The organism is Nisaea sp. (assembly GCF_017640745.1).
Lineage (GTDB): Bacteria > Pseudomonadota > Alphaproteobacteria > Thalassobaculales > Thalassobaculaceae > Nisaea.
The window spans coordinates 1-56,698 of sequence record NZ_JAEPQA010000027.1 but is presented as its reverse complement, the minus strand read 5'-3'; the positions used below and the strand labels follow the sequence as shown (position 1 = coordinate 56,698).

At 64.6% G+C, this 56,698-nt stretch carries 52 protein-coding genes and 1 pseudogene (1 of these 53 cut by a window edge); 20 read left to right on the top strand and 33 right to left on the bottom strand.

The annotated features are described in order from the left end of the window. Positions 1–514, top strand: the 3' portion of a protein-coding gene (locus JJ959_RS17325; protein WP_292886411.1) for a class I SAM-dependent methyltransferase. 287 nt of this gene lie to the left of the window's left edge; only the last 514 of its 801 coding nucleotides appear in the window; its start codon lies beyond the left edge, outside the window; it ends in the stop codon at positions 512–514. Here JJ959_RS17325 and JJ959_RS17320 read toward each other — a convergent pair. The 4 genes from JJ959_RS17320 to JJ959_RS17305 form a co-directional block, all read right to left on the bottom strand. Then, positions 507–1,253 (bottom strand): RibD family protein, encoded by a 747-nt coding sequence (locus tag JJ959_RS17320; protein WP_292886408.1) that lies wholly within the window; start codon positions 1,251–1,253, stop codon positions 507–509. The two genes, JJ959_RS17325 and JJ959_RS17320, sit on opposite strands and share 8 nt — an antisense overlap. Beyond that, entirely contained in the window at positions 1,250–2,056 is an 807-nt protein-coding gene (locus tag JJ959_RS17315) for a creatininase family protein (protein WP_292886405.1), read from the bottom strand. Before JJ959_RS17315 ends, JJ959_RS17320 begins: the two co-directional genes overlap by 4 nt. Positions 2,057–2,441: 385 nt before the next feature. Further along, positions 2,442–3,104, bottom strand: a complete 663-nt coding sequence (locus JJ959_RS17310; RefSeq protein ID WP_292886402.1) for a hypothetical protein — start codon at positions 3,102–3,104, stop codon at positions 2,442–2,444. Further along, positions 3,101–4,222, bottom strand: a complete 1,122-nt coding sequence (locus JJ959_RS17305; protein ID WP_292886399.1) for an FAD-dependent monooxygenase — start codon at positions 4,220–4,222, stop codon at positions 3,101–3,103. The genes JJ959_RS17310 and JJ959_RS17305 overlap by 4 nt, the downstream gene beginning before the upstream one ends. A gap of 469 nt (positions 4,223–4,691) precedes the next feature. On the opposite strand from JJ959_RS17305, the gene JJ959_RS17300 reads away from it, so the two are divergent. Continuing rightward, positions 4,692–5,231 (top strand): helix-turn-helix domain-containing protein, encoded by a 540-nt coding sequence (locus tag JJ959_RS17300; protein WP_292886459.1) that lies wholly within the window; start codon positions 4,692–4,694, stop codon positions 5,229–5,231. Between the two features lie 119 nt (positions 5,232–5,350). On the opposite strand, the gene JJ959_RS17295 is transcribed toward JJ959_RS17300, so the two are convergent. The 4 genes and pseudogenes from JJ959_RS17295 to puuE all read right to left on the bottom strand — a co-directional run. Next, positions 5,351–5,842, bottom strand: a complete 492-nt coding sequence (locus tag JJ959_RS17295; protein WP_292886396.1) for an ureidoglycolate lyase — start codon at positions 5,840–5,842, stop codon at positions 5,351–5,353. Continuing rightward, positions 5,839–6,687, bottom strand: coding sequence for a bifunctional allantoicase/(S)-ureidoglycine aminohydrolase (locus tag JJ959_RS17290; RefSeq protein WP_292886393.1), 849 nt, complete (start codon positions 6,685–6,687; stop codon positions 5,839–5,841). The genes JJ959_RS17295 and JJ959_RS17290 overlap by 4 nt, the downstream gene beginning before the upstream one ends. Next, the gene (gene uraD, locus JJ959_RS17285; RefSeq protein ID WP_292886456.1) at positions 6,684–7,172 is read right to left on the bottom strand and encodes a 2-oxo-4-hydroxy-4-carboxy-5-ureidoimidazoline decarboxylase; all 489 of its coding nucleotides are present in this window, start codon (positions 7,170–7,172) and stop codon (positions 6,684–6,686) included. Before uraD ends, JJ959_RS17290 begins: the two co-directional genes overlap by 4 nt. 30 nt (positions 7,173–7,202) lie before the next feature. Beyond that, positions 7,203–8,099: pseudogene (puuE, locus tag JJ959_RS17280) on the bottom strand (allantoinase PuuE); the annotation flags it as partial. 186 nt (positions 8,100–8,285) lie between these two features. Here puuE and uraH point away from each other — a divergent pair. The 7 genes from uraH to JJ959_RS17245 are packed head-to-tail and all read left to right on the top strand — an operon-like array spanning position 8,286 to position 16,828. Continuing rightward, complete coding sequence (uraH, locus tag JJ959_RS17275; protein ID WP_292886390.1) at positions 8,286–8,645, top strand: hydroxyisourate hydrolase; 360 nt, start codon at positions 8,286–8,288, stop codon at positions 8,643–8,645. A gap of 3 nt (positions 8,646–8,648) precedes the next feature. Then, positions 8,649–10,106: a xanthine dehydrogenase small subunit gene (gene xdhA, locus JJ959_RS17270; protein ID WP_292886387.1), complete on the top strand. Its 1,458-nt coding sequence runs from the start codon at positions 8,649–8,651 to the stop codon at positions 10,104–10,106. Next, on the top strand, positions 10,106–12,448 hold the full coding sequence (xdhB, locus tag JJ959_RS17265; RefSeq protein ID WP_292886384.1) for a xanthine dehydrogenase molybdopterin binding subunit: 2,343 nt from the start codon (positions 10,106–10,108) through the stop codon (positions 12,446–12,448). Before xdhA ends, xdhB begins: the two co-directional genes overlap by 1 nt. Continuing rightward, complete coding sequence (gene xdhC / locus JJ959_RS17260; RefSeq protein ID WP_292886381.1) at positions 12,445–13,290, top strand: xanthine dehydrogenase accessory protein XdhC; 846 nt, start codon at positions 12,445–12,447, stop codon at positions 13,288–13,290. Before xdhB ends, xdhC begins: the two co-directional genes overlap by 4 nt. Next, positions 13,283–14,842 carry an ABC transporter ATP-binding protein gene (locus tag JJ959_RS17255; protein ID WP_292886378.1) on the top strand — a complete coding sequence of 520 codons (1,560 nt, stop codon included), beginning with the start codon at positions 13,283–13,285 and terminating at the stop codon, positions 14,840–14,842. The genes xdhC and JJ959_RS17255 overlap by 8 nt, the downstream gene beginning before the upstream one ends. Further along, positions 14,832–15,908, top strand: a complete 1,077-nt coding sequence (locus JJ959_RS17250; RefSeq protein WP_292886375.1) for an ABC transporter permease — start codon at positions 14,832–14,834, stop codon at positions 15,906–15,908. Before JJ959_RS17255 ends, JJ959_RS17250 begins: the two co-directional genes overlap by 11 nt. Then, positions 15,905–16,828 carry an ABC transporter permease gene (locus tag JJ959_RS17245; RefSeq protein ID WP_292886372.1) on the top strand — a complete coding sequence of 308 codons (924 nt, stop codon included), beginning with the start codon at positions 15,905–15,907 and terminating at the stop codon, positions 16,826–16,828. Before JJ959_RS17250 ends, JJ959_RS17245 begins: the two co-directional genes overlap by 4 nt. An 18-nt stretch (positions 16,829–16,846) precedes the next feature. Here the strand turns inward: JJ959_RS17245 and JJ959_RS17240 are convergent, their stop codons facing one another. Then, entirely contained in the window at positions 16,847–17,929 is a 1,083-nt protein-coding gene (locus JJ959_RS17240; protein WP_292886369.1) for a glycosyltransferase family 4 protein, read from the bottom strand. Positions 17,930–17,938: 9 nt separating this feature from the next. After that, entirely contained in the window at positions 17,939–18,856 is a 918-nt protein-coding gene (locus JJ959_RS17235) for a LysR family transcriptional regulator (protein WP_292886366.1), read from the bottom strand. 112 nt (positions 18,857–18,968) lie between these two features. Between JJ959_RS17235 and JJ959_RS17230 the strand changes: the two genes are divergently transcribed. Together JJ959_RS17230 and guaD are read left to right on the top strand one after the other, a co-directional pair. Next, positions 18,969–20,219: a urate hydroxylase PuuD gene (locus JJ959_RS17230; RefSeq protein ID WP_292886363.1), complete on the top strand. Its 1,251-nt coding sequence runs from the start codon at positions 18,969–18,971 to the stop codon at positions 20,217–20,219. Then, positions 20,219–21,508: a guanine deaminase gene (gene guaD, locus JJ959_RS17225; RefSeq protein ID WP_292886360.1), complete on the top strand. Its 1,290-nt coding sequence runs from the start codon at positions 20,219–20,221 to the stop codon at positions 21,506–21,508. The genes JJ959_RS17230 and guaD overlap by 1 nt, the downstream gene beginning before the upstream one ends. Positions 21,509–21,522: 14 nt before the next feature. On the opposite strand, the gene JJ959_RS17220 is transcribed toward guaD, so the two are convergent. Beyond that, the gene (locus JJ959_RS17220; protein ID WP_292886357.1) at positions 21,523–22,467 is read right to left on the bottom strand and encodes a hypothetical protein; all 945 of its coding nucleotides are present in this window, start codon (positions 22,465–22,467) and stop codon (positions 21,523–21,525) included. Between the two features lie 215 nt (positions 22,468–22,682). Next, on the bottom strand, positions 22,683–24,341 hold the full coding sequence (locus JJ959_RS17215; RefSeq protein WP_292886355.1) for a thiamine pyrophosphate-binding protein: 1,659 nt from the start codon (positions 24,339–24,341) through the stop codon (positions 22,683–22,685). A 186-nt stretch (positions 24,342–24,527) separates the two neighbouring features. On the opposite strand from JJ959_RS17215, the gene tcuA reads away from it, so the two are divergent. Both tcuA and tcuB read left to right on the top strand, forming a co-directional pair. Then, entirely contained in the window at positions 24,528–25,949 is a 1,422-nt protein-coding gene (gene tcuA, locus JJ959_RS17210; protein WP_292886353.1) for an FAD-dependent tricarballylate dehydrogenase TcuA, read from the top strand. Beyond that, positions 25,939–27,024 (top strand): tricarballylate utilization 4Fe-4S protein TcuB, encoded by a 1,086-nt coding sequence (tcuB, locus tag JJ959_RS17205; RefSeq protein ID WP_292886351.1) that lies wholly within the window; start codon positions 25,939–25,941, stop codon positions 27,022–27,024. Before tcuA ends, tcuB begins: the two co-directional genes overlap by 11 nt. 41 nt (positions 27,025–27,065) lie before the next feature. On the opposite strand, the gene JJ959_RS17200 is transcribed toward tcuB, so the two are convergent. Continuing rightward, the gene (locus tag JJ959_RS17200) at positions 27,066–27,752 is read right to left on the bottom strand and encodes a fumarylacetoacetate hydrolase family protein (protein ID WP_292886348.1); all 687 of its coding nucleotides are present in this window, start codon (positions 27,750–27,752) and stop codon (positions 27,066–27,068) included. 168 nt (positions 27,753–27,920) lie between these two features. On the opposite strand from JJ959_RS17200, the gene JJ959_RS17195 reads away from it, so the two are divergent. The 5 genes from JJ959_RS17195 to JJ959_RS17175 all read left to right on the top strand — a co-directional run bounded on the left by JJ959_RS17195 (position 27,921) and on the right by JJ959_RS17175 (position 32,062). Next, entirely contained in the window at positions 27,921–28,610 is a 690-nt protein-coding gene (locus JJ959_RS17195; RefSeq protein WP_292886346.1) for a FadR/GntR family transcriptional regulator, read from the top strand. Positions 28,611–28,701: 91 nt separating this feature from the next. Then, the gene (locus tag JJ959_RS17190) at positions 28,702–29,676 is read left to right on the top strand and encodes an ABC transporter substrate-binding protein (protein ID WP_292886343.1); all 975 of its coding nucleotides are present in this window, start codon (positions 28,702–28,704) and stop codon (positions 29,674–29,676) included. Between the two features lie 71 nt (positions 29,677–29,747). Then, the gene (locus JJ959_RS17185; protein ID WP_292886340.1) at positions 29,748–30,512 is read left to right on the top strand and encodes an ABC transporter permease subunit; all 765 of its coding nucleotides are present in this window, start codon (positions 29,748–29,750) and stop codon (positions 30,510–30,512) included. Beyond that, positions 30,499–31,299: an ABC transporter ATP-binding protein gene (locus JJ959_RS17180; protein ID WP_292886338.1), complete on the top strand. Its 801-nt coding sequence runs from the start codon at positions 30,499–30,501 to the stop codon at positions 31,297–31,299. The genes JJ959_RS17185 and JJ959_RS17180 overlap by 14 nt, the downstream gene beginning before the upstream one ends. Before the next feature lie 10 nt (positions 31,300–31,309). Beyond that, positions 31,310–32,062 (top strand): ABC transporter permease subunit, encoded by a 753-nt coding sequence (locus JJ959_RS17175; protein ID WP_292886335.1) that lies wholly within the window; start codon positions 31,310–31,312, stop codon positions 32,060–32,062. A gap of 13 nt (positions 32,063–32,075) precedes the next feature. Here JJ959_RS17175 and JJ959_RS17170 read toward each other — a convergent pair whose 3' ends face one another. From JJ959_RS17170 to JJ959_RS17115, 12 genes are all read right to left on the bottom strand, one after another. After that, the gene (locus JJ959_RS17170; protein ID WP_292886332.1) at positions 32,076–33,800 is read right to left on the bottom strand and encodes a thiamine pyrophosphate-requiring protein; all 1,725 of its coding nucleotides are present in this window, start codon (positions 33,798–33,800) and stop codon (positions 32,076–32,078) included. Between the two features lie 33 nt (positions 33,801–33,833). Then, positions 33,834–36,086 carry a xanthine dehydrogenase family protein molybdopterin-binding subunit gene (locus JJ959_RS17165; RefSeq protein ID WP_292886329.1) on the bottom strand — a complete coding sequence of 751 codons (2,253 nt, stop codon included), beginning with the start codon at positions 36,084–36,086 and terminating at the stop codon, positions 33,834–33,836. A 161-nt stretch (positions 36,087–36,247) separates the two neighbouring features. Then, complete coding sequence (locus JJ959_RS17160; RefSeq protein WP_292886326.1) at positions 36,248–37,324, bottom strand: hybrid-cluster NAD(P)-dependent oxidoreductase; 1,077 nt, start codon at positions 37,322–37,324, stop codon at positions 36,248–36,250. 3 nt (positions 37,325–37,327) lie between these two features. After that, positions 37,328–38,557 (bottom strand): aromatic ring-hydroxylating dioxygenase subunit alpha, encoded by a 1,230-nt coding sequence (locus JJ959_RS17155; RefSeq protein ID WP_292886323.1) that lies wholly within the window; start codon positions 38,555–38,557, stop codon positions 37,328–37,330. Positions 38,558–38,799: 242 nt separating this feature from the next. Next, complete coding sequence (locus JJ959_RS17150) at positions 38,800–39,282, bottom strand: (2Fe-2S)-binding protein (protein ID WP_292886320.1); 483 nt, start codon at positions 39,280–39,282, stop codon at positions 38,800–38,802. A 4-nt stretch (positions 39,283–39,286) separates the two neighbouring features. Further along, positions 39,287–40,156: a xanthine dehydrogenase family protein subunit M gene (locus JJ959_RS17145; RefSeq protein ID WP_292886318.1), complete on the bottom strand. Its 870-nt coding sequence runs from the start codon at positions 40,154–40,156 to the stop codon at positions 39,287–39,289. A 219-nt stretch (positions 40,157–40,375) separates the two neighbouring features. Further along, on the bottom strand, positions 40,376–41,692 hold the full coding sequence (locus tag JJ959_RS17140; RefSeq protein WP_292886315.1) for a TRAP transporter large permease: 1,317 nt from the start codon (positions 41,690–41,692) through the stop codon (positions 40,376–40,378). After that, a complete protein-coding gene (locus tag JJ959_RS17135) occupies positions 41,689–42,204 on the bottom strand; it encodes a TRAP transporter small permease (RefSeq protein WP_292886312.1) in 516 nt (171 codons plus the stop codon). Before JJ959_RS17135 ends, JJ959_RS17140 begins: the two co-directional genes overlap by 4 nt. A 100-nt stretch (positions 42,205–42,304) precedes the next feature. After that, complete coding sequence (locus JJ959_RS17130) at positions 42,305–43,333, bottom strand: TRAP transporter substrate-binding protein (protein ID WP_292886309.1); 1,029 nt, start codon at positions 43,331–43,333, stop codon at positions 42,305–42,307. Between the two features lie 43 nt (positions 43,334–43,376). Further along, positions 43,377–44,360, bottom strand: a complete 984-nt coding sequence (locus JJ959_RS17125) for a PDR/VanB family oxidoreductase (protein WP_292886307.1) — start codon at positions 44,358–44,360, stop codon at positions 43,377–43,379. Positions 44,361–44,374: 14 nt separating this feature from the next. After that, entirely contained in the window at positions 44,375–45,124 is a 750-nt protein-coding gene (locus JJ959_RS17120; RefSeq protein ID WP_292886305.1) for a GntR family transcriptional regulator, read from the bottom strand. Next, positions 45,121–46,167, bottom strand: coding sequence for an aromatic ring-hydroxylating dioxygenase subunit alpha (locus tag JJ959_RS17115; protein WP_292886303.1), 1,047 nt, complete (start codon positions 46,165–46,167; stop codon positions 45,121–45,123). The genes JJ959_RS17120 and JJ959_RS17115 overlap by 4 nt, the downstream gene beginning before the upstream one ends. Before the next feature lie 137 nt (positions 46,168–46,304). On the opposite strand from JJ959_RS17115, the gene JJ959_RS17110 reads away from it, so the two are divergent. Then, positions 46,305–47,417 (top strand): cobalamin-independent methionine synthase II family protein, encoded by a 1,113-nt coding sequence (locus JJ959_RS17110; protein WP_292886301.1) that lies wholly within the window; start codon positions 46,305–46,307, stop codon positions 47,415–47,417. 82 nt (positions 47,418–47,499) lie between these two features. Here the strand turns inward: JJ959_RS17110 and pcaG are convergent, their stop codons facing one another. The 8 genes from pcaG to JJ959_RS17070 form a co-directional block, all read right to left on the bottom strand. After that, positions 47,500–48,114, bottom strand: a complete 615-nt coding sequence (pcaG, locus tag JJ959_RS17105; protein WP_292886298.1) for a protocatechuate 3,4-dioxygenase subunit alpha — start codon at positions 48,112–48,114, stop codon at positions 47,500–47,502. Then, positions 48,114–48,857 carry a protocatechuate 3,4-dioxygenase subunit beta gene (gene pcaH / locus JJ959_RS17100; RefSeq protein ID WP_193182444.1) on the bottom strand — a complete coding sequence of 248 codons (744 nt, stop codon included), beginning with the start codon at positions 48,855–48,857 and terminating at the stop codon, positions 48,114–48,116. Before pcaH ends, pcaG begins: the two co-directional genes overlap by 1 nt. Beyond that, positions 48,854–49,234 (bottom strand): 4-carboxymuconolactone decarboxylase, encoded by a 381-nt coding sequence (pcaC, locus tag JJ959_RS17095; RefSeq protein ID WP_292886293.1) that lies wholly within the window; start codon positions 49,232–49,234, stop codon positions 48,854–48,856. Before pcaC ends, pcaH begins: the two co-directional genes overlap by 4 nt. Before the next feature lie 34 nt (positions 49,235–49,268). Then, on the bottom strand, positions 49,269–50,009 hold the full coding sequence (locus tag JJ959_RS17090; protein WP_292886290.1) for a GntR family transcriptional regulator: 741 nt from the start codon (positions 50,007–50,009) through the stop codon (positions 49,269–49,271). Between the two features lie 166 nt (positions 50,010–50,175). After that, positions 50,176–53,082, bottom strand: coding sequence for a CHASE2 domain-containing protein (locus JJ959_RS17085; protein WP_292886287.1), 2,907 nt, complete (start codon positions 53,080–53,082; stop codon positions 50,176–50,178). A gap of 147 nt (positions 53,083–53,229) precedes the next feature. Next, the gene (locus JJ959_RS17080; protein ID WP_292886285.1) at positions 53,230–54,273 is read right to left on the bottom strand and encodes an OmpA family protein; all 1,044 of its coding nucleotides are present in this window, start codon (positions 54,271–54,273) and stop codon (positions 53,230–53,232) included. A 3-nt stretch (positions 54,274–54,276) separates the two neighbouring features. Then, a complete protein-coding gene (locus tag JJ959_RS17075) occupies positions 54,277–54,732 on the bottom strand; it encodes a FecR domain-containing protein (RefSeq protein ID WP_292886283.1) in 456 nt (151 codons plus the stop codon). 128 nt (positions 54,733–54,860) lie between these two features. After that, a complete protein-coding gene (locus tag JJ959_RS17070) occupies positions 54,861–55,274 on the bottom strand; it encodes a nuclear transport factor 2 family protein (protein ID WP_292886281.1) in 414 nt (137 codons plus the stop codon). 109 nt (positions 55,275–55,383) lie between these two features. On the opposite strand from JJ959_RS17070, the gene JJ959_RS17065 reads away from it, so the two are divergent. Beyond that, entirely contained in the window at positions 55,384–56,607 is a 1,224-nt protein-coding gene (locus tag JJ959_RS17065) for an amidohydrolase family protein (RefSeq protein ID WP_292886279.1), read from the top strand. The last annotated feature ends 91 nt before the right edge of the window (positions 56,608–56,698 follow it).

Below are 56,698 nucleotides of genomic sequence, written 5' to 3'. Positions count from 1 at the left end.
CGATCTCGCTACATCGGATATCGCACCGCTGCTGGAAGATGTGGATCTGGTTACTGCTTCGGCGCTCTTCGATCTTGTTTCGGCGGAATGGCTTGATCGCTTCCTCGATGCCGTCGCATCGCGCGGCTGTGCCTTGCTCGCGGTGCTGACCTATGACGGGCGGATCGATGTCGAAGGCGATCACGAGGAGGCGGAAAACCTCGAGGCGCTGATGAACGATCATCAGCATGGCGACAAGGGCTTCGGACCGGCGCTCGGTCCGGACGCGCATCCGGCCCTGGTCGAAGGCCTTACGCGGCGCGGTTACCGGGTCGATGAGGGCGCGAGCGACTGGAGCCTGACGGCGGGCGATCCGGGGGCGCGCGATCTGGTCGAGGGCTGGGTGTCTGCCGCGGGCGAGATCGCGCCCCTCGACCGCGAGGAAATCGCGACCTGGGGCGCGGCACTGCTCGCCCGCCCCGAAACCCGGATCTATGTCGGCCACCGGGATCTGTTCGCTGTGCCGCTCAGCTGAGGCGGCAGTCGAACAGCGTATCCTTGCCGAGCGGGTAGGTCCGCGCCTCGAAGCGGAGTGCCGCATCGAGTTTCTCGATTTCCGGCAGGACAAGTCCCGGGCGGCCCGAGCCGATGATCAACGGCGCGACCGAGACCTGCAGCCGGTCGATCAGCTTCTCCGAAAGGAAACGGGAAATCGTCAGCCCGCCGCCCTCGATCAGGATGGTGCAGAGGCCGCGCCCGCGAAGTGCCGCGAGCAGGAGACGAGGATCCACGCGGCCGTTGGGGCCGGTGGCGTCCAGCATGCCGCAATGTGCCGGGAGATCGCTGCGGGACGTGCCGGAGACGAGGAGGGTTTCCGCATCCGGTTCGGTCAGCAGGGCATGGCCTGCCGGCACTCTGCCCTGCGTGTCGATCACCACGCGGACCGCGTTCGGGCCGGGTACCCGGCGGGTGGTCAGGCGGGGATTGTCGAGTACCGCGGTCGTCGCGCCGACCACGACGGCATCGGCGATGGCGCGGAGACGGTGCAGGTGATCGAGGCTCTCGGGTCCGTTCACGTAATGCGAATGACCGCTCACGGTCGCGATGCGGCCGTCGAGGCTCTGTCCGATCTGGGCGATCACGGTCGGTCGCTCCGCGCAGGCCGCGGCGAGGTCGCGATACAGCTCCCAGGGGACGTATTGCGCGTCCACCCCGGTATCTTCCGGGATGCTCTTTCCGAGCCCGGCGAGGATCTCCCTCCAGATGCCGCTCATCTTTGTTCGCCGAAAGGCGCACCGCCACTCAACGGCCAGTCCGCGACATCCTCGATCAGGTCCGCGAGCTGTTGCCCGTAGGCGGCGAGCAGGGCGCTCCCCTGGTCCGCTGTCGCGCGGCTCGCCGCACCGGTTGCGCCGGACGGGTTGAGATCCTCCGCGTTCCAGGCGAAACCGCCGGCCCCCGAGAGTCCGAGCCGTTTCGATGTGGCGGTGCGGGTTGCGGCCGAATTGGGAAAATCCGCGATCTTGTCCTTCCGCACCAGCTCCGGCGCGATCGCCAGCATCAGGGCGGTCTCGATCTGGCCCCCATGCAGGCCGGTTTTCTGTTCGTCGTCCGAGATCAGTCCGTCTGGCAGGTCGAACCGGAAAGTGTTCGCCCGGACCGCCAGCATCCCGGCTTCGCTGCGCAGGCGTTGCGCGACGAGGTCGACGATCTGCGGCTGGCCGCCATGGCTGTTGAGAAGGATCAGCTTGCGCACGCCCGCCGCGGCGACGGAACGGCCGATTTCTGTCCAGGAGGCGATGAGGGTTTCCGCGGCTTGTGTGAGGGTGCCGGCAAAACTCATATGCTCGGGGCTGAGACCGATGGCCTGGGACGGCAGGATCAGGAGTGTCAGGTCGTCCGCCACACGCTCGGCCGCGGAGGAGAGCACCGCTTCGGTGATCAGGATGTCGGTCGCCAAGGGAAGGTGCGGGCCGTGCTGCTCTATCGCGCCGACGGGCAAAAGGGCCAGCGTACGCGACGGCTTTAGCGCCGCGACATCCTCCGTCGTCAAGTGACCCCAGAAATGGACAGACATCCCTTTGAAAACCCGGCTGTTTCCGAGACGGGCAGAGCGAACACCGCGGCCTCTCCGCTGTCAAGGTCCCGGCGTGGTGCCGCGCACTTTTGCGTTGTCACATAACGGAGATCTGTTTGTCATCATTCGGACAAATAAAATTCAATGAAAAATGGAAGTGCGATCTCTTTTTGAGACGCTTTGAACATAAAAACTAAATAATGTTTCGCGTATACTTTGCATGGATCGATGAATTCATGATTTGTCGATGAGTATTATGGCATGTCTTGGCACGGCAGGCGTTGGAACAATGTTAAGCTCACCTTTTGTCGCAGGAGCGTTTCTCGGGGTGCGCCGCCGCTGACAGAATTTCGTCTGTCGGTGCGCGGGTCCCGATCCCGATACGCTAATTGGCACCGCAGGGCGGTGGCTGGAGCTGTGTGTCTGCGGCCCCATGGATCCTGATCAGGATCCGGCGCGGCAGACTGCGCTGCTGACGGCCGCGAAACCGTTCGCCGCGGCTGCGTGCGACCGGTCTGTTCTCCAGGGCGTCGCCGCGGTCCGGGTCCTCGGTCAGCATGCCGAGGCCGAGATCGTCGATCCCGATCAGATGCAGGGACCAGCTCCCGGTGTGCCATGTGATCCGGCCCGCGGCTGGCGTCGCATTTGCCGGCAAACAGATTTCCGCGGGCTTTCCGTATCTCTGCTGAAGCGCGTCCTGCACGGCTCCGGCGCTCTCGCGCGTCGCCGCCGCATGGCGCCGCTCAAACAGCACTTGTCGGAGCCGCTCCTCAGCATCGAACTGCAGATAGAGCCGGAAGCTCGAGCCCAGCGTCGGAATGGACGGCAGGACGAGCCGGGCTTTCAGCGCGCCGAAGTCGAGACCGTCTTCGAGATAGCGGGCCTCCGGCAGGGCGTTGCGTGCGCCGTCGAGAGGCATGCCGAAGCTGAGCCGGGCAAGGGGAGGGGGAAGTGCGGTTTCGGCCGCTTCTGCGGCCCGGTTACCGAGGCCGGCGGCAAGGATAGCCAGCACAAGTGCAATTGCGGAGCCGGTCCGCAGCCGTCTCACCTGAGGCCGGCGCGCATCAGGCCGCGTTTGGCTCCCTGGAAGCGGCCGAGCGCCATCAGGCCCGCCTGACGCAGCAGTTTCTGAGGCGCATAAGGACGTGTCGCCACACCGGCAAGAGCGCCGATCGCCGAAAGCCGCCCGGCGACGTCGGGCTGCCGCCGCGGCGCATATCGCGCAAGGGTCTCGGCGGATCCGATATCCCGGTCTTCGGCCCGCGCGGAGCGCAGCAGGTCGGTCAGCGTCATGATGTCACGGACCGACATGTTCCAGCCCTGGGCCGCGATCGGCGGCGCGATGTGCGCGCTCTCCCCGATCGCCACCACGCGATTGCGCGCCGGCCGGGGGGTGAAGCCGAGATTGAGGGGGAAGACCGCCTTGGCGCCACTGAACGCGATTTTTCCGAAGGCGGGTTGCCGGCGTGACAACTTGCGCGCGATTGTTTCGTCGTCACAGGCGGCCAACGCATCGATATCGCCCGGAGAGGCAATCGTGATCAGCGAGGCATCGTATTCCGCGACCGGGATCAGGGTCAGCGTGCCGGTGTCGTCATAGCGTTCGATGCAGAGTCGCCGGTGCGGCTTTTCGAGGTGCACCGGGACGCAGAGCGCGCTGCGGCCAAGCGGACGTTTGCGAAGGGCGATGCCGGCGGCTTCCCGGGCGATGGATTGCAGGCCGTCGGCGGCGACCGCGAGGGCCGCTTCGAGCATCGTGCCGTCTGCAGTTTCAATCCGGACGCTCCGATCTCCGGGAAACACACCGGTGGCGCGCGATGCGACGGACGGCACCTCCGGAATGACGGCCATCAGGTCGCGAATAAACAGGTTTTGCGCGAGAAACTCTTCTCCGGCGTCGTCTGCCGTGAAATTTTCGGTCACCAGGCCGAACGGGCCCGTGGTCTCGATCCGGAGATCGAGCAATGGCGTCGCTCTCGAACGGACGTCTATGCCCAGGATATCAAGCGAATCAACGCTGGAAGGCACCAAGGCCGTGGTCCTGGGGTCCGTCTCCCGGTCGGCTCTAGGGCCGACCATCGCGGCCTCGAATCCGGCGTCGCGAAGAGCATGGGTCGCAAGTTGGGCTGTCGGACCATTGCCGATGACGGCGATATCGAGCTTCATGGCGCTTCCTTTCAATCGGATAGTAGACTTCGGGTTCGACAATGCAATCTTCAAGTTATTGCCCCATGGTCAACTTTAGATCGTAAAGGTTGATGTCACGCCGTGGCCTGGAATCTGCCGTGAAGCCCGTATTTAGCGCAAATGTCAGCTTTTTGGAGGCCCACGCAACCAATAGTATTTGTTTCTTTGGTGCCGAAAAATTCACCTATAACGTCCACGTGGAAATTGATCGTGCCGGCACAACATGGTATGGTTAACGACCTAGACGCCAGCCACGCAAGAAAATACAAGAACCGTTTCAGGTCTCGGTAGCGCGGCATCAAAGTCCGGCGGCGCGTTTTCTAGCGTAGCAGAAAGCTTTTAGGGCAGAAATCTCAACCAGAGATAAAGTTATTGTCTCTACCTCATCGGAATTCGGGGTTTTGGCAATTTTCGGTTTAGGGAACTCTTGAGGGATCGGGGGGTGATTATGAAAAATGCCGCCAATCGTCTTATTGACGAGGCAGCGGACGCTTCCGGGCAGGCGTCCGAAAAAGACTCGGCGGATCGGGGCAAGACGAATGCGAACAATCCGGTCGATGTATTCGTCGGCGCGCGCCTGCGCCGCCGCCGCAAGGAAATGGGAATGACGCAGCGGATCGTCGCGCAGAAGATCGGCGTGACGTCGCAGCAATACATGAAATACGAGCGTGGGGACAATCGCATCAGCGCGTCCCGTCTGTTCGATGTCGCTTCGGTCTTGAATACGCCGGTGTCCTACTTCTTCGACGAGATGGACGAGCAGACGATTTCACAATCGCCCGCCCGGCTGCTGGGTGCCGAGGATATCGCGCCGCCGGTTGCCAGCGCCCACGATGTCGAGATGGACTCTCCGCTGGCCCGCCGTCAGGCGAATGAACTGGTGCGTCTCTGGGGGGACCTGCCGGAACACGCCCGCGCGCGGATCGTCGATCTCGTCCGGACCATGTCCGAACTGGCCGAACCCGGCCATGACAAGGAACATCACTAAGCGGCTGTGATCAGCCTCTTGGGGTCAAAATATCGCCGCCCGCGCCGCTTCGGTTGTGCGGGCGGTTTGCTTTTTGGAGTATCGGCCGAAGACGCGTCGCGGCGCCGCCGGTACGCGTCCTAGCCGGCGACAATTGTGTAGGGCTCCGGGAGGTGGTGTTCTTCAAGATTGGCGCCGGGTCCGATCCTGTCGACGATCAGGAAATCCGCCGGGCCGGAAAGCGGCGCGAGCACGCCGTGCCAGCAGTTCCGCTTGTACTGAATGCCCTGGGCCCCGTCCGTGAGGAAGGCTTCCGGTTTGCCCGGCGCACCGTTTTCGTCTGCGGCGACGATGACAAGGAAGCGTGTCCCGTTCATCGGCACGAAGGCCTGGCTGCCGTCCGGATGCCGTTCCATCATTTTCAGGCTAAGGGGCAGGGAAACCGCATCGCTTCGGCCGATGCTGAGCGTGACCTTGCCCTCCGCGTCCGTTTCCGGCCGTGCGCGATCGTGATACCGCCCGCAAAGCCCGGCATTGATCATGTAATCCGGCGCGCCGGCGGCCTCCAGGACCTCGCCGTAGGGGGCGAACGCCTCCGCCGTCAGCGGCTGTGCGGTGATCGTCCGGCTCATCGCCCGAAGGCTCCGACACCGGTCAGCCGCGGATGGCGGTGCATGTCCTTGTAGAGCAGGTAGCGGAACGGTCCCGGCCCGGCGGCGTAGCAGGCCTGCGGGCAGAAGGCGCGCAGCCACATGTAGTCGCCCGCCTCGACCTCGACCCAGTCCCGGTTCAGCTTGTAGACGCCCTTGCCCTCGAGCACGTAGAGCCCGTGCTCCATCACATGCGTCTCCTCGAAGGGAATGGTACCTCCCGGCAGGAAGGTCACGACGGTAATGTGCATGTCGTGGCGAAGATCCGACGGGTCGACGAAGCGCGTGGTCGCCCACCGTCCCTCGGTATCCGGCATCGCGGCGGGCGCGATGTCCTGGTCGCGGGCGAAGACAGGCTCGGGCGCGTCGATGCCCTCGACCTTCTCGTACATCTTCCGGATCCAGTGGAACTGCGCGGGTTTTGCGCCATCGTTTCTTAGCGTCCAGCCGCTTGATGGCGGCAGGTAGGCAAAACCGCCAGGTGTCAGAACCTTTTCCTTGCCGCCAACTGTGACGGTGATCGCGCCGGAGACGACGAAGAGCGCACCCTCGGCGCCCGCTTCCGGTTCCGGCTTCGTCGAGCCGCCGCCGGGGGAGACCTCCATGACGTAATGCGAGAAGGTCTCGGCGAAACCGGAGAGCGGGCGGGCGATGATCCAGCCGCGGGTGTTCTCCCAGAACGGGAAGAGGCTGGCGACGATGTCCGTCATCACGCCCTTCGGAATCACAGCATAGGCCTCGGTGAAGACGGCCCGGCCTGTCATCAGCTGCGTCTGCCCCGGAAGACCGCCGGGAATTGCGTAGTAGGAACGGTCGGCGCCACTCATGGCAGGAGATCCTTCAGTCGGAGTTCGGTGATGCGTTCGACCTGTCGACAGGCCTCGGCCATTTCAGTCTCGCGGTCGTTTTCGATGCGCCTCTTGAAGGCCGCGAGGATGCTGGGCTTCGTGTTGTCGCGCACGGCGATGATGAAGGGGAAGCCGTGCTTCTCCACATAGCGCCGGTTGAGGTCCTCGAAGCTCGCGCGCTCCTCGTCGGTCAGTGCGTCGAGCCCGGCGCTTGCCTGTTCGGCGGTTGAGTTCTCGGTCAGGCGCTTGGCCTGCGCGAGCTTGCCCGCGAGGTCCGGATGCGCATTGAGAACGGCCAGCCGCTGCTCCGGGCTTGCCGAGCGGAAGATCCGGGTGAGGGCGGAATGCAGTCCGGTCGCGGTGTCGTGCGCGGGGCCGCGTTCGAGATCGAAGGCCGCCTCGGCGATCCAGGGCGAGTTCTCATAGATGCCACCAAAGCGGGCGACGAAACTCGCCTTGTCCATCCGGCTTGGCCGCTCGAAGCGCTTCGGCGGGTGTTTCGCCTTCCAGTGCTCGGCGATCTCGATCCGGCGTGCGAACCAGACCTTGTCCTTGGCTTTCGCATAGTCGAGGAAGCGCTTCAGGCCCGCCGCCCGGCCAGGGCGTCCGGCCAGCCGGCAATGCAGTCCGACGGACATCATCGCCGGGCGCCCTTCCTTGCCCTCATCGTAGAGCGCATCGAAGCTGTCCTTCAGATACTGGAAGAACTGCTCGCCGGTATTGAAACCCTGCGGCGTCGCGAAGCGCATGTCGTTGGCGTCGAGCGTATAGGGGATGATCAGCTGGTCGCGCTCACCCGCTTCCATCCAGTAGGGCAGGTCGTCGGCATAGCTGTCGGAGATATAGTCGAAGTCCCCGCGTGCGGCGACCAGCTCGACCGTGTTCATCGAGCAGCGGCCGGTATACCAGCCGCGCGGCGCCTCGCCGGTGACCTCGGTATGGAGCCGGATGGCCTCGACGATCTGCGCCAGCTCCTCCGCCTCGGTCATGTCCTTGTGCTCGATCCATTTCAGGCCGTGCGAGGCGATTTCCCAACCGGCCTGTTTCATCGCCTTTACCTGGGAGGGGCTGCGGGCGAGCGCCGTGGCGACGCCGTAGACGGTGAGCGGGATCCCGGCGTCGGTGAACATCCGGTGCAGCCGCCAGAAGCCGGCGCGGGCGCCGTATTCGTAGATCGATTCCATGTTCCAATGGCGCTGTCGGGGCCAGGCCGCCGCGCCGACGATTTCCGAGAGAAAGGCCTCGGAGGCCGCGTCCCCGTGCAGCAGGTTGTTCTCCCCGCCTTCCTCGTAGTTCAGTACGAACTGGACCGCGACCCGGGCGCCGCCCGGCCAGTCCGCATCGGGCGCGTTTGGGCCGTAGCCTTCGAGGTCGCGCGGATAGTCCCCCATCATCCCACCTCATCGTCGGTACCGGCGCCATTGTTCCGGAGAACGCGCGCGCGGACATTCAACAAAATTTTGAAAGACTCTTATGACATGGCGCCTTTCATATACAATTCCTTGAGAATCTAATTCGGTCAAAGAGCAGCCGGGAAAACCGGCGCGATATGCCGAGCGAACAGGGACAGAGAGACTATGGCGTCGGGACGTCTGACAACGCATGTGTTGGATCAGGCCGCCGGGAAACCCGCGGCGGGACTGAAGATCGCGCTCTACCGCCTCGACGGGGAAGCGCGCGAACTGGTCTCCTCGACCGTCACCAACGACGATGGCCGCACCGACGCGCCGATGGCGAGCGGCGACAGCTTTATCGAGGGCCAGTACGAGCTGGTGTTCGACGCAGGCGATTATCTGCGCCGCGCGGGACACGTCTCGGGCGAGATCCTCTTCCTCGACCGGATCCCGCTCCGCTTCGGCATCGCCGATGCGTCGCAGCATTTCCACGTACCGCTGCTGCTCTCACCCTACGGCTACGCGACCTACCGGGGGAGCTGAGCCATGTCGGCGCGCGGCGAGATCCGGTTCCTGCTGAACGACCGCGAGGTGCGGCTCGGGGCCGTCGGCGCCGGCGACACACTGCTCGATCATCTCCGTCTGGAGCAGCGGCTGCGCGGTACCAAGGAAGGTTGCGCCGAGGGCGATTGCGGCGCCTGCACCGTGCTGGTCGGGCGGCGCACACCCGACGGACTGAAATACGAGACCGTGAATGCCTGCATCCGCCTGCTGGCCTCGGTCGATCTCTGCCATGTCGTGACTGTGGAATATCTCCGCGACCCCGAGGGCGGGCTGCACGTTGTCCAGCAGGCCATGGTGGAGCATCACGGCAGCCAGTGCGGCTTCTGCACTCCGGGGGTCGTGATGTCGCTCTACGCGCTCTGGATGGAGGGCGGCTGCGGTACCGTCGAGGCGGTGGAAACAGCGCTCCAGGGCAATCTCTGCCGCTGCACCGGATATGCCCCGATCGTCCGGGCGGCGCTCGACGCGGCCGGTCGCGGAGCCGTGGCTGAAGACCCGCTTGTGTCGGAGCGCGAGGCCGTGACGGCGAAGCTGGCGGAGATGGACGATGGAGCGCGGGTCGTCGTCTCGCGCGGCGGCAGCACGGCGATCCTGCCGGCGGATGCGGACGATCTCGCACGCGTGCTGCTTGAGGTCGGCAATGCCACCATGGTGGCGGGCTCGACCGATGTCGGGCTCTGGATCACCAAGCACATGAAGGACATCTCTCCGGCGGTCTTCATCGGCCATGTCGCGGATCTGAAGCGAATCAGCGTGACCGGGGACGCGCTCTTCCTCGGTGCGGGCGTGACCTACAGCGAGAGCGCTTCGGTGATCGCGGAACACTTCCCGCATCTCGCCGAATTCTGGGACCGGATCGGCGGCTGGCAGGTCCGGAACATGGGCACCATCGGCGGCAATATCGCCAACGGTTCGCCGATCGGCGACACGCCGCCCGCCCTGATCGCGCTCGGCGCCGAACTGATGCTGCGCCGGGGCAGCAAGCGGCGGACGATCCCGCTCGAGGACTTCTTCATCGATTACGGCAAGCAGGACCGGGCACCGGACGAGTTCGTCGAGAGCGTGCGCATCCCGCTCCCTGTGTCGGGCACGCTGAACGCGGCCTACAAGATCTCCAAGCGGCGGGACGAGGATATCTCGGCGGTCTGCGGGGCCTTTTCAGTGGCGCTCGACGGCGGGAAAGTGACGTCGGTCCGGCTTGCATTCGGCGGCATGGCGGCGACGCCGAAACGGGCGGCGAAGACGGAGGCGGCTCTGCTGGGCCAGCCCTGGAACGAGGCGAGCGTGCGGGCGGCGATGGCGGCGATGGGGCAGGACTTTACTCCGCTCTCCGACTGGCGGGCTTCGGCCGACTACCGCTCCAAGGTGGCGGCCAACCTGCTGCTGCGGTTCTTCCTCGAAACTTCCGGCGGGGAAACTCCCGCGAGGCTGAGCGCGTGATGGACGGGGGCCGAAAACAGGGAACGATCCGCGGCGGCGTGCACAGCCCCGAGCGGCACGACTCTGCCCACAAGCACGTGGCGGGTTCGGCGGACTATATCGACGACATGGTCGAGCCGGCGGGCACTCTGCACGGCTGGCTCGGGCTCTCGGAAGCGGCCCATGCGGAGATCGTCTCAATGGATCTCTCCGCGGTCCGTGCGGCACCCGGCGTCGCGCTGGTCCTGACGGCCGCCGACATTCCGGGCGAGAACGACGTCAGCCCTGTCCATGCCCATGACGATCCGGTCTTCGCCGACGGCAAGGTCATGTTCCGGGGTCAGCCCATCTTCGCGGTGATCGCGGAGACCCGAGACGCCGCGCGCAGGGCGGCGGCGCTGGCGAAGATCGAGTATCGCGCGCTTCCGGCTCTGGTCACGATCGACGAAGCGCTGGAGGCGGGCGGCGATCTCGTGACCGCGCCGCTGAAGCTCGAACGCGGAGACGTTGAAAGCGCGCTGAAAGCCGCACCGCACCGCCTCAAGGGCGGGATGGAGATCGGCGGGCAGGATCATTTCTATCTAGAGGGGCATATCGCGCTCGCCATTCCGGGCGAGGACGAGACCGTCACAATTCATTCCTCGACCCAGCATCCGAGCGAGGGGCAAGTTCTGGTCGCACAGGTGCTCGGCATCCCTGCGAATGCGGTCTCGGTCGTTGTCCGGCGCATGGGCGGCGGGTTCGGCGGCAAGGAAAGCCAGCCGGCGCTCTTCGCCGCGGTCGCTGCGCTGGCCGCCAAGAAGCTGAACCGTGCGGTGAAGGTCCGCCCCGACCGCGACGATGACATGATCGCGACCGGGAAACGGCACGATTTCAAGGTCAGCTACGATGTCGGCTATGACGAGGAGGGACGGATCCTCGCGGTCGACGGAACCTTTGCGGCGCGTTGCGGCTTCTCGGCCGATCTCTCAGGCCCGGTGACGGACCGCGCGCTTTTCCATGCGGACAATGCCTACTACTACCCGGCCGTTCGCCTGCGCTCGCAGCCGCTCCGCACCAACACGGTCTCCAACACCGCTTTCCGCGGCTTCGGCGGACCGCAGGGCGTGGTCGGGGCGGAACGGATCGTGGAGGAAATCGCCTACGCGCTCGGCAAGGATCCGCTGGAGATCCGCAAGGCGAACTTCTACTGCGCCGGCCCGGACCGGGATGTCACGCCCTACCACCAGCAGGTCACGGACAGCATCCTCGACCGGCTGGTGTCGGAGCTGGAGGAAAGCGCGGACTATCAGGCGCGCCGGAAAGCGATCCTCGATTTCAACGCGAAGGGCGGCATCCTCCGCAAGGGCATCGCGCTGACGCCGGTCAAGTTCGGCATCTCCTTCACCGCGACCTGGTACAATCAGGCGGGCGCGCTAGTGCATGTCTACAAGGACGGCTCGATTCACCTGAACCATGGCGGTACGGAGATGGGGCAGGGGCTCTTCACCAAGGTGGCGCAGGTCGTGGCCGACTGTTTCCAGGTCGATCTCGACCGCATCAGGGTGAGCGCGACGACGACGGAAAAGGTGCCGAACACCTCCGCGACGGCCGCTTCCTCGGGTTCGGACCTGAACGGCATGGCGGCCCAGGACGCGGCCGAGCAGATCAAGAGCAGGCTGAGAGCTTTCGCGGCCGAGAAATGGGACGTTCCCGAAGACACGGTGCGCTTCGAGGCAGGGCAGATCCTTGTCGGCAGCGAGGTCCTGGGCTTCGAAGAGTTCATCGCCGCCGCCTACATGGCGCGGGTGCATCTCTCGGCCGCCGGATTCTACAAGACGCCTGACATCCACTGGGACCGCGCGGCGGGCAAGGGCCGGCCCTTCTATTATTTCGCCTACGGCGCGGCGGTCTCCGAGGTCACCATCGACACGCTGACCGGCGAATACCGGATCGACCGCTCGGACGTCCTGCACGACGTCGGGAAGTCCCTCAATCCGGCAATCGACAGGGGTCAGGTCGAGGGCGGTTTCATCCAGGGCGTCGGCTGGCTGACGACTGAGGAACTCTGGTGGGACAGGGACGGGCGGTTGCGCACCCATGCGCCCTCAACCTACAAGATCCCGCTCGCCTCCGATGTGCCGCGGATCTTCAATGTCGCTCTCGCCGAATGGTCTGAGAATAAAGAACGCACCATCCGCCGTTCCAAGGCCGTGGGCGAGCCGCCGCTGATGCTCGCGATCTCGGTGCTGGAGGCGCTTTCCATGGCGGTGGCGAGCGTCGCCGGCTACCGCGAATGCCCGCGCCTCGATACGCCCGCAACGCCGGAGCGAATCCTGCTCGCCGTCGAGCGGCTGCGGACTGTGGACGGAGCGGCGGCATGAGCGGGTCGTTCTTCGAGACCGCCGGAACGGCAATCCGGCTGGAGGTGGTTTCGGCGCATGGCTCGACGCCGCGCGCGGCCGGGACGGTGATGTATGTCTCCGCCGACAGCACCGAAGGCACGATCGGCGGCGGTCGTCTTGAACACATTGCCATCGAGGCGGCGCGCGAGATGCTCGCCGCCGGTTCTGCCGAGCGCCGGCTCGAAATGCCGCTCGGCCCGGAAATCGGCCAGTGCTGCGGCGGCTACGTTGCCCTCAGCATGCTTTTGCTCGACTCCGCCATGCTCGCCCGCGAGGGAGCGCACCTCGCGGCGGCGCAGCGGAACAATCCGTCAATCTACATCTTCGGCGCTGGCCATGTTGGCCGCGCGCTGGCAGCCGCGATGAGCCTGCTGCCGGTCCGCACCGTGCTGGTCGACGAGCGCGAGGAGCAACTCGCGCTCTGCCGGGCGGTGGTCGAGCAGCGTCTGACTCCGCTGCCGGAGGCCGAAGTGCGGAGCGCACCGCGGGGCAGCGCCTTCGTCGTCCTGACCCATGATCATGCACTTGATTTCATCATCACCGCCGAGGCGCTCATGCGCGGGGACGCGGCCTATGTCGGCATGATCGGCTCGAAGACCAAGCGCGCCTCCTTCGAGCGCTGGTGCGCGAAAAGCAGTGCGCCGGTGGGCGATACGGTGCCGCTGGTCTGTCCGATCGGGGCGACGGGGAGCGACGACAAGCGACCGGAAGTGATCGCTGCCTTCGTCGCGGCAGAGGTGATCGCGCGATTGACGGAGGCGCGGGCCGCGGGGGATGCTGCGCCGCAACAGGCTGAAGCGGGGGACGGGCTGAATGAGTGATGGGGTGACGAGCCGCCTGGAACTGACGGGGATCACCAAGTCGTTTCCGGGCGTGCTCGCCAATGACGATGTGAGTTTCTCCGTGGCGCCGGGCACGATCCACGCGCTGCTCGGCGAGAACGGGGCCGGTAAGTCCACGCTGGTGAAAATGATCTACGGGATCATGCATCCCGATGCCGGTGAAATCCGTTTCGACGGCAAGCCGGTCCAGGTCGCGAACCCGAAGGCGGCCCGTGCCATGGGCGTCGGCATGGTGTTCCAGCATTTCTCGCTCTTCGAGGCGATGACTGTGCTGGAGAACATCGCCCTCGGACTCGACGAGGCCGTCTCCTATTCCGAGCTCGAAAGTCGCATTCGTGCCGTGCTCGAGCAGTATCACCTGCATCTCGATCCGCACCGCACCGTCGCCACCCTCAGCGTCGGCGAACGTCAGCGCATCGAGATCGTCCGGGCCCTGCTGCTGACCCCGCAGTTGCTGATCATGGACGAGCCGACCTCGGTGCTGACGCCGCAGGAGGTCGCTCAGCTCTTCGACACGCTCCGGGCGCTCGCGAAGCGCGGATGCTCGATCCTCTATATCAGCCACAAGCTGCACGAGATCGTGGAGCTCTGCGACAAGGCGACGATCTTGCGCGGCGGCAAGGTTGTGGCGGAATGCGATCCGAAGAAGGAATCCTCCCGCTCGATGGCGGAAATGATGATCGGCGGCTCGCTGAAGGAGATTGAGAAGGCGGAGGGCCGCAGCTTCGGAGCCGAACGCTTCGTCGTCGCGGACCTTTCGCTGCCGGCCGATGACGAGTTCGGCACGACGCTCAGGAACATCACCTTTTCGGTCCGTGCGGGCGAGATCTTCGGCGTCGCCGGGGTGGCCGGAAATGGCCAGAACGAGCTGCTGTTGGCCCTCAGCGGGGAGCGGCCGGTGCCGTTCTCCGACGCGGTGAAGATCGACGGCACGCCGGTCGGCATGCTCGGGGCGGATGCACGCCGGAGGCACGGCCTCTGCGCCGTTCCGGAGGAGCGCAACGGCCATGGCGCGGTGCCGGGTTTCTCGCTCATCGACAATGCGATCCTGACCGCGCGCAACCGCAAGAACATGGTGAACTGGGGCGTGATCAACAGCCGTCTCGCCGAGCGTTATACGGACGAGGTGATCCATACCTTTGCGGTTAAGACGACCGGCGCGTCGTCGCCCGCCGGATCGCTTTCCGGCGGCAATCTGCAGAAATTCATCATGGGGCGGGAAATCATGCAGGCGCCGGAAGTGCTGGTGGTCTCGCAGCCGACCTGGGGAGTCGATGCGGGCGCTGCGGCGGCGATCCACCAGGAGATCGTCGATCTCGCCGCGCGGGGTTCGGCGGTGGTGGTGATCAGTCAGGATCTCGACGAACTGCTCGCGATCTCCGACACACTCGCAGTGATGAACGAGGGCGTGCTCTCGCGCAGCCTGAAGGTGGGCGAGGCCTCTGTGGACGAGATCGGACTGCTCATGGGCGGCGTGCACGGCGATCCCGAAGCGACACGCGAATATGCGGGAGCCGCCCATGTTGCTTGAACTGGAGAAGCGCAAGCAGCCGAGCCGCCGGATGCTCTACCTGACGCCGGTCATTTCGGTCCTGCTGACAATGATTGCGGGCGCCACGATCTTTTCCCTGCTCGGCTACGACGGGCCGGGCGCAGTCTGGGCGATCTTCTTCGTGCCGGTGCTGGATATCGGCGCCTGGCAGGATCTTGGTATCAAGGCGGCGCCGTTGATCCTGATCGCGACCGGGCTCTCCATCGGATTCCGGGCCAATGTCTGGAACATCGGTGCCGAGGGGCAGTACGTGATGGGCGGGCTTGCCGGTACCGGCGTCGCGCTTGCGACCTGGGAGCTGGAAGGCTGGTGGATTCTGCCGGCAATGTGTTTCGCCGGCGTGATCGGCGGCGCGCTCTATGCCGCGATCCCGGCCTTCCTGAAAACGAAGCTCAATGTCAGCGAGATCCTCAGCAGCCTGATGCTGACCTACGTGTCGATCCAGCTGCTCTATTTCCTGATGCGCGGGCCCTGGAAAGACCCGGAGGGTTTCAACTTTCCGCAGAGCCGGATGTTCAACGACAGCCAGCTCTTGCCCGAGATCGGCAATACCTTCGTCCATCTCGGCGTACCGATTGCCTTCATCGTCGCCGTGATCGCCTGGTACGTGCTCTCGAAGACCGTGTTCGGCTTCGAGATCCGGGTTGTCGGCGCAGCGCCGCATGCGGCGCGCTATGGCGGGTTCAACCAGAAGCGGACGATCTGGCTGGCGCTTCTGGCCGGCGGCGGATTCGCTGGGTTCGCGGGCATCCTGGAAGCGGCCGGGCCCTACGGTCAGATGGTGCCGCAATTCCCGACCGGTTACGGCTTCACGGCCATCATCGTTGCCTTCCTCGGCCGCCTGCACCCGGCGGGCATCGTGCTCGGCGCGCTCATTCTCGCGATTTCCTATGTCGGCGGTGAGATCGCGCAATCCTCCATCGGGCTTCCGAACGCGGCGAGCGGCCTCTTCCAGGCGATGATGCTGTTCTTCCTGCTAGCGACCGACATTCTGGTGACCTATCGCCTCCGCTTCGGCGGTGCGCGCAGCGGAGGCGCGGCATGACCGAAGCGATCCTGATCTCCATCCTCGTCACGGTCGTCGGCGCGGCGACGCCGATCCTGCTGGCGGGGCTTGGCGAATTGGTGGTGGAGAAGTCCGGCGTCCTCAATCTCGGGGTCGAGGGCATGATGCTTGTCGGCGCCGTCACCGGCTTCGCCGTCACCACGATGACAGGTGTGACCTTCGTCGGCATCGTCGCGGCGGCTTGCGCGGCGGCGGGTGCCTCGATGATCTTCGGCTACCTGACACTCACGCTGACCGCCAACCAGGTCGCGACCGGCCTCGCGCTTACCATCTTCGGCATCGGCCTTTCCTCGCTGATGGGCGCCGGTTTCGTCGGCCAGACGGTGGAGCGGATAGGCCCGCTCTTCCCGCCGGCGCTGGCCGAGCACGAGCATCTGCGGATCCTCTTCGGCTACGATCCGGTAGTCTATTTCTCCTTCGCCATGACCCTTGTGGTGGCCTGGTTCCTCCGCCGCACCCGTGCCGGGCTGATCCTGCGCGCGGTCGGGGAGAACGACGTCTCCGCCCATTCGATCGGCTATTCGGTGATCTCCGTGCGCTACATGGCGGTTGCTTTCGGTGGCGCGATGGCGGGGATCGGCGGCTGCTACTATTCGCTGGTCCTGACCCCGATGTGGGCCGAACGGCTGACGGCAGGCCGCGGCTGGATCGCGCTGGCGCTCGTCGTGTTCTCTGCCTGGCGGCCGATGCGGTTGCTTGCGGGCGCCTATCTCTTCGGTGTCGTGATGACGCTGGAATTGCACGCCAAGGCGGCCGGCTTCGAATATGTTCCGCCGGAATTTCTCGCCGCGATGCCCTACCTCGCGACCATCGTCGTGCTGGCGCTGATCTCGCTGCGGAAGTCCGTCGGTTCGCAGGCCCCGGCGTGCCTCGGCCAGCCGTTCAAGCCGTCGACCTGACACGTCTTGGTTACTTCGCTAGTTTCGCGGGGGCGCCGTCTTCCACTCGCAAAAAGTCCGCAGGAAGACGGCTTCCATAGCAGAGACATGATCCGCGAAGCCGTGTTTCTTCTGGAACATTGCGTGCCCGGCGTCTCCAAGCCGTTTCCGAAGCGCACCATCCCCAGCGACCCGGTGGATGCAGTCCATGAAGGCTTTGACGTCTCCGACGGGAAACAGCAGCCCCGTTTCTCCGTCGATCACGGTTTCCGGTATCGGCCCAAAATCGCTGGAGATCACAGGCGTTTTCCGGGCCATGGCTTCCAGAATGGATACCGTTATCAGATCGTCGTTCGTCGGGAAGACCAGGGCATCCACGTGGGCCAGATACGCGTCAACCTCGTCCGGGCCGAGTACGCCGAGGAAATGAACCTGACTGGCAATGTTTTCCAATTCCGAGACCCTCGCTTTTAGCTGGTCGGCGAAGCGCGGATCGACTGCGTCGGATCCCGCGATGAACACATGAATGTTCGGGTCGCCCAGGTAGTCGAGTGCGGCCGCCGTCAGGTGTTGGCCTTTGCGCGGCGAAAGCCAGCCGAGCTGCAAAAGAGCGGTCGCGCCGTCCGGCAGCTCGAATGGTTTCGCGCGCGGTTTGGACCGTGGCTCGATACCGTAAGGCACGATGTCGTATGTCCTGCCTTTCAGATATGGCGCGTATAGCTCTTCCGCCTGCCAGCGCGTGGGAAAGATGATGGCATCCGACAGCGCGAAAGCTTCCGTAGAAATTAGCCCCTTCTCTATGAAACGGGGCCCTTCTTTCGGTTCGTGAATCCAGAAAACCGTTGGAAACTTACCCGCTACTTGCGCGATGGATTTCGCGCCGTGAAGGGTGTTTGCGAGCAGGAGATCGAATTCTCCGGTAACCACCGTGTCGACGATCTGGATCCCGGCGGCTATGTCCTCTTTGAGGAGACCCGGCTCGACCGTTTCGCCCTTGGGACCGAGCACGGTTATCTCGTGACGGTCTGCGAGCGCTGCCAGGAGCCGGAAAAGCAATAACGGGGCTCCGGAATAGTCGAACCGGTGACAGCAGGCGAGGATGCGAAGTTTCCGATCAGACATGAGCAGTGTTCAACTCTTCATCATTCCCTCGACACGTGCCTTGCACTTCCTGATCATGAAATCGACGAAGAGCCGAATCTTCGGGTCGAGCAGGCGCCGGTGGGGATAGAGGCAGGCGAGGGCCACCGGCGGTGGCGGCGTGTCTTCGAGCACCGGTACGAGAGCGCCGCTGCGGATATGGCTTGCGACCTCGAAATAGGGCTTGTTGACGATACCGCGGCCGGCGAGCGCCCATTCGGTCAGCACGTCGCCCTCGTCGGCATCGTAGGGACCGCGGACGTTGAAGCGGGTCGGGCCGGTTTTCGTCTGCAGGGTCCAGAAATATTCCTGCGCGCCCGGGAAACGCAGCAGCAGGCAGCGGTGGCCGCCCTCGACCAGGTCCTCCGGCTTTTCAGGCGTGCCGAAATGGTCGAGATAGATCGGCGCGGCGCAGAGCACGCGCGGACAATCCATGATCTTCCGCGCCTTCAGGCTCGAATCTTCCGGCGTGCCGAGCACGATGGCGACATCGACCCGCTCGTCGAAGATGTCGACCTTGCGGTCGGAGAGCCGGAGCTGGATCGCGAGGTCGGGATAGAGATCGTTGAACTCGGGCACCAGCGGCGCCACGACGCGGCGCGCGAGGCCGAGGGGCGAAAGGACCTTGATCGAACCGCGCGGATGCTGCGAGTACTCCGCGACGGCCGCTTCCGCCTTGTCGAGCGCGTCGATGATCTCCTTGGCATGGTCGTAGAACAGGCGCCCGACCTCGGTCGGGGCGATCTTCCGCGTGGTCCGGTTGAAGAGGCGGATGCCGAGGCGGTTTTCAAGCTCCCGTATACGATTGCTCGCGACCGCAGGGGTCAGCCGCAGATCCCTGCCGCCCGCGGTAATGCTGCCGAGTTCGACCGTGCGCACGAAGACCCGGATGCTGTCGAGGTAGGGCATGTCCGCCTCTGATTTTCAAAAATTCCTATAAAGTAAAGCGGAGATATCTGACTTTTGGAAGCGCCGCGGATTTGCCAGAGTGTCGCCATGGGATGCTGCTGGGGGTGTGCGGATGCTTGAGTTGTTGCCGAATTCGGCGGTCGTCTGGGACTGGGCGTCCTTCGCCGCGCGCTGGCTGCATGTCATAACCGCCATCGCCTGGATCGGCTCGTCCTTCTATTTCATCGCCCTCGACCTCGGCCTGCGCAAGGCGGCAAACCTGCCGGAAGGCGCCCATGGCGAGGAATGGCAGGTGCATGGCGGCGGCTTCTATCACATCCAGAAATACCTCGTGGCCCCCGCCGCGCTGCCGGAGCACCTGACCTGGTTCAAGTGGGAGAGCTACTGGACCTGGGTGTCGGGCTTCGCGCTGCTCTGCATCGTCTATTACGGCCATGCCGATCTCTACCTGATCGACCATAATGTCTGGGCCGCCGAGAGCTGGCAGGCGATCGCCGTCTCGCTCGGCTCTCTTGCGCTCGGCTGGACCGTCTACACGCTGGCCTGCCGCTCGCCGCTGGCGAAGAACCCGACCCTGCTGATGGTTATCCTCTATGCGGCTCTGGTTGCGCTCGCCTGGGGCTTCACGCAGATCTTCACCGGGCGCGCCGCCTTCGTGCATCTGGGCGCGATCACCGCGACCATCATGTCGGCCAATGTCTTCATGGTGATCATCCCGAACCAGAAGATCGTCGTCGCCGACCTGAAGGCGGGCCGGGTGCCGGACGCGAAATACGGCGCCATCGCCAAGCTGCGCTCGACGCACAACAACTACCTGACCCTGCCCGTTCTTTTCCTGATGCTCTCGAACCATTACCCGCTCGCCTTCGCGACCGAGTACAACTGGGTCATCGCGAGCCTGGTCTTCCTGATGGGCGTCACCATCCGGCATTTCTTCAACAGTATGCATGCCCGCAAGGGCCAGCCCTGGTGGACCTGGGGGCTGACCGTCGCGCTCTTTCTCGCCATCGTCTGGCTTTCCACGGCGGGACCGAAACAGGCGGGCGAAGAGGCCGCCGCAGCGGAACTCAGCCCGGCTGCTCAGCAGCTCGTCGCCTCGCCGCACTTCGAGCCGGTGCTCGAGGCCGTGCTTGGCCGCTGCTCCATGTGCCATGCGACGGAGCCTGTCTGGGACGGGATCGCGGCCGCACCGAAGGGCGTGAAGCTGGAGACCGAAGCGGAGATCGCGATGCATGCGCGGGAGATCTACCTGCAGGCGGGCCGAAGCCATGCGATGCCGCCGGCCAACGTCTCCTACATGGAGCCATCCGAGCGCGCGGCGATCGTGCGCTGGTACGAGGACAGCTCCCTGGCGGTGAACTGATGACCGACACGATCCTGCGCGGCCGGGTGCTGAGCTTCCGTGCCGAGCCGACGCATTACGACGACACGGACAGTTTTCTCTATATCGAGGATGGCGCTGTCCGGGTCGCAGACGGGAAGATCCTCGATGTCGGCACCTACGATCCGAAAACTGCGGAGGGAGCAAACGTCGTCGATCACCGCCCGCACCTGATCGTCCCGGGTTTCATCGACACCCACGCCCATTTCCCGCAGATGCAGGTCATCGCCTCCTGGGGCGCGACGCTGCTCGACTGGCTGGAGAAATACACTTTCCCGGAGGAGACCCGTTTCTCCGACCCGGACCATGCGGCCGATATCGCGGGACATTTTCTCGACACGCTCGCGGCGCACGGCACCACGACGGCCGCAGTCTACTGCACCGTGCATCCGCAATCCGCCGAGGCCTTCTTCACCGAGGCAGAGCGCCGGAACATGGCGATGATCGCCGGCAAGGTGATGATGGACCGGAACGCGCCGGAAGGACTGCTCGACACGCCACAGAGTTCCTACGACGACAGCAAGGCGCTGATCGCCAAATGGCACGGCAGGGGACGGGCGCTCTATGCCATCACGCCGCGCTTCGCCATCACCTCGACGCCGGAACAGCTCGAGATGGCCGAGGCGCTGGTGCGCGAGCATCCGGATTGCTACCTGCAGACCCATCTCTCCGAGAACACGGCGGAGATCGAGCTGACGCGGCAGCTCTATCCCGGCGCGCGGGACTATTTCGACGTCTACGAGAGCTATGGGTTGCTCGGCGCGAAGAGCCTCTTCGGCCACGCTATCCACCTGACCGAGCGCGAGCAGAAGCGGATGGCGGAGACCGACTCCGTGGCGGTCTTCTGCCCGACCTCGAATCTTTTCCTCGGCAGCGGTCTCTATGACGAAGCCGGACTGCGCGCCGACGGGGTGCGCCGGGCGATCGCGACCGATGTCGGCGGCGGCACCAACTACTCGATGCTCCGCACCCTGGATGAGGGCTACAAGGTCCTGGCGTTGCGCGGCCAGCGGATGGACCCGCTGCACAGCTTCTACTGGGCGACCCTCGGCAATGCCCATGCGCTTTCGCTCGAAGATCGCATCGGCACGCTGGAGCCGGGCACGGACGCGGACATCGCCGTGCTCGACAGCCGCGCGACGCCGGTCATGGCGCTGCGCATGGAACGGGTCCGGAGCCTGCAGGAGGAACTCTTCCTTCTGCAGACGCTTGGCGATGACCGAACGGTGGTCGAGACCTATGTGGCCGGTGTGCCGGTAAAGCGGGCCTGAAGCCGCAGCCTTATCTAGGAAAACACGTTCTGGTAAGCGGCGAGAATGTCCAGCTGCCGCTGGTCGGTGAGCGGACGGCTGTTCTCGATCTTCCAGAGCTGGATTGCCCAGTTCTGCCCGTCGAACTCGACGATGTGGGCGGTTGAAAGGATCGTACGATCCTTCGACTTGAGCGGGATGCGGTGAATCGAGAAGGAGTAGCTGCGGCACTCCGCGCGGCCCTGACCGGCCTCCCAAATGAGCCTCGGTGCAGGTGGCATGTAGGGCGTGTCGCTCATCAGGCCGGACGCGTTGTGTCGGGCTGTCTGGACCGAGAGTTCGGATTTGGACAGAAAGCTGTACCGGCAGTAATTGAACTCGTCCTCGACCAGATCGGCCAGTGCCTCTTCGGTCGTCTTATGATCGATTGCCTGCATCACCTGATTGATCGGAGCCGACTTCATGACCGAGGACGGCTGCAGGTAGAAAAGCCGCGGCAGGCAGGTATTGCAGTCACGTTCGAAACTGCTGACCCAGTCCTCGGGCAGAGAAGAGGCGATACGCCGGGCGAGCTTCAGCGACGGTGTCCATCCCGGCTCCATGATCCGGTGCACCTGGCTGGGAGACGTTTCGGCGGTCAGGGCGAGCTTGTAGGGTGAAAGACCGTTCTCGACGATCCAGCGCCGTGCCATCTCGGTGATCTTGAAGATCTCGAACTCGATCGTTTCGAGAGATTGCGAAACGGAGCCGACGGTCGACCCGCTGGAATGTGGCCGTACTTCCTGCTGGAACGAGTAGGGGCTGCCCGACCCTTCTTTCAGAGCTTCGAATGCAAGGCTAAGGGCTTGGATTGCATCGGAATTCACCTTGATGTCGGCGATCTCTGCTTGCTCCCCCAAGTATTTCCCAGTCCGGGATTCGTTCGCATTGGCCTCCAGGCTCAGGGCCATTTCGGAGCTGGAGAAAGTGTCGGTGCTCATTTTCTCACCTCTACCCTGGCAGAAAGCGCGAATGCCGACATTTGCCTCTTCTGAGGGTCGGATGAATTCACAGCAAAGATTTCACTGACGCCAGTTTACCCAGCCAGCGTGCGGCAATCAATCTTGGCGAAAGTCGGGAGACCGATATGCGCGCTCTGCGGGAGCGGCGGAATCGGCGCAGAAATACGGGTGTTCCCGCCCTCTGACGGCTCCCGCTACTTCGGGTGCGCGCGCTGCATCAGCGGCGAGAGAATCTGGTCGGAGACATGGAAGTCCCAGATCGCGGGACCGCTTGAGGCTTCGAATTTGCGTGCGAGATCTGGAAGGCTGTCGAGGTCCGTTACCGTTTCGCCCTGCAGTCCGAAGCCGCGTGCGATGGCGGCGAAGTCCGGACGGCCGAAGACCGCGCCTTCGTCTGTCAGGCCTTCCGAGCGGAGTTTGTGGATCTCCGAGCCGTAGGCGCCGTCGTTCATGACGCAGATCAGCACCTTCATGCCGTGCCGCTTCATGGTCTCCAGCTCCTGGATATGCATCAGCAGGCTGCCGTCACCGTCGAACATGACGACCGGCTTGCCCGGGTTCGCGGCCGCGACGCCCATCGCGAAGGAGGTGCCGTTTCCGATGGCGCCGAACTCCCGGATGGTGAGGAAGTTCTCCACCGGGCGGTCCGGCATCTGGGCGAAGAAATAGGAGCAGTGGCCGGAGGAATTCACCGCCTCCCAGGTCTTCGGCAGCGCCGCGTCAAGCGCCGTGGCGACATCGCGCGGGTCGAGCAGGCCCTGTTCCTGCGCATGGACGGAGCCGTCCGCCGGAGCGCTCCGGATCCGGTCCGCCAGTTCCGGGCTGCGCCAGCTCGGGGCATTGGCGTCACGCGGGCCGAGCGCCTCGACAAGCGCGCGGACGCTCATTCCGGCATCGCCGCGCAGATGGCGGTGCGCGGTGATACGGCCCTGGGTAATGGTGGTCGGGGCGGTGTCGATGCGCAGCACCTCGGCGTTCGGGTAGAGCGTGCCGTTATAGGAATTGTGGTTGGCAAGGCTGGCGCCGACCGCGATGACCATGTCGGCGTCCTGGAAGCAGTCCCGTGTGACGTCGCTGGAGAAGCCGCCGGCAATGCTGAGATTGAACGGGTCGTCATGGAACAGCCCTCGCGCGGGCAGGGTGGTTGCAAGCAGACCGCCGCAGCGCTCCGCCAGCGCCTTGCAGGCTTCGGCCGCGCCTTCCGAGCGCAACGCGCCGAGACCGGCCATCACGATGACCTTGCGCTTCTCCGAGATCACCGCCGCCATGTCGGCAACGTCGTCCGGGTGCGGCGGCATCGGCCGCATTTTCGGCAGCACCTCGCGGGACGGTGCCGGAAGCTTGCTGTCGCCCTTCCAGTCGAGATTTTGCAGGTCGAACGGGACTCCGAGCACGACCGGCCGCATTTCTTCCTGCGCCTGCACGAAGGCGTCGCGGATCTGGCGGAGCATGCGGTCCGGGTGATGCAGCGCGTGATAGTCGGCGCCGCAGGCTTTCACGAACGGTGCCTGTTCGAGCTCCTGATTGTACCAATGGTTCTTCAGCGGCGACTCGCCGGCGAAGACGACGAGCGGGATATGGGCGCGGACGGCGGCGGGCAGGGCGGTCATGACCTGGGTCAGGCCGGGTCCGCAGGTGACCGTGGCGACGCCGACCGCGTTCTTGGAGCGCGCATAGGCCATCGCCGCAGCGACGGCGCAATGCTCATGCCGGACATAGACGAAATCGCAGCCGAGCCCGGCGAGCGCCGTCGCCCAGTTCATGTTGGCGTCGCCGAGCAGGGCGAAGCAGGTTTCCACCTGTTCCTGATGAAAGGCTTCTGCCAGAATTTCGTAGGTTTTCTTTGCCGACATGACGCGCGCGCTCCCTTGGGCCGACCGGTTTGCGGACCATGGTGCGTCAGCTGCCCGGCCGGTGCAAAACCCGTCTGTTTTCGTGGTTTGACGCTACGGTATTCAATTGTATACAATATAGTCAAGAAGGCTGCGGATGGCGGCGTTTCGAAGTCGCCAAGCGGTCCGTTACGAGGAGAGGATACCTTGTCAGCCATAGCCGAAAAGGTGTGGGACGTCGTCGTTGTCGGCGGCGGGAATGCGGCCCTGTGCGCGGCCATCGAGGCGGCGGAATCGGGCCGGAGCGTGATCATCCTGGAGGGCGCGCCGAAGACCTATCGCGGCGGCAATTCGCGCCACACAAGGAACTTCCGCTGCATGCACCGGGGACCGCTCTCGGTGCTCACGGACAGTTACGAGGAAGACGAGTATTTCGACGACCTGATCCGGGTCACCAAGGGCAATACCGATGAGGAACTGGCGCGCCTGGCTATTCGCACCTCGGAGAAGTGCCTGCCCTGGATGGAGGCGCATGGCGTCCGCTTCCAGCCGTCGCTTTCCGGCACCCTGTCGCTTGGCCGGACCAACGCCTTCTTCCTCGGCGGCGGCAAGGCGCTGGTGAATGCCTATTACAACACAGCCGCCGATCTCGGCGTCGAAGTCGTCTACGAGGCGCAGGTCACGCACGTGGAAATCGAGGACGGGCGCTTCAATGCAGTCGAGGTCGAGATTGCGGGCGGCGCAAAACAGCGTATCGAGGGCCGCACAGTGGTCCTCGCCTCCGGCGGTTTCCAGGGTGATATCGACTGGCTTGCGCGGGCCTGGGGCCCGGCGGCACGGAATTTCCTGATCCGCGGCACGCCCTACAATCGCGGCGTCGTTCTGAAGGACATGCTGGATCAGGGCGCGGACAGCGTTGGCGATCCGACCCAGTGCCACGCGGTCGCGATCGACGGCCGCGCGCCGAAATTCGACGGCGGGATCGTCACCCGGCTCGACTGCGTACCGTTCTCCGTCGTGGTGAACAAGAATGGCGAGCGCTTCTATGACGAGGGCGAGGATGTCTGGCCGAAGCGCTACGCGATCTGGGGCCGTCTCGTCGCCGCGCAGCCGGACCAGGTCGCCTACTCGATCATCGACAGCAAGAGCGCCAACCTTTTCATGCCGTCCGTGTTCCCTGCAGTCCAGGCGGACACGCTGGAGGGGCTGGCCGAAAAGATGGGGCTTCCGGCGGGTAAGCTGCGACAGACGGTGGACGCCTTCAACGCCGCCTGCCGCGATGGCACCTTCCATCCGACCGAGCTCGACGGTCTCGCGACCGAAGGGGTCGAGCCGCAGAAAACGAACTGGGCCCGTCCGATCACCGACCCGCCCTTCTATGGCTATTCGCTCCGACCCGGCGTCACCTTCACCTATCTCGGCCTCAAGGTGGACGAGACCGCGCGGGTGACGATGGGCGGACGCAAACTCGAAAATGTCTGGGCCGCGGGAGAGATCATGGCGGGCAGTATCCTCGGCGAGGGCTATCTCGCCGGTTTCGGCATGACCATCGGTACCGTGTTCGGCCGCATCGCCGGCCAGCAGGCCGCGAAAGGCGCGGTCCGGGGGGAGAACTCCCATGCCGCTTGACCAGACCCGGACCGAGCTCTCGACGACCGAGGAGGCGCGCCGCCAGATCGAGATCTGCAATGCCTGCCGCTATTGCGAGGGCTATTGCTCGGTCTTCCCGGCGATCACCCTGCAGCGCAGCTTCAGCGACGGGGACATCACCCAGCTCGCGAACCTCTGCCACAATTGCCGCGGCTGCTATTACGCCTGCCAGTATACCGACCCGCACGAGTTCCAGATCAACCTGCCGAAGGCACTGGCCGAGGCGCGGACGGAAAGCTGGGAGCGGTTCGCCTGGCCGGGCATCTTCTCGGGCCTGTTTCAGCGCAGCGGCGTCGCCGTCGTGGCGGCATTGATTGCAGGGTTCGCTCTGCTCTTCTGGGCCGGACAGGCGCTGCGTCCGGAGAGCGGCGAGGGCTTCTATGCCTTCCTCTCCCATTCGGTGATGGTCGCGATCTTCATGCCGGCCTTCCTGCTGCCGTTGCTCGCCATCGCGCTCGGTCTCCGGGGCTATTGGAGCGAGGTTGGCGGAGCATCTGTACGTCTGTCGCACCTGAAGCGGGCGTTTGCTGAGGCCGCACGGCTGAAGGATCTTTCCGGCGGCGTGGCAGGAGGCTGCAATTTCGAGAAGGAAGACCGCTATACCAATGTACGCCGTTGGCACCACCAGGCGGTGATGTACGGCTTCCTGCTCTGCTTCGCCTCGACCGGGTCGGCGACGCTGCTGCATTACGTCTTCGATATGCCGGCGCCCTACGGGCTCTTTTCCCTGCCGAAGCTGCTCGGCATTCCGGGCGGGCTGCTGCTGACCCTCGGCGGGCTCGGCATGGCGGTGCTGAAGACGCGGGGCGAGAAAGAGCTCGGCGCGCCCGCGCTCTGGGGCGGGGAGATGGCCTTCGTGCTGCTGCTGTCCTTCACCGGCGCGAGCGGACTTGCGCTCTATGCCGCGACGGGAACGGCGCTGGTCGGCATTTTGCTGCCGGTCCATCTGGGGGCGGTGCTCGCCTTCTTCCTGACGGCGCCCTACACCAAGATGGTGCACGGCTTCTTCCGGCTGGCGGCGCTGGTCCGGAACGCGCAGATGCAGGAAAAGTAGGATAGAGCCGCGCCGGAATGGCGCGGCTCCACTAAGTTTGCTTAGACGACCTTCACCGTCATGCTGCCGAGACCCTCGACGCTGGCTTCCATCACGTCGCCGCGGGAGACAGGGCCGACGCCGGAGGGCGTGCCGGACAGGATGACGTCGCCTGCAGCCAGTTCGAAGAAGCGCGACAGGTAGGAGATCATCTCCGGCACCTTCCAGATCATCTGGTTGAGGTCGCCTTCCTGCTTCAGCTCGCCGTTGATGCTGAGCGCGACACGGCCCGCGTCGAGATGGCCGACCTTCTCCACCGGATGCACCGGGCCGCAGGGCGCGGAGCGCTCGAAGGCCTTGCCTATTTCCCACGGACGGCCGAGCTTCTTCTGCTCCCCCTGGAGGTCGCGGCGGGTCATGTCGAGCGAGAGGCCGTAGCCGTAGACATGATTGAGCGCGTCCTCGAGGGCGATGTTGCTGCCGCCGGATTTGAGCGCGACCAGCATTTCCATCTCATGATGGACGTCGTTGGATTCGGGCGGGTAGGGGAACTCACCCGACGCGTCGAGATTGTCCGGGTTCTTCTGGAAGAAGAAGGGCGGTTCGCGGTCCGGATCATGCCCCATCTCGACCGCATGCGCCGCGTAGTTGCGGCCGATGCAGTAGACGCGGCGCACCGGGAAGAGCGCGTCAGAGCCGGCGACCGGGATGGCGACCTGCCGGGGTTTTTCGATGACGTAGTCGGGCACGCGAACCTCCATCGTGCTGTTGGGCGAGCGCCGCTTTTAGGGGCGCGTAGAAGAAAAATCAATCGAAACCAATTTCGGAATTTCAGCTTTTACGCTTCCGAAGCGCAGATTGATCTGCCATATTCGTACCAATAGCAGCCAATTGGTCAACCAAAATGAGGTTCCGGCGTGCTTAAGGTTCTGGATGCCAGAGAGCGGGACGATCCGGTCGCGACATTGAAGGAGTTCATCTCCGAGGGCGGATATGTCCCCGGAGACCGGCTTCCGGCGGAGCGTGAACTGATCGTCGAGCTCGGCGTGAGCCGGGCGACGCTCCGCAAGGCGCTCGACGTGCTGGAACGCGACGGGATGATCTGGCGTCATGTCGGCAAGGGCACCTTCATCTCCAGCCAGGGCGGGCCGGGAAGCTCCGGAAACCTGCTCGAACTCGGCCGCCATCTCACGCCGGTGAAGATGATCCGCGCCCGGCTCTGTATCGAACCGGCGATTGCCCGGGAAGCGGCGATCAATGCCTCCCGCGATGCGATCAACCGGATCAACGCGGCCAAGGAACGGGCACGCGAGGCGCTGACCTGGGAGGCCTATGAGGCGGAAGACGACCACATGCACCGCGCGATCGCCGAATGCACGGACAATCCGCTGCTGCTCGGCATGTTCGACCAGCTGAACCAGGTGCGGCGCGCGGTCGCGCTCGGCAACGTGGTGCGCGGCTCGGAACGGCCGCCGGATAACCACTCCAGTTTCACAGAGCATGAACGGATCTCGGCTGCCATCGAGGCACGGGATCCTTCGGGAGCGGAAGCGGCCATGCGCCAGCATATCGCCTCCGTCTCAGCACGGCTTTTCGGGGAGGACTGAGCACCAGTCAGGTCTTTTCGCGGCGAAAGAGGGGAAAACCCCCAGCCTCGGGATCTCAAATCCCGGAAAGCGAACAAAAAGGGAGGAAGCAATGAAGAAATTACTGAGGGCGGCTCTGTCGCTCTGTGTTGCCATACCGGTTGCCGCCGCACTGATGGTGTCGGCGGCGAAGGCGGAAAAGATCAGGATCGCGCTGGCGGAAACCCCGTCGGACGAACTCGCGGCCTTCTTCGTCGCGCTCGAAAGGGCCAAGGCCAACGGTCTCGATTACGAGTGGACGGCATTCTCGGACGAGGAACTCGCCATCCAGGCCGTTCTCAGCGGCCAGATGGATATCGGCTTCGGCACGCCCTACGCGGCAATGCAGCGTTCGCGGGCGCCGATCCGCATCGTCTTTCAGCTCTCCAAGCTGAAATTCTTTCCGGTGACGTCGAAGAAATACAGCAAGCTCGAGGATCTGAACGGCGAGCCGATCATGCTGCATTCCCGCGGCGGCGGCACGGACTCGATCGCCAACGTCATCGAGGAAAAGCTCAATATCAAGTTCGGCACGCGGTCCTACGTGCCGGGCTCCTCGAACCGTATCGCGGCGCTGATCGCCGGGCAGACCGACGCGACGATCGTCGACCTTTCGAACAAGAACAAGCTGATGAAGCTGCAGGGCGACAAGTTCAACGTCCTGCCGATGTTCGAGGTCGATGCCAGCGACGAGGCGCTGTTCGCCAATCTCGACTGGATCAAGGCGAACGAAAAGGATGTCGACATCTTCGTTAAGGCGCTGCTGAGCGTCTGGCGCGACATGAGCAAAGACCCGACGATCATCCGCAAGGAGACCAATCCGGACGGTCCGATCGGGCAGCTTCCGAAGGAAGTGCTGGACGGTCTCGACGGCTTCTACAAGGACGCGGTTGAGGGCGGTCTCTACGACCCGAACGGCGGCGGCCGCAAGGCGGCGAAGGCCGACATGGAGTGGTACTCGGCCGCGGGACAGCTGACCGGCGATCCGGCAGCCCTGAAGATCGAGGATTTCTGGTACCTGGCGCCGCTTGACGCCGCCTCGAACTAGGACCCTGCGGCGGTCGCCGGTTCCCTGTCCGGCGGCCGCCTCCTTCTTCCGCAAACCCATAGAGGCGCTTGATGACCTCTTATCGTTCCCTTTTTCTGAAACTTCTCTCCGCCGTGCTCGTGTTCGGGGCCTGGGAGATCGCCGGCCGGATTCCGGTCAGCTACTCCTTCCCGACCTTCCTCGACACGATGTCGGCGCTGGCGGCCCTGACGCTCGACGGAACCATGCTCCGCGCCTATGCGGAAACCCTTCAGCCGCTCGCAGTGGGTGTCACGATATCGGCCGTGTTCGGCATCGGGATCGGGCTCTGGGTCGGTCTCAGCGCGCGTTTCGATTGGCTGTTCTCGCCGATCTTCATCGTCATGCAGGCGGCGCCGCTGGCAGCACTCATCCCGCTGCTGGTGATGGCCTACGGCATCGGGCTGACCTCGAAGGTCTTCGTGGTCTGCATCATGGCGATGCCGGTGATCGTGCTGAATACCGGCGCGGCCGTGCGCAACACGCCGTCCTCGCTGAAGGAGATGGGCAAGGCGTTCCTCGCCCGCGAGGACCAGATCATCCTCAAGGTGATCATCCCGGCGGCCTCGCCGGTGATCTTTTCCGGACTCCGGCTCGGCATCTCGGCCGGCTTCATCGGGGCCATTCTGGCGGAGCTGAAGATCACGCCGACCGGCGTCGGGGACATCATCACCTACAGCCGATCGATCGCCGATTACCCGAGCATGTATGCGGCGATCTTCTCGATCATCCTTTTCGCCGTGCTGTTCCTGAACCTGGTCGAACGGCTCGAATTCATCCTCTTCAAAGGAAACAATCGTGGCTATGTCTCAGATTAGCGACGCGCCCCGTCCCATCCGGGAACCGGCGCCGGAGAACGCCGTTGTCGCGCGCAATGTCTCGAAGCATTACGGGCCCGTCGAGGCCTTGCGCGACCTCACCCTCGAGTTCCCGCGCGGACAGCTGACCTCTCTGCTCGGCCCGTCCGGCTGCGGGAAGACGACGCTGCTGAAGATCATCGCGGGCCTGCTGGAGCCGACTTCGGGCGAGATCCTCGTCAACGGCGAGCAGGTGACCGGTCCCGGGCCGGACCGCGCCTTCGTCTTTCAGGATTTCGCCCTGCTGCCCTGGGCGAACGTGATGCGCAACGTCGCCTTCGGGCTGGAATTGCGCGGCGTCGCCAGATCGGAGAGGGAGGCCATCGCCGAGCGCTATATCCGCGATGTCGGGCTCGCCGGTTTCGAGGACAGCTATCCGCACCAGCTTTCCGGCGGTATGCGCCAGCGTGTCGGCCTTGCCCGGGCGCTCTCCGTCGACGCGCAGGTCCTGCTGATGGACGAGCCGTTCTCCGCCGTCGACGAGCAGACAAGGCGCAAGTTCCAGGAAGACCTTCTGGCGCTGGTGGAGAACGAGAACAAGACCTTCATCTTCGTCACCCACTCGATCGAGGAGGCGGTCTATGTCTCCGACCAGATCGCCATCCTGCTGCCACGCCCGAGCCGGGTCTCGGAGATCATCCGGCCCTCCGGTATCCGCGGCAAGGGTGCCGACAATATCCGCCGCGATCCGGAATATCTCGACATCGTGGACCGGATCTGGGCCTCGCTGCGCAGCTATGTCGAGTGAGGGCTGAGAGATGCGGCTATTCGGCTATCCACTGCCCGGCATGTCGTCGCTGATCCTCTGGGGGCTGCTCTGGGAGATCGTCGGCCGGCTCGACCTGACATTCTTCCTGCCGCCGCTGACCGAGGTGGTGAGCACGCTCTTCGCCGTGATCGGCACGCCGGCCTTCCTGAAGGCCCTGACGGAGACGGCCTATGCCTTCTTCGCCGGTGTCTTCTTCGCCGTCGCGATCGGCATTCCGACCGGCATCCTGATGGGCAAGAGCCGCCTCCTCGACGAGCTGCTGCTGCCCTGGGTGAACATGTTCCTCAGCGCTCCGCTGACTGCGCTGGTCCCGGTGCTGATGGTGCTGTTCGGCTTCGGCATGAAGGCGATCATCATCACGACGACGCTGTTCGCGATCTGGATCATCATCCTGAATTCCCGGGCCGGCGTGCTGCAGATCAACCGCTCGCTGGTCGAGATGGCGCGCTCCTACGGCGCCACGCCGCTGGACGCCTTCTTCAAGATCTATTTCTGGGCGGCGCTGCCAGAGATCCTCGGCGGGGTGCGCATCGGTGTGATCCGCGCGGTGAAGGGGGTGATCATCGGTCAGCTGCTGATCTCGATCGTCGGCTTTGGCGCGCTCTTCGAGCTTTACGCCAACAACTTCCTGATGGCGCATTTCTGGGCCGTGCTGGTCGTGCTCTTCGCGCTCGCCTTCACGATCTCGGAGTTCCTCGCCTATCTCGAGCGGCGGGTCTCATATTACGCGGCTAAACGCTGAACGGAGTCTCCGTTCAGCCCTTGGCGACCTGGATATCCAGCAGGACCTGACGGCGTTCCTCCGTCGCGATACGGATTGCGCGCTCAAGAGCGGCCGGGAGTTCCTCGCCTCGCTCCACCCGCTCTGCATGGGCGTTGCTCGCTTTCGCGGTCTGCACGAAGTTCGGGCTCGGCGTCAGCGCCGTCAGCGGCACCTCGTTCGCCTTCGCAGCATGCCCGTCCGGATAGAGTCCCACGACCGACTGCCGGACCGCGCCCCATTCGTGGTTGTTCAGGACCAGCGTGATCACCGGCAGTTTCAGTCCCTCGGCGATCATGTGGCAGACGATCGGGTTGGAGAACATGTAGGAGCCGTCGCCCATGGTTGCGACGACGACCCGGTCCGGGTCGGCAAGCTGGGCACCGAGCGCCGCACCGAAACCCCAGCCGAGACCGCCGGAATGCGGCTCCTGGAAGAAGCTGTTGCGCTCGCTCCGCTTCAGGAAGCCGAGCATGGCGCCGAGCTCGGCATAGACTGTCGACCTACGGCCCGCTTTCTCGAGAGGGGCGAGCGCCTCACCGAGGCACTGGCTGACCCACTGCTTGGTCATCGGCCCGCCCTTGCCCTGTTCGGCGATCTCGCGCTGCTTCTGCCTCGTCGCGTCGGAGGCGGCGGCGATACGCTTGCGACGGGCGGCGATCGCAGTCTCGTCCCGCTTCATCCCGGAGAGCATTTCGGCGAGTGCCGGGATGGTGTCGGCGGACTCGCCCGCCAGCGTGATGTCAGAGCGGAAACCGCGCACGGGGAAGCGGGAGAAGACCGGGTCGGGGCCGACATTGATGATGGTCGCGTCGGCGCGCGGCTTGTGAACGTCCGGCTGCCAGGGAGCGAGGCTGTCGAGGATGACGATGACATCCGCCTCCTCGATCCAGGGCGAGGGCGAGGCGCCGATATGGCAGGGATGCTCTGTCGGGATCGCCAGCTCGACGGCCCAATAGGAGCAGACCGGTATCGCCCAGTCCTCGACCAGCTTCTGGAACAGTCGGAAGCTCGCCTCATCGCCGGCGCCGCGCTGGGCGACGATGAGCGGCGCCTTGGCACCGGCAATCGCCGCCGCGGCGCGTTTCAGACTTTCCGGGTCCGGCACCATGCGGACGGGCGCGATGGAGCCTGCCGGCGCGAGCGTCGCCGGGTCGATCTCCTCGCACAGCGTCTCGCGGGGCAGGGAGAGGTACGAGGGGCCTTTCGGCGTCGAATTGGAGATCGCGAAGGCGCGGTCGAGATGCTCGCCGATCTGCTCCGGGAACTTAAGCTCGAACTCCCACTTGCAGCATTCGCGCACCATCGCCGCCTGGTCGCGCATCTCCTGACCCCATCCGATCGGCACCGTGCGGGCGCCGAAGCGGGAATGCTCGGTAACGGGCGTCCGGCCGGACATCATCAGTACGGGCACATGGGCGCAGGCGGCATTGATCGCGCCGGTGACGCCGTTGGATAGCCCGACATTGGTATGCAGCATGACCGCCGCGCACTTGCCGGAGATCTGGTAGTAGCCGTGCGCCATGCTCATCGCCGCATGCTCGTGCGGCACGGTGATGGCTTCGGGCAGCGGCAGTCCCTTCGCCCTGGCGGCGACGAGGCCTTCGATGATCGGTGGGAAGTCGGTGCCCGAGTTGCAGAACACGTAGTCGATGCCGAGGTCTTTCAGACGCGAAAAGATCACCCCTCCCGAGGTGATCTTTCCATCAGATCCAGACATTCCGGTCGCTCCCGGAGGCCCGAGGGCGGCGAACTATTCCGCCGCCTGCTTCATTGCGTCGAGCTTCTCGAGGACCCGCGGCGGCGACATCGGCAGGCTGTTGAAGCGGATGCCGAGCGCGTTGTAGACCGCGTTGCGAATGGCCGCGAGCGGCGGCACGAGCGGAACCTCGCCGACGCCCCGCACGCCCTGCGGATGCAGCGGGTTCGGGACCTCGATGATGACGTTGTCGAGCATCGGAACGTCGGAGCAGACCGGCATCCGGTAATCCAGGAAGCCCGGATTATCGACCTTGCCGTCCTTGTTGTAGATGTACTCCTCGTTCAGCGCCCAGCCGATGCCCTGGACGGCGCCGCCCTGCATCTGGCCCTCGACATAGGCCGGATGCACCGCCTTGCCGACGTCCTGGAACGAGGTGTAGCGGATCACGCGCACGATCCCGAGATCGACGTCGACCTCGACGTCGCAGATATGCGTCGCGAAGCCGCCTTCAGCGCCGGTCGTGTTGAGCTGGGTGCCGGCCCCGATCGGACCGCCGGTCATGTTCGCCTTGGCGGCCAGTTCCTCGAGCGTCAGGGGCTCGAACTTGCCCGCATTGTCGCCTGCCGGACGAGCCGCGCCATCGGACCAGGTGACCGCGTCGGCCGGGATGCCCCAGATCTTCGCCGCGAGCCCCTTCAGGGTCTCGATGACCTTTTCGGTCGACTGGGTGACCACCATGGCGGAGGCGAACAGCACGCGGCTGCCGCCGGTCAGGTTGCTGTAACCGATGGTCGCGGTGTCGCCGATCAGGACGGAGACCCGGCGATAGTCGATGCCGAGCAGTTCCGCCGTGATGTTGGCGATGGAAGCGCGGGAGCCGCCGATATCCGGGTGCCCGGTGGTCACGACGACGTTGCCGTCCTCGGTGATGTTCACCTGGGCGGAGGATTCGCCGCCGGCGTTGAACCAGTAACCGCTGGCCACGCCCCGTCCCTGGAACTTGCCGAGCGGCGCCTTGTAGTGATCGTGCGCAAGCGCGGCCTTCACCGTTTCGGCATAGCCCATGACCGGATAGACCGGACCGTGTGCGGCCTTGGTGCCCTGCTTGGCCGCGTTTTTCAGACGCAGCTCCAGCGGATCGATGCCGAGCTGCTCGGCCAGTTCGTCCATCGTGCTCTCGACGGCGAAGGCACCGATCGGCGAGCCCGGAGCGCGATAAGCCGCGACTTTGGAGCGGTTGGAAACCACGTCATAGCCGAGCGTATAGACGTTCGGGATATCGTAGGGCGCGAAGCAGCAGCCGCAGGCGCCGCGAATCGGAGAGCCCGGGAAGGCGCCGGCCTGCAGGTAGTGGGTGGCCTGCGCGGAGACGATGGTGCCGTCCTTCTTGGCGCCGATCTTCACCGTGCTCTTGGCGCCGGAGGTCGGACCGGTCGCCCGCATCACCTCTTCGCGGGTCATCACCATCTTCACGGGACGGCCCGCCTTCTTCGACAGCATGGCCGCGACGGGCTCGAGATAGATGATCGTCTTGCCGCCGAAACCGCCGCCGATCTCCGCCGGAATGGCGCGGATGTCGCTCTGCGGGATGCCGGTCAGGAAGGCGGTCATCGCGCGGACCATGAACTGGCCCTGGCTGGAGCTCCAGATCGTCGTCTTGCCGTCGGCCGCGACGCTGACGAGGCAGGCATGCGGCTCGATGTAGCCCTGGTGCACCGGCCGTGTGTCGAAGCTGCGCTCGACGATCACGTCGGCTTGCTCGAAACCGGCCTCGATATCGCCGAGCTTGTGCTCCAGCGTGCCGGCGATGTTCGACGGCTTGCCCTCGAACTTGATGAAATCGTGCAGGATCGGCGCGTCCGGCGCGATCGCGTCCTCGATCTCGATCGCCCAGGGCAGGACCTCGTAATCGACCTCGATCAGCTCGCATGCCTTGGCGGCGATGTCGGCCGACATGGCGGCGACCGCGGCGACCGGGTGACCGTGGAACAGCGCCTTCTCGCGCGCCATCACGTTGCGGCACATCCAGCGCATGTCCTGAATGCCGAGCGGCACCGGGGTGCCGACGGAGAAGTCGACGATGTCCTTCGCGGTGACGACGGACTTCACGCCCGGAAGCGCCTCCGCCTTGGAGGTGTCGATGCTGCGGATGACGGCATGGGGGTGAGGGCTGCGCAGCACCTTGCCCCAGATCATCCCGGGCATCGTGGCGTCCGCCGCGTACTGGGCCCGGCCGACAACCTTGTCGACGCCGTCAGGCCGGACCGTGCTGGTGCCGATCCATTTATTCGTCATATCGCTCATTCTGCCTCTCCCTGCGGTCCGCGGCGCGACGCGTCCGGATTGTCCACGCGCCTGGCCGGCGCATTGTTCTTCGCTTGGCAGAAGCGTACACGGTCACCGCGCATTCGAACAAGATCGCCTGCGCGAAGGGAATGTGCCGATTTGCGAAAGATCGGCGTGCTCTAGACCTCGACCGCGACTTCTCCGATCGGATGCGAGCAGCAGGCGAGGATGTAGCCGGCCTCGATATCGTCCTCGGATATGCCGCCGTTATGCACCATGTGCACCTCGCCGGAGAGCTTCTTCACCTTGCAGGTACCGCAGACCCCGAAGGTGCAGCCCGACGGGATGTTGAGGCCGGAGGCCTTGGCTGCGGCGAGGATGGTGTCCGTCTCCGCAAACTTGCCGGTGACTCCGGAAAGCGCGAAATGCACCTCTGCCTGCGCCCCTTCCTCGGGCGTTGTGTCGTCCAGTTCCGGGATGTCCTCCGCCGTTTCGGCCGGGGCCTGGAAGCTTTCCTGGTGGTATTGCTCCATGTCGAAACCGAAGCCGGCAAGGGCCTCGCGGACCGCCTGCATGAAAGGTTCCGGGCCGCAGCAGAAGACTTCGCGCTCCAGATAGTCCGGGCACATCAGGCCAAGCATGAGCTGGTTGAAGCGGCCCTGATAGCCGGTCCAGGGACGATAGCGGTCAGGCTCCTTGACCACGAACTTGAGGTCGATGCCCGGCACGCGGCTCGCCATGTGCTCCAGACGCTCGCGGAAGATGATTTCGGACGGGCGGCGGGCGCAGTTGATCAGGACGACGTCGGGCTCTGTCCCGAGATCGAACATGTAGGTCGCCATGGACATCATCGGCGTGATGCCCGACCCGGCGGAGATGAAGAGATATTTCTTCGCCGGATGTTCCGCCATGGAGAACAGCCCGGCAGGGCCCAGGGCCTTGATCCGCATGCCCGGCTTCAGATTGTCCAGCATCCAGCGGGTGCCGATGCTGCCTTCCTGCGCTTTCGCCGTGATCGATATCGAGCGCGGCCGCGAGGGAGAGGAGGAGATCGTGTAGGTCCGGTAGAGCGGGCCGCCCGATACCGGGAGTTCCAGCGTCAGAAACTGGCCCGGCTGGTAGTCGAAAAGGGCGCCAGACGGGGCCTGGAAGGTGAAGGTCGAGGTGTTCGGGATTTCCGGCAGTACAGAGACACATTCGAGCGGCTCGCTGTCCTTCCAGATCGCGGAGCCGAGGATCGCATTGGTCGCGGCCATCTCCTATTCCGCCGCCAGCAGGGTCGGTAGGAGGCGTTGCTGCATGGTGTTGCAGTACCACTCGACGAAGGAGATCACGCCGTCTTCCTGGGTCGGCGAATAGGGACCCGGCTCGTAGGCCGGCGAATTGATGCCGTTTTGATTGTCCTCGACGACGCGGCGGTCTTCGTCGTTGGTCGCGGTCCAGACCTCGGTCAGGCGCTTCAGGTCGTAATCCTCGCCTTCGACGGCGTCCTTGTGCACCAGCCACTTGGTCGTGACCTCCGTCTCCATCGGGCCGACTGGGGTGACCCGGAAGGTGATGGAATGATCGGCGAGGAAATGGTTCCAGGTCGTCGGGTAATGGAACTTGAGCAAAGCGCCGGCGGTCCGGTCGGAGACCCGCCCGAGGAAGCGGTCGACGGCGATCTTGCCGTCCATCGTGTAACTCTCGGCGCCGTCGAGCAACGGGATACGGGTCATCCGGTACTGCATGTTGTCGGCAATCCGGTAGCGGGACGGCCAGCCCTGCGCTTCCATGCGCCGAAAATGGGACTCGAGCTTTTCGGGCGTTTCGTGATCGACGCCGAAAAGCGACGGGTCCTCGGGAAAGGTCCGGCAGAGGGCCGGGTGGTTGCCGCTGCAGTGATAGCACTCGCGGTTGTTCTCCCAGACCAGCTTCCAGTTGCCTTTTTCGACGATGGTGCTCTCGTGCGCGATCTTCGCGTTGGCGAGGTCGTGCGGCTCGAGATAGGGCCGGGCGAGCTCGGCGAATGCGTCGAAATCCGGCGCCTGGTCGGCGAGGCAGATATAGACGAGGCCGGCCAGCTCGCGGCAATGGACCGGCTTCAGGCCGAACTTGGAGGCGTCGAAATCCGCGCCCATGTCGCGCGCCCAGAGCAGCCTGCCGTCGAGCTCGTAGGTCCACTGATGATAGGGGCAGACGAGCTTGGGAGCGTTTCCTTTCGCGGCCTTGCAGAGGATCGAGCCGCGGTGGCGGCAGGTATTGTGAAACGCGCGGATCACTTTGTCGGCGCCGCGTACAATGATCACCCGGTAGTCACCGACCTTGTGAGTGACGTAGCTGCCCGCCTTGGCCAGTTCGCAGGACGGAATCGCGAAGAGCCATTCCCGGTACCAGATCTGCTCAAGATCCAGCCGGAAGATCTCCGGATCACGGTAGAAGGGTTGGGCCAGGCTGTAGCCGCTCTGGCGCTGGGCCAGAAGGGCCAGCATGTAGTTGCGCGCACTCATGTCTCGTCCTCGCGGTGCGCGGCCGCGGTCAGACCGTGGGCCGCCAGATCCTTCGTGCCGGCGCGGTTCGGGAGTCTGATCTGAGGACTCCCAGAAGCTCCGGACTCTGCAATCAGAGCACAGCGGGAGGAGTTTCAGTGATCATGGGAGCGACATCGCTGCGTCGCAAAACGACATCGCGAGGAATTGCCGGGAAACCGCTGGAAGCTGAGTGTTTCCGGCGGTTTCCCGATGAAAGGATGTTATTCGGCGGCGCCGCGCATTTCCGCGGCGGTCTCGAGGACGGCGCGGACGATCTTGTCGTACCCGGTGCAGCGGCAGAGGTTGCCGGCGAGCCAGTACCGCACTTCGGTCTCGCTCGGGTTCGGGTTCTTCTTCAGAAGCGCGTCGGCGGCGACGAGCACGCCCGGCGTGCAGATGCCGCACTGGAGCGCGGCCATCTCGAGGAACTTCTGCTGCAGCGGATGCAGTTTGTCGCCGTCCGCCATGCCTTCGATGGTCTTGATCTCATGGCCTTCCGCCTCGGCGGCGAGCATGAGACAGGAGCAGACCAGCCGGTCATCGAGCGTGATGCTGCAGGCACCGCAGTCGCCGGATCCGCAGCCTTCCTTGGAACCGGTAAGATCCAGGGTGTCGCGCAGGACGTCGAGCATGGTGTGGTGCGGCTCGCAAAGGAACTCCGTCGGCTCGCCGTTGATCGTGGTGGTCACATGGAGTTTCGCCATGGTATCAGCCTCCCTTGGCGCGATCGGCGGCGATCGCCGTGGTGCGTTTCAACAGCACGCCTGCGACCTTCGTCCGGTAGGCGATGGTGCCGCGTTTGTCGTTGATCGGATTGCAGGCAGCGCTGCAGGCTGCCGCGGCTTTTTCCAGCGCGGCATCGTCGAGCTTGCTGCCGATGAGCGCCTTCGCCGCGTCCTCGACCAGCAGGACCGTCGGCGCGACGGCGCCGAGACTGACCCGGGCCGCCGTGCAGGTGTCGCCCTCCATCGTCAGGCTGACGCCGCAGCCGACCACCGCGATATCCATCTCGGTGCGCGGGATCATCCTGAGATAGGCGTCGCTCGAGCCTTTCGGTCTGGCGGGGAAGGTGAAGCTGACCAGGATCTCGCCCGGGGCGAGGTTGGTCTTGCCCGGGCCGGCCGGAACCTTTTCGACCGGCAGTTCGCGGGTACCGTTCGGTCCCTTGATGTTCGCGATCGCGCCGGCAGCAACAAGTGCGGGGACGCTGTCCGCGGCGGGCGAGCCGTTGCAGAGGTTTCCGCCGGCCGAAGCCCGTCCCTGGACCTGCGTCGATCCGATCAGGTTGAGGCCTTCAAGCACGCCGGGCCAGACTTTGCCGAAAGTCGGATGCTCTTCCAGAACGGCGCCGGGTACAGCGGCGCCGATCCTGAAGCCACCCTCCGGCGTCTGCTCGATTGCGTTCAGTTCCGCGACCTTCTTGATGTCGACGATCAGCCCCGGCTTGACCATGCCTGAGCGCATCTGCACCAGAAGGTCAGTGCCGCCGGCCATAATGCGTGCCGCACCGCTTGCCGCGGCATAGGCGCTGATGGCCTCGTCGAGTGTCGACGGCGCAACGTATTGGATCTCTGTCATAAAGATTTTCCCAGCGTCGTTCCCCAATCCGCAAACCCGATCCGCCGCCACGTTCTTGAAGGGAGGCGTTCCAACTTGGATGAGCGAATAGGGAGAGGCTACACGGGCGGAGGGACCGGTAACAACCCCAACTGTTGCAACGGGTTTTGTGCGGCCCGGGCAACAGTTGATGCCGGGCGCGAAAGAACGCCCGGCATCAACTGGATAAGAGGGGGCCGGTCAGGAGGTCAGGAACCAGATCGAGAAGATCGGAAAGGCCGTGAGCAGGACGACCCTCAGCATGTCGCTCACAAGGAACGGCACGACGCCTCTGTAGGTCTGAAGCATCGGGGTATTCCGCGCCATCGAGTTGATGACGAAGAGGTTCATGCCGACCGGCGGCGTAATCAAGCCGACCTCCACGACGATCAGCACCAGCACGCCGAACCAGAGCCCGAAGGCTTCCGCCGACATGCCGTAATCGAGCTGGCTCACGACCGGGAAGAAGATCGGCACGGTCAAGAGGATCATGGAGAGCGAGTCCATGAAGCAGCCGAGGATCAGATAGAGGATGAGGATCGCGATAAGCACCGTGTAGGGCGCGAAGCCCTGCGAGGTCACCCAGAGCGCGGCTTCCTGCGGCAACTGGGCGAAGGCGAGGAAGGAATTGAACGCCGCCGCTCCGAGCACGATGAAGAAGATCATGGCGCTCGAGCTCGCGGTCTGGCTGAGCGAGGCGACCAGCCGTTCCTTCGTCAGGCCGCCGTTCAGCAGCGCGATCAGCCCGGTTCCCGCCGCACCGAAAGCGGCGCCCTCGGTCGGGGTGAAGAACCCGGCATAGATCCCGCCGACGACGACGATGAAGACCGTCAGCACCGGCCAGATGGCGATGGTCGCCTTGATCCGCTGGCGCATCGGGGTCGCGTCCCGCTGTCCTGCGCTATCCGGCTTCAGGCGCACATAGATCGCGATTGCCAGCATGTAGCCGGCCGCGGCGATGATGCCGGGCACGACGGCGGCAAGGAACAGCTTGGCAATGTTCTGCTCGGTCAGCAGGGCGTAGATCACCAGCACGACGGAGGGCGGAATGAGGATCCCAAGGGTGCCGCCGGCCGCCAGCGCGCCGGTCGACAGCGAGCCGGAATAGCCGAAGCGCTTGAGTTCGGGCAAGGCCACCTGGGCCATGGTCGCGGCGGTCGCGAGGGAGGAGCCGCAGACGGCGCCGAAACCCGCGCAGGCCCCGACGGCGGCCATCGCGACGCCGCCCTTGCGGTGTCCGAGCCAGGACGCTGCGGCGTCGAACAGGGATTTCGAGAGCCCGCCATGGGTCGCGAACTGGCCCATCATCAGAAACAGCGGAATGATGCCGAGGGAATAGTTCGAGAAGGTCTCGAAGGGCAGCGACTTCAGCTGCGAGAGCACGGGGATCCAGCTTCCGTTCACCAGGACCGAGCCGCCGATGCCGATTACCAGCATGGCGAGCCCGATGGGCATGCGGAACAGGATCAGGAGCAGCAGGACCGGAAAGGACCAGATCGCGATTTCGAGCTTGGTCATCGGCCGGCCTCCGTACCGGAATGTCCGCCGCGCGAGGCCGCCAGGGCCTCGCGAATATCCCGCAGCACGGTCCAGAGCGAGGCGAAGACCGAAAGCGCGGCGAGCGGCAGGCAGGCGGCATAGGCCCACCAGACGGGAATTTGCAGGATGAAGGTGGTCTCGGCGTAGGTCTGCAGATCCTCCATGCCGCCCCAGAGGCGCCAGAGAATAACGGCAGACACCGCCGTCATGACCACGTTGTAGATGGCCGCCAGCCAGCTATCGACGGTCTTGCCGAGGACCGATTGCAGGATGTCCACGGAAACATGGCCGCGCTGCAGCTGGCACCAGGGCAGGAAGCTGAACACGGCCAGCGCCGTCGCGAATTCGACGAGTTCGAAGTCGCCCGGTATCGGACCGAGCCCGACGGGGATGAGGGCGCGTCCGGTGACGCTCGTCACGACGAGGATCGTGATGAAGAGCAGCAGGGCGCCTCCGAAAAGGGCCAGGTATCGGCAGAGTTGTGTAAGCATCGGGCGCCAGCGTACCGGTTTTCTGTTGTCACGTAACCGCTGCGGCGGCGGATCGGCTCCGCCGCCGCAACGCATCGAGGTTTCGCAATCCGGGAGCGGATTACTTGCTGTGCTTGGCGATCAGCGCCTTGGCATCGTCCACCAGAGCCTGCGCGTCGATACCCTTGCCGGACATCTCGGCGACCCAGCCCTTTTCGACGGCCGCGGCCGCTTCCGCCCAGCGCTTGGTCTGGGCATCGTCGAGCGTGATGATGTTGTTGCCGGCTTCCTGCGCCTTCTTCAGGCCGACGGCATCGCCCGCTTCCATCGCGCGGCCCGCCCATGCGGCGGCTTCGACGCCGGAATTGTCGTCGATGACCTTCTTCAGGTCGTCCGGCAGCTTGTCATAGCTCGCCTGGTTCATGGCGAAGAGGAAGGTCGCGGTGTAGAGCGCCTTGTTGCCGCTGAAACCGGTATGATTCTTCACGAGTTCGCTCATCTTCAGCGGCAGGGTCACTTCCCACGGAATCACCGCGCCGTCGATCACGCCTTTGGAGACTGCTTCCGGAACCGCCGGGACCGGCATGCCGACCGGCACGGCGCCGAGAGTGGCGAGCATGTCGGTGATGACGCGGGTCGGGCCGCGCAGTTTCATGCCCTTCAGGTCGTCAAGCGTGTTGACGGGGTTCTTGGAGTGGATCAGTCCCGGGCCGTGGGTATGAACGGCGATGACCTTCATGCCGGGGAAATCGTCCTTCATATGTTTCTCGGCATATTCCATGAAGGCGCGGGAAGAAGCCTCGGCGCTGGTCGAGATCATGAAGGGCAGCTCGAAGGCCTCGGCTTTCGGGAAGCGGCCCGGCGTGTAGCCCATGACGGTCCAGATGATGTCGACGACGCCGTCGGTCACCTGCTGGGCGAGCTGCGGCGGCTTGCCGCCGAGCTGCATCGAGGGATAGTGCTCGATCTTGATCCGTCCGCCGGAATCCTTCTCGACCTTCTCGATCCACGGCGTGATGAAGCCGGCCGGAACGGCGGCCTTCAGTGGCAGCAGCTGGTGCAGTTTCAGGGTTACGTCCTGCGCCTTCGCCGCCAGCGGCGAGAGCGCAAGGCCGGCGACGAAGCCGGCGGCGATCAGTTTCTTGAGCATCGGGGGTCCTCCTCTGTTGCTTGATTGGTTTCTGACGCCTGTATCAGCGCGATCCGGGGCGAAATCCGGTATCGATGGTCGCGCTTCCACTCGTGAGGCGGGAGACGCAGGTGCAGAGGCTCCTGTTCTCCGCCTTCTGTTCGCTTGAGAAAAATACGTCGCGATGGTCGATCGCGCCGTCGAGCTCGACGACGTCGACGGCGCAGAGCCCGCATTCACCGCGCAGGCAATCCCAGATCATGTCGACACCGGCATTGGTCAGCGCGTCGAGCATGGTCTGGCCGGGCCGGACCTCGATTACGCGTGAGTCGCCCGAAAGCCGGACGGTGAAGGGGCGGTCGGCCGGATCTTCCATGGCGCCGAAAACTTCGAACCGCAGCTTGCTGGTCGGCCGACCGGAGCTGGCCCAAAGCGCTTTCGCCTCGTTCAGCATGCGGACCGGGCCGCAGACATAAAGCTCTCCATCCGGCGGCAGCCGGTCTATCTCGGCGCCAAGATCGAGCCGATTGCCCTCATCGGCCGCGTAGAGGGCGCAGGCATCGCCAAGCGCCGCCCCGAGCTCTTCCGCGAAAGCGGCCTCACTGCGTTTCGCGACGGCATAAGCGAGACGGACCGGCATCTTGCGCCTTGCGAGGGCGAGCGCCATGCCGTAGAGCGGCGTGATCCCGATGCCGCCGGCGACCAGCAGGTAGGACGGGGCGCGCCAGGACAGCTCGAAACGGTTTTCCGGCAGGCTGAGACGTACTTTCGCGCCGGGGGCGAGGCTCCACATAAAGGCCGAGCCGCCGCGGCTCAGCGCATGGCGTTTCACGCCGACCCGGATCGTCCCCGGCGGGCTCGGCAGGCAGCTGTAGGAGCGCTGGGCCGATTTTCCCCCAAGCGGGATCTCGAAGGTCGAGTGCGATCCGGGCGAGAAGGAAAAGGCGGCGTCCGAAGCTTCGACCGCAAAATCTATAACGCGCACGCCCGGCGCTGCGTCGGTGGTTGCGGTGACGATGGCTGTCTGCCAGTTCAGTTTGCCCTTCATGACGGTCTCCGCGCTCAGTCCGCGACCAGGGAGAGGGCGGGGACCCGCTCGATCATACGCTCGTCCTGCAGCACGAAATCGAGGTTCTCCCGGGCGAGGCGGGCATGTTCTCGGGCCAGCGCCTCGGCGCGGAACCCCTCACGCATCTCGATCGCGCCGATGATTGCCCTGTGCTGGCCCTGGGCGACCGTGAGACTGCCGAGGAAATTCGGCAGCTCGATCTGGGCCTGCAGGAAAGCGCTCGGATTGGCGAAGGAGAGATTGGTCACCCGTTCGATTTCCCGCGCGATCAGCGGACTGTTGCAGGCGTCCTTCAGCATGTCGTGGAACTCGGCGTTCCTCTCGATATAGGCCTCGTAGGAAAAGCGTTCGGCCGGCTCCGCGACGATTTTGTCCATTTCGGTCAGCAGGCTGCCGAATGCGGCGAACCGCGCGGGGGAAAGCCCGCGTTCCGCGGCGAGCCGTGCCGCCGTGCCTTCCAGCACGCCACGTAGTTCGATCGCGTCGATGACGTCGGAAACAGAGAAGCGCCTGACCGAATATCCGCCGGACGGGATCACCTCCAGCAGGCCTTCCTGTTCCAGGCGGGCGAGCGCCGCGCGTACCGGCGTCCGCGAGATTCCGAGCTGACGTGCAATAACGGGTTCCGACAGGCGCTCGCCCGGCGCGAAGCTGCCGGACATCACCAGATCGCGGACGCCGAGCACCGCTTTCAGGGACTGCGAGGTCGCCCGCGTCCGCCGTCCATCCGGTTCGGATTTCATTCCGCCGCCTCTGCGAGCGAGGTTTCGCGCGCGATCATCCGGTCGATCAGCTTGCGCGCCCGCATCGAGCCTGCATCGATGTTCAGATTGTAGAAGACATGATCCGGATTGGCCTCGATGGCCTTCTGTTGCGCCTCCAGGACGTCCTCGTCTTCGCGGAAGATCGTGGCGACGCCTTCGCGCAGCTGGTGCGTGCGCGCCTGGTTCTCGAGGTCGTAGTTGCGCGCGAAAGCCCAGAAATAGAGGCAGGTGCTCTCCGTCTCGGGCGTAATCGTGTTGAGCACGAAGCCGTTGACGCCCTGGCTGCGGTCGCCGTCCGGCGCGCCGGTTCCGGCAGGCGCCACGCCGACATCGATGGCGACGGTGCAGGGCGCCTCGAAATTGATAATCTGCCAGCGGTCCACGTTCCCCGGCTTGCCGAGCTGGGCGCGCCAGAAGGGCGGCGGCTCGATGTTTTCCATCCAGCGGGTGACCGTCGCGGTTTTCTCGGAATGAGTCACCGTAAACGGGGACTCCGCCACCGCCCGGTTCCCGATGGAGGACCCGTGCACATAGGTTTCGTGGGTCAGGTCCATCAAATTGTCGACCACGAGGCGGTAGTTGCAGCGGACCGGGATCATCTTCCCGTCCGAACTCCAGCCCGGACTGTCGTTCCAGTGCAGGTCAGGGACGAGATCCGGATCTGCCAGTGCTGGATCGCCGGGCCAGATCCAGACGAAACGGTGGCGCTCGACGATCGGATAGCTCTTCACGCAGGCGGAGGGGTTAATCGTGTCCTGCGACGGCATGTATACACATCGGCCGGCCTCGTCATATTCAAGCCCGTGGTAGCCGCAGACCACATTGTCGCCGTTGAGCCAGCCTTTCGAGAGCGGAAGAAGGCGGTGCCAGCAGGCATCGGCAAGCGCTGTCGCTTCGCCGCTTTCCTTGCGATACAGCACGATCGGCGCACCCGCGATCTTGCGCGGGAGAAGCGTGCGTCCGACCTCGACGTCCCACGCCGCCGCGTACCACGCATTGAGCGGAAAGCTGTGCTGTCCCATGATCCTCCCAGCCACTTTTTCTTTTTGATTTTGGTCAGAATGTATACAAGTCGAAAGTTGCGTATACAAGGTTCTTCTGCCAGATTTCGCATTCGATTCACGGCAATCCGATAAGAAAAAGATCAAGGGAGTTCTCCATGACTGCCACGACCCCTCCGTTCCGTGCCGACGAGGTCGGAAGCCTGCTTCGTCCGCAGCGTCTGAAAGAGGCTCGAGCCGCCTTTCAGGCCGGGACCCTCGACGGCGCAGGCCTGAAGAAGGTCGAAGACGAATGCATCCGTGAAGTCGTCGCCAAACAGGAGAGCACCGGCCTCAAGGCCGTGACCGACGGTGAGTTCCGCCGCTCCTGGTGGCATTTCGATTTCCTCGCCGGTCTCGACGGCGTCGAGCTGGTCAGCGGCGCCAAGGCGATCCAGTTCGCCGGGGTGCAGACCAAGTCGGAAAGCATCGCGGTCACGGGCAAGGTCGGGTTCTCTGGCCATCCGATGCTGGAGCATTTCAGCTTTCTCAAAGGCGCGGTGAAGACGGCAATGCCGAAGCTCACGATCCCGTCGCCCTCGGTGCTGCATTTCCGCGGTGGCCGCGATGCGATCTCGAAAGAGGTCTATCCGGACATGGACGGCTTCTATGCGGACACGGCGGAGGCTTACGCGCAGGCGGTGCGCAGCTTCTACGACGCGGGCTGCCGTTACCTTCAGTTCGACGACACGGTCTGGGCCTATCTCTGCTCGGAAAAGGAACGCGCCGGTATCCGCGAGCGCGGTGACGATCCGGACGACCTGAAGAAGAACTACGCGGCGATGATCGCGCATGCCCTGAAGGCGAAGCCGGCGGACATGACGATCACCACCCATGTCTGCCGCGGCAATTTCCGCTCGAGCTGGATCTCAGAGGGCGGCTACGAGCCGGTCGCGGAAGTGCTGCTTGGCGAGCTGCCGTATGACGGCTATTTCCTCGAATACGATTCCGAGCGGGCCGGCGGTTTCGAGCCGCTGCGCTTCCTGCCGAAAGGCAAGAAGCGGGTCGTGCTCGGCCTCGTGACCTCCAAGTTTGGCGAGCTGGAGAACCGTGAGGGCGTACTGGCCCGGATCGAGGAGGCGAGCAAGTTCGCGCCGCTCGAGCAGTTCTGTCTCAGCCCGCAATGCGGCTTCGCCTCGACCGAGGAAGGCAACATCCTCTCAGAGGAGGAGCAGTGGCGGAAGCTCTCCTTCATCGTCGACGTGGCGAAGGAAGTCTGGGGCGAGGTCTGATCGACGTCCTCAACCTGTTGTTTGAACGAAAGCGGGCGCTCCGGAAGGGAGCGCCCGTTTCTATGTGTGCAGAGCCGCCGATTCAGAAGTCGAAGAACACGGTCTCGTTCTCGCCCTGCAGATAGATGTCGAAGCGATAAGCGCCGTCGCCCTCCTTTTTCGCGATCAGGGTGGGCACCCGGTTCTGGTGCTCGATCTTCGTCAGGATCGGATCCTTGGCGTTCGCCTCGGCCTCGTCCGGGAAGTACATCCGCGTCTGCAGGCCGATATTGATGCCGCGGGCGACGATCCAGAAGCTGATATGCGGCGCCATTTTGCGGCCGTCCGGGAACGGCACGGCGCCGGGCTTGACGGTCTCGAACACCCATTCGCCGGTCTGGTAGTCGCCGGCCTTGCGGCCGAAACCGGTGAAGTTCGGGTCGGCGGTGCCGCGATGTTCTTCCGGGCTCGGATAGAGCCCGTCCGCATCGGCCTGCCAGATCTCGATCAGGGCATCCTTCAGCGGCGTGCCGGTGCCGTCATAGACGGTGCCGGACACCTTGATGCGTTCGCCCTTGGTCTTCTCGTTCACCATCGTGGTGCCGAGATCTTCCTCGTAGACCCCGCCGATGCCGGAGAAATTCGGCACGCAGCCGATATGGACGTAGGGGCCCGCGGTCTGGCTCGGGCTTTCCTTCAGACGATAGAGCGATTGCATCAGTTCCCCTCCAGGCGATTCTCGAACAGGGTCGAGCGCCGGCCGCGCAGGACCATGTCGAATTTGTAGGCACGGGCATCCATCGGCACGGTGCTGTCCATGTCGAGCTGGGCGATCAGGCTTTCGATGCCCTCGCGGTGCGGCACCACGTCGACGATCGGGCATTTCCAGATCATCGGATCGCCTTCGAAATACATCTGCGTGATCAGACGCTGGGCGAAGCCCTGTCCGAACAGCGAGAAATGAATATGCGCCGGGCGCCAGTCGTTGCCACGGTTCGGCCAGGGATAGGGGCCGGGCTGCACGGTCCGGAACTCGTAAGAGCCGTCCTCTGCGGTGATGCAGCGCCCGCAGCCGCCGAAATTCGGATCGAGCGGCGCGATATAACCTTCCTTGGCGTGGCGATAACGGCCGCCGGCATTGGCCTGCCAGAACTCCACGAGCACGTTCGGAACGCCCCGGCCGGTCTCGTCGAGCACGCGGCCATAGACGTAGATCCGCGGGCCGATCGCGCTCTCGCCCGGTTTGGCGAAGTTCAGGATCAGATCGTTGTCCAGCGGGCCGATGATGTTGTGTCCGAACACCGGGCCGGTGATCTCGCTCAGGGTCTGCGGCATGCTGAGCAGCGCCCGGCTCGGCGAGCGCGCGACCGAGGTTTTGTATTGCGGGGTCAGTGCCTCCGGTTGCCAGCCCCGGTCCCTGGCAAAGAAACTGGCTGCCGGCCTCTGGTTCGTCAGGCTCATATCTTCACTCCCATCTCGGAATAGGTCTTCTTGATGATCTTGAGGGCATGGTTCGCCGCCGGAACGCCGGCATAGACCGCGACATGCATCATCGCCTCTCGGACATCCTCGGGCGTCGCGCCGGTATTGGCCGTGGCGCGCACATGCATCGCCACCTCGTCCCATTGGCCGAGCGCCGCGAGCAGGGCGAGGGTGATCATGGAGCGCTCGCGCTTGGTCAGCTTGTCGCTCGCCCAGACGGTACCCCAGGCGCCCTCGGTGATGAAGCTCTGGAACGGTTCGTCGAACGCCGTCTTCGCCGCCTCGGCGCGGTCGACATGGGCGTCTCCCAGGACCGAGCGGCGGATCTTCATGCCGTTGTCGTAGCGTTCACTCATTCAGATGGCTCCATGCTGGTCAGTCATTTGTGCGTCAGCCGGTCACCAGGGTGAGGGCCGGGTAACGCGCCTTGATCCGGTCGTCGTTCATCGCGACCTCGAGATTGCGGCGCGCGAGCCGCGCATGTTCGCGGGCGAGGTTCTCCGCGCGGGTGCCCTCGCGCAGCTCGATCGCCTCCAGGATTGCCTTGTGCTGCGACTGGGCGAGCAGCAGAGAGCCGTGAAATTCCGGCAGTTCGCGCTGAACCATCAGCAGGGCGTTCGGGCCCGAGAAAGGAAGCGAGACAAGCCGGGAGATCTCGCGCCCGATGACCGGACTGTCGGCTGCGTTCTTGACGAGCTCGTGGAATGCGGCATTGCAGCGCGTGTAGCTGTCATGGTCTAGGGCGTAATGCGTTGCCTCCAGAACCTCGTCGATCTCCGCCAGAATCTTTTGCATGGCGATGGACTGGGCCGGTGAGATCCCGCGCTCGGCGGCGAGGCGCGCCGCGGTGCCTTCCAGCACGCCGCGCAGTTCGATGGCGTCGAGAATGTCTCTCGGGGCGAAACTGCGGACCGCGAAGCCGCCCGACGGGATCGCGTCGACCACGCCTTCCTGCTCGAGGCGGGCGAGGGCTGCGCGGACCGGGGTGCGGGAAATCTGCAGACGGTCGGCGATGGCCGGCTCGGACAGGCGGGCTCCGGGCACGAAAACACCGGAGAACAACAACTCGCGAATGCCTTCGAGTGCGCGCTGCGACTGCGTCGGCAGGCGGTCCTCGGTCGCGTTTGTCATTCTCCCCGCTCCAATCTCTTGCTGGATTGCGTTGGAATATTAAGAATCAAAAACCAAGCTGTATACAGATATTCGAGATTTTGGCTCTTTGAGGCGCAAAAACAGCGATTCCGTGTGCGAGATTCAGAAAAGTGAATACATAAACTGCGTCTTGGCGCGGAGCAGATCAGGCGCGCGCCAGGGTGCGCGATGCCGGGAAGGTAATTGTCACCGTCGTTCCTTCTCCGGGCGTGCTGTCGATCTTGAGCTTCGCGCCATGGGCTTCGACATGAGCGCTGACGATGGCGAGGCCGAGGCCGACGCCGTCATGCGTGCTCGTCATCGCGCCCGGGCGCTGCCAGAAGGGCTGGGTGACGAGGGCGATCAGCTCCGGCGGTATTCCGATCCCATGGTCACGCACGGAAAGGGCGATCCTGTTCTGCTCGTCACACCATCCACCAATCTCGATCGATGCGCCGTCCCGCGAGAACTTGACGGCGTTGCCGATCAGGTTCTGCACGATCTGGTACAGCATCTGCGGGTCCGCGAGCAGGTTCGGCATATCGCTCGCGAGTGCGGTTTCCACTGTGATCCCGCGCTGCTGGATGGCCGGGATCAGGTCGGTCAGCGCGTTCCGGATGATTGCGGCGGGCTCCGTCGCGACCGCTTCGACCGTGGTCGGGAGTTTCTCCAGCCGGGCGAATTCGAGGATCTGATCGATCATTGCGAGGAGGCGGAAGCCGCTGTTGGAAATGTCGCCCGCATAACCGAGATAGCGCCCGTTGCCGAGCGGGCCGTATGGCTGGCTGCGCAGCATGTCGGCAAAGCCGATGATGGCATTGAGCGGAGTCCGGAGCTCGTGACTCATGTTGGCGAGGAACTCCGATTTGGCGCGGCTTGCCCGCTCCGCCAGTTCCTTTGCCGCTCCAAGCTCGAGTTCGCGGTTCTTGAGTTCGCTGATATCCGTATAGACGCAGACCATCCCGGCATCGGCGGTGCGGCGTTCGTCGATGCGGTACCACTTGCCGTCGGTGGTGGCGAGTTCACAAGGCGCACTGTCGGAGCCGAAGGATGCAAGCCGGCCGGCAATCCAAGAGCCGGACCGCTCGTCTCCGGTCGTGGATCCGCGCCTGATCTCGGAGAAGCGTTCCAGCATCGTCGCATAAGGCGCGCCGGGTTCGGCGAGATCGCCGGCGGAACCGAGCATGTCGCGGAAATGGCGGTTGCAGAGCACGAGCCTCCGGTCCGGAGAAAACAGCGCGAAGCCGTCGGAGATCGAGTCGATGGCGTCGCGCAGGCGCTGGGCCGCCCGATCGGCAGACGCTTCCGCCGCCTTCCGGACCGAGACATCTCTCAGCACGAGCACATAGATCCGTTCGGTTCCGGCCACAGATGCGGCCAGCGTTATCTCCGTCGGATGGGAGGTTGTGCCGTCCGGGTCGAGGATATCGGCTTCAAGGATGCCCCCGGAACCTGCGGCGCGGCGCAGGTGATCCGCGGGTTCGGCCGAAAGGCCTTCCGCCCAGTCTCCGCGCAGGCGGCCCGCGACCGGATGCCCGATCAGATGCGCGGCCGGAAGGCCGAAGAGATGCCCGGCGGCCCGGTTCGCAGTACGGATCCGGGCATCCTCCCCGACTGTCACGATCGCGTCGAAGCTGGCATCGACGACTTCCCGGATATAGGCATCATGCCGTTTCAGCGTCGTCTCGTTGCGGCGCCGGAGGAAGATCTCCGCACGGAGATCCGAAAGGACGAAAATCGCGCCGGTGAGCAGAAACGCGAGGCCGGGAAAGGTCGGATCGAGGAGGACGCCGAAACCTGCATGCGCGGCCGCCGTGAGCCCCGCCGCGCCGGCGGTCAGCGAAAAGGCAGCCACCGGTTTCCAGGCCAGAGTCAGCGACGGCAATAGCCAGATCATCAGACCGCACAGGAGAAGCGTCGCGGCGATTTCCAGAGGTGCGAACACCGGCGGGCGGGCCGGCGTACGACCCGTCAGAATGGTATCGAGCGCAAGCGCCTGGAACCGCAATGCCGAGAAGTTTTCTCTTCCGGCAGCCCGGACCCGGTCTCCGATGCCGGAAGCGGAGGTGCCGATCATCACGATGCGGCCCTCGATATCTGCGGCCGGGACGTTGCCCTGAAGCACGTCATGGGCCGCGACTGCCGTGACCCGCTCTGGCCGGGCGGTGTCGATCCAGACCCGGCCCTCCCGGTCGGTCGGCACGTATAGGGGACCCACCGAGATGCCGCTTAATCCCAGGGCTGAGGGAACCTCCAGCAACATTCCGGATTGACCGAGAGCGACACGCGCTGCTTCGAGTGCGAGGCCGGGTTCCAGCCGGTCCAGGACATGGAACACGGCCGGGACACGGCGCGCGTTACCGTCCGGTTCCGGAAGCAGATTGACGATGCCCGCGCCGGCGCTCGCCGCGCTGAGCACGGGGATATTCTCGATTACACCACCGATGTCGGGCAGGCTCCCGAGGTCCGGTGTGCCGCGCACCGCGAAGCGGCCTTGCCGCTTCGTACCGTCCGGATCCTCTGTTCCGGCGGGTGCCGCCGCGGTCGCGGTCACCGTCGGAAGCAGGCGGATGGCCGCCGCGAGATCATCGTCGTAGCTGCCCCGTTCCGAGAGAGTGCGGCGAAGATCGGCTTCAAGACCGGGGAGCGTCTCGGCGAGCAGGTCGGGCGACATCCGGTCCGGTTCAGCGAACAGGATGTCGAAGACGATCATCGCCGCACCCGCCTGATGGAGCTTCTCGACCAGATCGGCATAGTACCGTCTCGGCCAGGGCCACTGGCCCATCTGCGCCAGGCTCTCATCCGTCACGTCGACGGCAAGCACGGGAGAAGGGACGGGTGGAGCTGCGCGCAGTCCGATCTGCTGGTCGAAGGCCCAGAGCCGGGGAATCTCGAGCGGCGAGACATCGAGGACTCGGAGGACAACGAGCAGAAGAAGCAGAAGCAGGGCGATCAGCCTGCCTTGGCGAACGAATTTCGCGGGCCGGCCTTCATCCTGATCGTCCAGCCACGGAAACGCACTGCCTTCCGCTGGCAGCGCCTGGCCGATCTCGTTGCGTGCTCTGCCGTCCATTCAAGCCTCGGTGGTGCAGCGGCGCGGCGGATAGCGCCCTCTCTGCGGTTTCTGTATGAGCCAGCCTTCCGGATGACGGTAGCGCCATGCGGTATGGGCGTGAACCCGGCCCATACGAACCCGGGATGCCCGGGGCAGGCAAGGAGGCTAGCGGATGACGATCTCGACCCGCCGGTTGCGGGGTTCGGAAACGCCGTCCGCGGTCGGAACGATCGGCGCGCGTTCGCCGAAGGATTCGACCGTAACCACCCGCTCGGGGACACCGAGGCCGAGCACCGAGGAGTTGACGATCCGGGCCCGGTCGAGAGCCAGTCCGTCGTTATAGGCGACGGAGCCGGCCCTATCGGTGTGTCCCGAGATCTCGACCTGGGGCAGTTTCCGGGTGCGGATCGTTTCCAGAACCTGTGCGAGAAGCTCCTGAGAGGCCGGTGTGAGCGTGTCGGTGCCCTGCTCGAAATAGAGGATGAAGGTCACCGGGGGCACCGGGCTGGCCGCGATCGCGTCTCCGAACACGATCTGGACATCCGCCGGATCGAAGATGCCGGAGCTTTGCGGCGCGGCGTTCGCCGCCGCGACCAGCGCGCTTGCCCGTTCCGTGTCGAGCAGGACCTGGCCTCCCGGATTGCCGACGCTGACGGCGCCGAGTTTTCCGTCGGCGTCGGGCAGCAGCACCACGAGCGCGCCCTTTACCGCCCCTTCGATCTCGGTGACGGCGGCAACGAAGATTGCCCGGCATGCGGCGATGTCGTCGGGCTGGTGGCCTTCCTCGAGTTCCTGCATCCAGCAGTCGAACCCGGCCTGACCGCGGGCGCTTCCCGGTCCGGCGATGGATCTGGCACCGGCGGAGAACAGCGCCATGAGACGGGTGCGGGCCTCCGCGAGTTCCTCAAGGGCCGCCGGCGTGAGATCGCGGGCATCCAGGGGTTCCGGCTCGAAAACCTCGCCCTTCGCCGCCCGGATGGCACGGTCGTAGAACCTGGCGGTATCCGGCCAGTCATATTCCTCGCGTTCGAGGTCACCGAGTGACGTGTACTCGGCGCTCAGGGTCTGCAGGAACTGGGAGTCGGGCGGCGGAAGCTGCTTGAGTTCCTCCGTGTCATAGGGACCGAAGGCACAGGCGCTCATGCCGAGGGTCAATGCCGTAACGGCAAGAAGGGCGCGGAGCGGGCGGAAAGGTGTCTTTGCACGCATCGTCTAGTTCCCCGAGCTTGCCGGAACGCGGACAGCGAAACGTGTCCCGCGTACCGCGATGACAGAGAGGGGGGTCTCTATCCGGGTCTTTTCCGGCGCGATCTTGCCGATCCGGCCGGACTGGTAGATCAGCGTACCTTCCAGGATCTTGCCGAAGAAATTGAAGGCATCCCGCCTCGGCGAGAATTCGAAGGCGGCCAGCTCGAAGCGCGAGTTCGGGCCGAGAGAGATCAGTGTACCGTCGTTCAGCGTAATGCCGAGCGACCCGTCTGCGCCGGTCATGAGCGTGTCCTTGCGTTCGACGTCGAAGCCCTCGGATGCCGGGAGCATCTTTCCGTCCCGCTGCACGCTGGCTTCGCCGCTTGCGACCTTGACCCTGCCGATGGTGCCCGCATCCTGAGCTGCGGCGCCTGTGGCGAGCATCAGGAGCGTCGCCAGGCTCATAAGAAGTTTTCGCATTCTGCTCTCCGGTCCCCAACCCTGAGCGTCGGCCTTCGGCCGAATGAAAGCTGGAGTTTGAGGAGCCTGACGTGCTGGCGTCAAGCGATGCGCGAATAAGTGGTGGCGCTGATCACGCGGAACGCCGGTCAGATTTCCGGTTCTCCGGCCTGTCGCTTAAGGAGTCGTTCGGCGCTGTCATTCAGGACATCGATGCGGGTGATCTTGCCGTTGCGGATTTCGAAGCGGTCGACATAGCGGTTGCCCTCGAACGGCGTTCCGTCAGGCCATTCCCCGTAGAGCGTGCCGGTTCCGTAGGCCACGATGTGATCTTCGGCTCGGGCGATATCGAGGGTCCCGAACTTCTTCTTCACCCATTTGTACCGGCACGCGTTGTAGGCCGCCATTTCCCGAGGATGGAACATGCGCGTCTTGCCGGTGAAATAGATCTCTGCATCCGGCGCGAGAAACCGGGCGGCGCTGTCCGGATCCGGGATCATGGAAACCTCAAGGAAACGCTCGACCATGCTCCTGGCCTCTTGCACTTCATCGTCCACCGCCATTTCGCTCCTCCATCGGCTCTCGCCTTCGCACCTGCAATAAAGTTAGACTCCTTTTCTGCGTCGGCGCCATGGGGTGTCGTTCAGCCATTCGATTTCTGGAGGTCGTCCCGTGGATCTGACGTTCCGCAATGCGCGGTTGATGGAGGCGCCGGACCGGATGCTCGATGTCGGCGTTGCCGGCGGAAGGATCGCTGCTATCGGCGAAGCGCTTCCCGACGGTGCGCGCACCCTGGATCTCGAAGGTCGCCTGTTGCTGCCCGGGTTCGTCGAAACCCATATCCATCTCGACAAGTCCTGCATCCTCCACCGCTGCTCCTCGGAACGCGGCGACGTCGCCGAGGCGATCTCCGAGGTCTCGCGCGTGAAGCCGGACTTCACCGAAGAGGATATCGCGGAGCGGGCGGGCCGCACCCTGCGCAAATGTGTCGTCAACGGCACCACGCGCATCCGCACCCATGTCGAGGTCGACCCGGTGATCGGCTTGCGCGGGCTCGAGGGGGTGAAGGCCGCGATCGCGGACTGGCGCTGGGCTGTGGAAACCGAGATCTGCGTCTTCCCGCAGGAGGGATTGCTGAACAATCCCGGAACGGACGAGTTGATGGTGGCCGCGCTGAAAGACGGCGCCCGCTGCGTCGGCGCCACGCCCTATACGGATACGGATCCGAACGGCCAGATCGACCGGGTGTTCGAGATGGCACGGGAGTTCGATGTCGATATCGACATGCATCTGGATTTCTCGACCGACCTCTCTTCCGTCGACGCGGATTACGTGATGCGGAAGACGGACGAGTACGGATGGGGCGGACGTGTCGCCATCGGCCATGTCAGCAAGTTCTCGGCCATGCCGCCGGCGCAATTCGAGGACTATGCAAGGCGGCTCGCGACTGCCGGCGTCGCAGTGACGGTGCTGCCCTCGACGGATCTCTTCCTGATGGGACGGGAACACGATTATTCGGTGCCGCGCGGGGTGACGCCCGTGCACAAGATGCTGGAGCATGGCGTGACCTGCTCGCTCTCCACCAACAACGTGCTGAACCCCTTCACCCCGTTCGGCGACGGCTCGCTGATCCGGATGGCCAATCTCTATGCCAATGTCGCGCAGATCGGCCGCACCGAAATGCTGAAGGCCTGCCTCGAAATGGTGACGAGCCGCTCCGCGAGACTGATGAACCTGAAGGATTACGGGATCTCGGTGGGCAAGACGGCGGATCTGGTGGTGATCGACAATTCGGATCCGTCAATGGCGGTCGCGGAACTCTCGCAACCGCTCTATGCGTTCAAGGCCGGCCGGCAGACCGTGCACCGGCCGTTGCCGGTGCTCGGGGATGGCTGAAGAGCTGGAGCGGCCGGATCAGTAGACCAGCTGGTCGTCGCCGCCGGAGCCTCCGATGACGAGTTCGCCGCGGTCGGCCAGATCCTTCGCG

Coding starts and splice junctions, on each gene's coding strand:
- JJ959_RS17230 (WP_292886363.1), top strand. CDS start 18,969: ATGCTTGAGTTGTTGCCGAATTCGGCGGTCGTCTGGGACTGGGCGTCC.
- xdhA (WP_292886387.1), top strand. CDS start 8,649: ATGTCGGCGCGCGGCGAGATCCGGTTCCTGCTGAACGACCGCGAGGTG.
- uraH (WP_292886390.1), top strand. CDS start 8,286: ATGGCGTCGGGACGTCTGACAACGCATGTGTTGGATCAGGCCGCCGGG.
- JJ959_RS17120 (WP_292886305.1), bottom strand. CDS start 45,124: ATGAAATCCGAACCGGATGGACGGCGGACGCGGGCGACCTCGCAGTCC.
- JJ959_RS17300 (WP_292886459.1), top strand. CDS start 4,692: ATGAAAAATGCCGCCAATCGTCTTATTGACGAGGCAGCGGACGCTTCC.
- JJ959_RS17155 (WP_292886323.1), bottom strand. CDS start 38,557: ATGAGTGCGCGCAACTACATGCTGGCCCTTCTGGCCCAGCGCCAGAGC.
- xdhB (WP_292886384.1), top strand. CDS start 10,106: ATGGACGGGGGCCGAAAACAGGGAACGATCCGCGGCGGCGTGCACAGC.
- JJ959_RS17170 (WP_292886332.1), bottom strand. CDS start 33,800: ATGTCTGGATCTGATGGAAAGATCACCTCGGGAGGGGTGATCTTTTCG.
- JJ959_RS17085 (WP_292886287.1), bottom strand. CDS start 53,082: ATGGACGGCAGAGCACGCAACGAGATCGGCCAGGCGCTGCCAGCGGAA.
- JJ959_RS17140 (WP_292886315.1), bottom strand. CDS start 41,692: ATGACCAAGCTCGAAATCGCGATCTGGTCCTTTCCGGTCCTGCTGCTC.
- JJ959_RS17175 (WP_292886335.1), top strand. CDS start 31,310: ATGCGGCTATTCGGCTATCCACTGCCCGGCATGTCGTCGCTGATCCTC.
- JJ959_RS17160 (WP_292886326.1), bottom strand. CDS start 37,324: ATGGCCGCGACCAATGCGATCCTCGGCTCCGCGATCTGGAAGGACAGC.
- JJ959_RS17115 (WP_292886303.1), bottom strand. CDS start 46,167: ATGGGACAGCACAGCTTTCCGCTCAATGCGTGGTACGCGGCGGCGTGG.
- tcuB (WP_292886351.1), top strand. CDS start 25,939: ATGCCGCTTGACCAGACCCGGACCGAGCTCTCGACGACCGAGGAGGCG.
- JJ959_RS17070 (WP_292886281.1), bottom strand. CDS start 55,274: ATGGCGGTGGACGATGAAGTGCAAGAGGCCAGGAGCATGGTCGAGCGT.
- JJ959_RS17125 (WP_292886307.1), bottom strand. CDS start 44,360: ATGAAGGGCAAACTGAACTGGCAGACAGCCATCGTCACCGCAACCACC.
- uraD (WP_292886456.1), bottom strand. CDS start 7,172: ATGGACAAGGCGAGTTTCGTCGCCCGCTTTGGTGGCATCTATGAGAAC.
- JJ959_RS17185 (WP_292886340.1), top strand. CDS start 29,748: ATGACCTCTTATCGTTCCCTTTTTCTGAAACTTCTCTCCGCCGTGCTC.
- JJ959_RS17145 (WP_292886318.1), bottom strand. CDS start 40,156: ATGACAGAGATCCAATACGTTGCGCCGTCGACACTCGACGAGGCCATC.
- JJ959_RS17110 (WP_292886301.1), top strand. CDS start 46,305: ATGACTGCCACGACCCCTCCGTTCCGTGCCGACGAGGTCGGAAGCCTG.
- pcaG (WP_292886298.1), bottom strand. CDS start 48,114: ATGCAATCGCTCTATCGTCTGAAGGAAAGCCCGAGCCAGACCGCGGGC.
- JJ959_RS17245 (WP_292886372.1), top strand. CDS start 15,905: ATGACCGAAGCGATCCTGATCTCCATCCTCGTCACGGTCGTCGGCGCG.
- JJ959_RS17135 (WP_292886312.1), bottom strand. CDS start 42,204: ATGCTTACACAACTCTGCCGATACCTGGCCCTTTTCGGAGGCGCCCTG.
- JJ959_RS17165 (WP_292886329.1), bottom strand. CDS start 36,086: ATGAGCGATATGACGAATAAATGGATCGGCACCAGCACGGTCCGGCCT.
- JJ959_RS17215 (WP_292886355.1), bottom strand. CDS start 24,341: ATGTCGGCAAAGAAAACCTACGAAATTCTGGCAGAAGCCTTTCATCAG.
- guaD (WP_292886360.1), top strand. CDS start 20,219: ATGACCGACACGATCCTGCGCGGCCGGGTGCTGAGCTTCCGTGCCGAG.
- JJ959_RS17220 (WP_292886357.1), bottom strand. CDS start 22,467: ATGAGCACCGACACTTTCTCCAGCTCCGAAATGGCCCTGAGCCTGGAG.
- JJ959_RS17290 (WP_292886393.1), bottom strand. CDS start 6,687: ATGAGTGGCGCCGACCGTTCCTACTACGCAATTCCCGGCGGTCTTCCG.
- JJ959_RS17130 (WP_292886309.1), bottom strand. CDS start 43,333: ATGCTCAAGAAACTGATCGCCGCCGGCTTCGTCGCCGGCCTTGCGCTC.
- JJ959_RS17235 (WP_292886366.1), bottom strand. CDS start 18,856: ATGCCCTACCTCGACAGCATCCGGGTCTTCGTGCGCACGGTCGAACTC.
- JJ959_RS17080 (WP_292886285.1), bottom strand. CDS start 54,273: ATGCGTGCAAAGACACCTTTCCGCCCGCTCCGCGCCCTTCTTGCCGTT.
- JJ959_RS17240 (WP_292886369.1), bottom strand. CDS start 17,929: ATGTCTGATCGGAAACTTCGCATCCTCGCCTGCTGTCACCGGTTCGAC.
- JJ959_RS17320 (WP_292886408.1), bottom strand. CDS start 1,253: ATGAGCGGCATCTGGAGGGAGATCCTCGCCGGGCTCGGAAAGAGCATC.
- JJ959_RS17295 (WP_292886396.1), bottom strand. CDS start 5,842: ATGAGCCGGACGATCACCGCACAGCCGCTGACGGCGGAGGCGTTCGCC.
- pcaH (WP_193182444.1), bottom strand. CDS start 48,857: ATGAGCCTGACGAACCAGAGGCCGGCAGCCAGTTTCTTTGCCAGGGAC.
- xdhC (WP_292886381.1), top strand. CDS start 12,445: ATGAGCGGGTCGTTCTTCGAGACCGCCGGAACGGCAATCCGGCTGGAG.
- pcaC (WP_292886293.1), bottom strand. CDS start 49,234: ATGAGTGAACGCTACGACAACGGCATGAAGATCCGCCGCTCGGTCCTG.
- JJ959_RS17090 (WP_292886290.1), bottom strand. CDS start 50,009: ATGACAAACGCGACCGAGGACCGCCTGCCGACGCAGTCGCAGCGCGCA.
- JJ959_RS17255 (WP_292886378.1), top strand. CDS start 13,283: ATGAGTGATGGGGTGACGAGCCGCCTGGAACTGACGGGGATCACCAAG.
- JJ959_RS17315 (WP_292886405.1), bottom strand. CDS start 2,056: ATGTCTGTCCATTTCTGGGGTCACTTGACGACGGAGGATGTCGCGGCG.
- JJ959_RS17305 (WP_292886399.1), bottom strand. CDS start 4,222: ATGAAGCTCGATATCGCCGTCATCGGCAATGGTCCGACAGCCCAACTT.
- JJ959_RS17150 (WP_292886320.1), bottom strand. CDS start 39,282: ATGGCGAAACTCCATGTGACCACCACGATCAACGGCGAGCCGACGGAG.
- JJ959_RS17190 (WP_292886343.1), top strand. CDS start 28,702: ATGAAGAAATTACTGAGGGCGGCTCTGTCGCTCTGTGTTGCCATACCG.
- JJ959_RS17250 (WP_292886375.1), top strand. CDS start 14,832: ATGTTGCTTGAACTGGAGAAGCGCAAGCAGCCGAGCCGCCGGATGCTC.
- JJ959_RS17180 (WP_292886338.1), top strand. CDS start 30,499: ATGTCTCAGATTAGCGACGCGCCCCGTCCCATCCGGGAACCGGCGCCG.
- JJ959_RS17075 (WP_292886283.1), bottom strand. CDS start 54,732: ATGCGAAAACTTCTTATGAGCCTGGCGACGCTCCTGATGCTCGCCACA.